The following is a 57,671-nucleotide window of genomic DNA, read 5'->3' as shown; positions in this document are numbered from 1 at the left end:
TCGTCACCGACAGGCCGTCGGTGATCGACGACGAAATATGCCGCACGCCTTCGACGCCGGATACGCCGTCCTCGATGGTCTTGGTGACCTGCGATTCCAGCTCCGCGGGAGCGGCGCCGAACTGCGCGACGGCGACCGAAATCACCGGGATGTCGGCGCTAGGCAGCCGCGTCACCGCGAGCTTGGTGAAGCTGACCCAGCCCAGGACCAGGAGAATGATTGAAAAGACGACCGATGGAAGCGGGTTCCGGATCGACCAAGCCGAGATATTCAAAGCCATTAGCGTGCCCGCGTGCGTTCGAGTTCGTCGGCGAACATGGTCTTGACCTGGTCGCCGTCGTGCAGCGAGGTACCAGCATCAGCCACGACGATTTCGCCGACGTCGAGGCCTTCAAGAATTTCAGTTGAGGTTTCGGAGGTCAGGCCGACCCGCACCTTTCGCGTCTCGATCGTGTTGCCCTTGACCACCTGCAGGGTCAGGCGGTCGATGGCGGTGCGCGGGACGGCGACGCCGCAGGAACGCTTGGCGTCGATATTGGCGCGGGCAAACATGCCGACCTTGAGCGAGGGATTGTTGTTGAGCGAAATCCGCACCTTGCCGAGCTGGGTGGTGCGGTCGATCTGCGGCGAGATCTGCCGGACCTTGCCGACGACATCGGGCGCATCGTCACGGCTGATGCGAACCGTAGCGCCGGGATTGAGCTTGAGCAGATGAACGCTCGGCACTTCGGCTTCCAGCTCGATTTCATTGTTCACGGAAATGCGGAACATCGGGCCGGCCTGCGGCGAGGCCGGCGCGCCGATCGCGGTCCGCGCCTCGGTTACGAGGCCGGCCGCCGGCGCGCGAAGCGAGATCGGCCCGGGCCGGCCGGCGGGGGCGCCTGGCATTTGCGGCGGCGCGGTGAGGCGCGCCATCTCCTGGTTTTCGGTAACCGTGTCGCCTTCCTTGACGAAGAGGTCGGTTACCCTCGAGCCTTCCTGATCGACGCCGACCTGCGCCTCGCGGCGCGGCACGATGAAGCCGGTAACGCGGACCATGTCGGAGAAGCAGGCATTGGTGGATTTGGTCACGATCACCAGCGCCTGGCCCGGCGTATCCTTTGGTTCGGCCCGCGGACGGTGCTCGAACCAGTAATAACCAGCGGCGACAACGACAACGAAGGTCGTTCCGAGCGCAGGTTTGAGGTATTCGGAGAATTTCATCGCCGCATCAATCCAGACTGAAAGTCAAATTAAACGGGCTCATTGAGCCGGCCGACGGCCTGCAATGAAGCCCAAAACGAATACGTCCCGCACGCGGGGCTGCGGGACGTATTGTAGCCGGAAACGGTTGCTCGGCGCCACGCCCTTACTTGGCCGACGCCGTCGCCTTGTTTTCCATGTTCACGACCTGGACGCGGCGGTTCACTTCCGCCAGCGGTTGGCTCGCATCCTTGAGCTTGCTCTTGCCGTATCCGACAGTGACGAGGTCGGTGCCGTTGATGCCATATTTGTCGACGAGATAGCGCTTGATCGCATCGGCCCGGCGCTCGCTGAGGTCCTGGTTGTAGGCCTCGCCGCCGGCCGCGTCGGTATGGCCAGCGACCACGAAGGTCGAGCCCTTGAGGTCATTGTTGGTGAGCGCGCGACCCAGCGCCTGAACTGACGGCAGCGACCTCGCACTGATATCGGCCGAGTTGTAGTCGAAATTGATCTCCAGATCGATCTTGGGCTTGTCCTTGACGATGGTGGCGATTTCCTCGCGCTCGGCGCTCGAGAGCGACCGCGTGGAGCGGCCGCGGAACTTCTGGACGAATTTGCTTTCGGCGGCGGTCACGGTCGGATCGACGGTCTGCTGCGGGCCAACCGAGAGGCCGCGGGTGAGCGGCTTCTTTTCGGGCGCCAGCGCGCGGATGATCTGATCCTCGGTGACGTTCTTGTCCTGGGCCAGGGCGGTTCCCGCACTCAAGGAAACGGCGGCGCCGAGCACCGCGACCGAGACGATTGCGGTTAGGGTTTTCGTTGCCGAGAAATTCGCCATTGCTGTTCCCTCCTGCGGGCTTCCCACGCGGTTCCGTATTGTCCAAATGAGCTGCCGGGGCGTGATGGCGGCCGGCTGCTATGCTTTAGTCTATGCGCTGGCCACAGGGTTCGAGTGGCCGCCAGCCTTCACTTAAAAAAATCGTCACTGCACCCCGTAATCAGCGAACTCCTTGACGATGTTGGGGTCCATCGCTTTCGCGTTATTGATGTCCAGATCACCTTCCGGGATCGAGCCATTGCGCTTCTTGGCAAGGCCGCGGCCGTACAGCGACGAGGTCAATCTCGGGTTGATCTTGAGGGCCGCATCGAAATCAGCGATTGCATTCTTGTTCTGGCCGCTCTTCAGGTTGACGAGACCGCGGCTGTCGAGCGCGTCGACGAAATTCGGCCGCAGCCGCAGCGCCTCGTTGCAATCCTTCAGGGCCGCCTGCAGGTCGCCGATCACCGTGCGGGCCCAGCAGCGGTTGTTGTAGGCTTCCACATCCTTCGGGTTCAGCCGCAGCGAATTGTTGAAGTCCTTGATGGCGAGTTCGTAAGCGCCCTTGCTGGCATAGACCTGCCCGCGTCGGTACAGCGCGGCAGCGTCGTCCGGATTGTCATTGAGCTTGGTGGTCAGGCTCTTGATCGTCGGGTCGTCGGCCAGCGCGAGCACGCTCGGGCTGGGACTCTCGACCGGCTTGGCCGGCGGTGGAGGTGGCGGAATCGCGGCCTCAACCGGCTTTGGCGGCGCCGGAGGAGGTGGTGCGGGCGCAGGCGCAGCTACCTGGGGCGCGGCAGGTGCGGGAGCCGGCGGAGGAGGGGCGGGGGCCGGTGCGGGAGGTGAAGGTGGCGCGGCGGCCACGGGAGCTGGTGGCGGGCTCGCCGGTCGCGGACCGGCGCCACCAGGGATAAAGGAGAAATCTTCCGCCAGCGACGACGAGATCCACGGCACCTGCTCCTGGCGCGAGGCGCGGGTGACGCCGACGCGGGTGCGGTTCAGCGTTTCTTCCGCCATCAGATCGGGGGTGCGGATTTCCTTCAGCAGCTCTTTCACAAACAAGCTGCGGTCGCTGCCATTGTCGGAAACGACCGACGAGAGCGCCGCCGAATACATCACCAGCGTGCCGTTCGGCGCGATCACCGGCGCCAAGCCGGCGGAAAAGCTGCGAAACCGGCGCTCGAACGGATTGCGCCTGGAGGCGTCGATCAGCGCGATCTTGACCCCGGCACCACGGCTGTTGATCTCGCCGAGCACGGTCTCGAGGCTGAAACCGTCACGACGAACGTCGGGCTCGGTCCAGATCTGCGCATCGACCGGGATCATGTAGCTCTGACGGCTCGACTGCACGCCAAAGCCGGAGAAGAAGATCAGTGCGACCGACCCCGGCTTGATCTTGCCATAAAGGCGCTCGAAGGCGCGGCGCATCTGCTCGCCGGTCAGGTTCTCGCCGATGTCGACGTTGAAGCCGTCGCGCTTGAGCTCTTCGGCGATGTCGCGCGCATCGTTGATCGGCTCCTTGAGCGGCGCCTCGGCGTCCGGATATTTCGCGTTGCCGATCACCAGTGCATAACGTTCGCCGGCTGCGAACGACGGGGCGACCGACGCCACCGCAAAAAACAGGGAGAAAAACAATACGAGGCGGGTTTTCATATTGACGGCAATCCAGCCAAAATGGCGCCGATACCAGCTTGCGCCGCGGCGACCATACTCTACGCTCCCTGCATTATCAAACCGCGCGCATTGCCCGTCAACCGCTTGCGATCGCATCACTAATTGCGACAAATAACCGCGACCGCACGTCGCGAATGAAGCCGAGTTAACAATCGAGTTAACAATGTGGACCGGCGGCAACACCTGAGGCGTGATTGGGCCATTGCAACTGGTTCCCGATCCGCTCGACCATGCTTTCGTCCATCGCCGGCCGCGTCCGAATATGACGGTCTGCTCTGCGAAGGCGGGGGTCCGATACGCCGCCTGTCGAGTTGATCGCCGCTGCTCTGGAATTGCGGATCGTCCTCAGTGGCAACCGCCGATGGTATTGTGATCCCTCTCACATAGCTCTGCAATTGTTACGCGGTCGTCATTCGCGCGCTGCGTTTGACCTTTGCGAATGACAATGGCTTGCTGCCGCATCGCCCAGGTTCACAACAAAAGAAAAGCGACACCGATGGGAAATGCCTACGAAATCTACGCGCTGCGCTATGCGACGATGTCGCCGCGCACCCCCCATTTGAATTTTCTGGTCCCCGATCCGCACGACACCACGGCGCAGGACCTCGATTATTTCGTCTGGCTGGTCCGAGGGGTCGGCCGCGACATCCTGGTCGATACCGGATTCAACGCCGAAGAGGCGAAAGCGCGTGCGCGCAAGCTCACGCTCAATCCGGTCGATGCGCTGGCGAATTTCGGCGTCGCCGCCGATACGATCCGCGACGTGATCGTCACCCATTTGCACTATGACCACGCCGGCAATCTCGATCGTTTCCCGAACGCGCGGTTTCATCTGCAGGAGCGCGAGATGAGCTACGCCACCGGACGCTGCATGTGCAACGGCATGCTGCGGCATCCGTTTTCGGTCGAGCACGTCACGACCATGGTGCGTCATGTCTATGGCGACCGCGTCACCTTTCATTCCGGCGATGGCGAGATCGCGCCCGGCGTGAGCGTGCATCGGGTCGGCGGCCATTCCGACGGCTTGCAGGTGGTGCGCGTGGAAACCGCGCGCGGTCCGGTCGTGCTGGCGTCGGACGCGGCGCATTACTACGCCAATCTGCACAAGCGCAGCCCGTTTCCGATCGTCTACAATGTCGGCGACATGGCGCAGGGCTGGGAAACCGTCGAGCGGCTGGCCGGCCATCCCGACCGCTTCATTCCCGGCCACGATCCGATCGTCAGCGAGATCTACCCGCGCGCCAGCGACAAGGTCGATGCGTTCGCGCTGCATCTCGTGCCCTCGCGGTCCTTTGCAAAATAGGCTCAGCTAAAAATGCCGGAATACAAGACAATCGGCTTCATCGGCCTCGGCGTGATGGGCGAGCCGATCTGCCGCAATCTCGTGAAGAAGAGCGGCAAGCGCGTTCTTGCCTTCGATCTGTCGGCGGAGCCGCTGGCGCGGCTCAAGGCCGACGGTGCCGAGGTGGCGGCCTCCGTTGCCGACGTGATCAAGCAAAGCGATCTGCTGTTTCTGTGCCTGCCGAGCGCCAAGCATGTGCGCGCCGTGTACGAGGGCGACGGCATTCTCAAGAATGTTCGCAGCGGCCAGATCGTGGTCGACCTCGGTACGTCCTCGGTCAGCCAGACCCGCGATTTCGCGCGTCAATTGCAGGCCAGGAGCGCAGCCTGGGCCGATGCGCCAATCGCGCGCACGCGGCAGGCGGCGCAGGTCGGCACGCTCAGCGTCATGGTTGGAACGACGCCTTCGCTTTACGCCGATATCGAACCGCTGATCCGCTGCTTTGCCACCGACGTTACCCATTGCGGCGATGTCGGCGCGGGACAGGTGACAAAAATCCTCAACAACATGGTGCTGTTCGAAACCGTCAACGCGCTGGCCGAAGCGGTGGCGGTCGCAAAGCATAATGACGTCGATCCAAAGCTGCTGCTCGATACACTCTCAAAGGGTTCAGCCGACAGCTTTGCGCTGCGCAATCACGGCATGAAGGCGATCGTGCCGGGTAATTACCCGGAGCGCGCGTTCTCGACCGAATATGCGCTGAAGGATCTGTCCTACGCGCTGGAGCTCGCGTCCGACGCCGGCATCAGGATCCGTGGCGCAGAACTGATCGGCACCGTGTTGCAGGAAGCGATCGATGCGGGATCGGGAGATAATTATTTCCCGGTCATCGCGAAACATATTGATCGGTTATGAACGTCGTCATTCCGGGATGGTCCGAAGGACCAGACCCGGAATCTCGAGATTCCGGGTCTGGTCCTTCGGACCATCCCGGAATGACGGTGCACACCATACTCTGATAGCTGTTAACCGGAGACGATCATGATTCAACGCTTTGCAGGGCTCACACCCACCCGCAGCCGTGCCGTCGCGCACGACGATCTGATTTTCACGGTGGCGGTCGCGCCCGATCCGGTCAGTCCCTCGATGTACGAGCAGAGCGTCAAGGCGCTCGCCCGGATCGACGAAAGCCTCGCTCTGTGCGGCACGGACAAGAGCAAGATCCTGTCGGCGATCGTCTATATCGCCGACATCAAGCAGAAGGCCGAGATGAACCGCGCCTGGGACGAATGGGTCGACCGCAAGAATCCGCCGATGCGCGCCTGCCTCGGCGTCGATCTCGAACCGCCGCATATCGTGGAGATCGTGGTGACGGCGGTGAAGTGAGCCGCGAGGCCCGCGCTCGAGCCGGTCAGTAAGCCTCTTTCGCATCCGCCTCTTCGCTGGTCTGCACCAGCTCTAGGCTTTCTTCGATCTTGCCGAGCAGCCGCGCGAAATCCCGACGCTCCTGCGCGGAAAGGCACGAGAGAATCTCCTGCTCCTTGCGCAACAGGCGCGGGATCAGTTCCTCGTAGAGCTGTGCGCCCTTGCGTGTCAGGCGCAGGCGGAACTCGCGGCGGTCATCCTCGTTCTCGACGCGCTCGATGATCTGCCGCTTCATCAGCGATGTGACGGCGCGGCTGATGGTGGATTTGTGGGTGCGGGTGCAGTGGGCAATATATTGCGCGCTGCAGGCATCGTGTCGGAAGCCGAGCGTCGCCAGCACGCGCCATTCCGGAATATCGAGGCCGTAGCGGGCCGCATACTCGACCGAGAGTGCGGAGCTGACTTCCGCCGCCAGCCGGTTGAGCTGGAACGGCACGAATTTGAAGAGATCCAGCCGCGCGACCTTCTTCGGCGCACTCTCCTCCTGCGGACCGGCCGCCATTTCGCCTGACATCGCTTTTGGCAAGAACAGCCTCGATTTCGGTTGACGCCGGACCCGGCCCGGGGTTTAAGATAGTTGCAGGTGAGACTAATTTAGCAGGACCACAGGTTACTAGCTAGCGTTTTCAGGCGAAGCATGTCCTCGGACTTGATCCGTGGATGGATACCGGTTCGCGCCAAGAAAACGCGTCAAAACAAGATCTCTAGTCACGGGGTTGAGCCCGCATGGCGCTGACTAAAACCCAGTTCGGCTATCGTCGCCACCCCGATCAGGATCGGGCGGGCGCCGATATCGCCGAACATGCCGTGGTCGTGGTCGGCGCGGGTCCCGTTGGCCTGTCGCTGGCGATCGATCTGGCGCAGCGCGGGCAATCGGTGGTGCTGCTCGACGACGCCGACCGGATCGGCGAGGGGTCGCGGGCGATCTGCTTCTCCAAACGCTCGCTCGAATTCTGGGACCGGCTCGGCATCGGCCAGCGCATGGTCGACAAGGGCGTGGTGTGGAGCGTCGGCAAGATCTTTCACGGCGAGTCCCAGCTTTATCAATTCAACCTGTTGCCGGAGGAAGGCCACAAGCGGCCGGCCTTCATCAACCTGCAGCAATTCTATGCCGAGGCCTATCTGGTCGATCGCGTCGAGGAGCTGCCCGCCATCGACCTGCGCTGGCGCAACAAGGTGACGGGGCTTGAGCCGCGCAACGACGGTGTGGTGCTGACGGTCCAGACGCCTGACGGGCCCTATCGGCTGGCGGCGCAATATGTCATCGCCTGCGACGGTGCCCGATCCTCGCTGCGGCAGATGGTGGGTGCGGAATTTGCCGGCCAGGTGTTCGAGGACCAGTTCCTGATCGCCGACGTCAAGATGACCGCGGCATTCCCGACCGAGCGCTGGTTCTGGTTCGATCCGCCGTTCCATGCCGGACGCTCGGCGCTGTTGCACAAGCAGCCCGACGACATCTGGCGGATCGACCTGCAGCTCAATCGTTTTGCCGATCCCGCCGTCGAAAAGCTGCCGGAAAACGTTCGGCCGCGCATCGCCCGCATGCTCGGGCACGACAAGTTCGATTTCGAATGGATATCGCTGTACAAATTCCAGTGCCGGCGAATGAACAAGTTCGTCCACGGCCGGGTGATCTTTGCCGGCGATGCCGCGCATCAGGTGTCGCCGTTCGGCGCCCGTGGCGCCAATTCCGGGCTGGAGGATGCCGAAAATCTGGCGTGGAAGCTCGACCGCGTGCTGCGGGGAACATCGCCCGAGGCGCTGCTCGGCAGCTACCACATCGAGCGAAGCGCCGCGGCCGACGAGAACATCCGTGAATCCACCCGCTCGACCGACTTCATGGCGCCGAACTCCCACCAGGAGGGGCGGCTGCGCAAGGCGGTGCTGTCGCTCGCCAGGGAAACCGAGTTCGGCAAACGCATGGTGAATGGCGGACGGCTCTCGACGCCCTCGATCTACGAGACGCCGCTGTCGACCGCCGATGGCGACCCTTGGCGCGGCGGGCCGCGTCCCGGCGCCTCGATGCCGGACGCGCCGATAACAGGGCAGGGCGGCGAACCGATCTATCTCACCGAAGCTTTCATCGGCGCCGGAACAGGGTTCACGCTGCTGGAGTTTAGCAATGGCGCCGCGTCGGAACGGCCCGACGGACTGGGCACGATCCGGATCGGCGGCAAGGGCGGTCTGGCCGATTCTGCGGGCCTTGCCGCCCGGCGTTACGATGCCGAGCCCGGCACCGCCTATCTGCTGCGCCCCGACGGCTATGTCGCGGCACGCTTCCGCCACCCGACGCGGGCGGCGCTCGATGCCGCGCTGGCGCGCGCCGCAGGCCATATTTGAGGTTTCGTCATGGCGCTATCGACCCGTTCGAACTTTGCCAAGCCCGACGACGCGTTCCGCGCCATCGTCGAGGCGCATCATGGGCTCAACGACGAGCAAAGCGCCGATCTCGATGCGGCGCTGGTTCTCATTCTCGCCAATCACATCGGCGATCTCGATGTGCTGAAGGAGGCCATCGCGCTCGCCGCCCAGCGCATGCTCGGTGCGAGCCAGCAGCAAGCGCAACAACAGCAGCAATAGTTCACGTCCCGAACGAAGTCAGGAATCGAATCGATGGCCAAAGGTTTCGCGTCCACCACCGATCTCGCGGAGAAGAAGATCACCTTCTCCGAAATCGGCACCGATCTCTATGCCTTCACCGCCGAGGGCGATCCGAACTCGGCGATCATCGTCGGCGACGACGGCTGCCTGGTGTTCGACGCGCAGTCGACGCCGGCGATGGCCAACAAGGTAATCGAGCGCGTGCGCACCGTGACCGACAAGCCGATCAAATATGTCGTGCTGTCGCACTATCATGCCGTCCGCGTGCTGGGCGCCTCCGCCTACAAGGCGCAGGGCATCGTGGCGTCGGTGGAAACCTACCGGCTGATCGAGGAGCGCGGCCAGCAGGATTGGGATTCCGAATACGGCCGCTTCCCGCGCCTGTTCCAGGATGCAGAGAGCATTCCCGGCCTGACCTGGCCGACGCTCACCTTCGAAGGCGAGATGTCGATCTATCTCGGCAAACGTGAGGTGCGGCTGATACAGCTCGGCGCCGGGCATACGTCCGGCGATATCGTTGCCTGGGTGCCGGATGCGGAGGTGATGTTCTCCGGCGACCTCATCGAATATCACTCGGCCTGCTATTGCGGCGATGCGCATTTGCGCGAATGGCCTTCCACCTTGAATGAAATCCGTGCCTTCAATCCGAAGGCGATCGCGCCGGGCCGTGGTGACGCGCTGAAGGGATTATCGACCGGGCGCGATGCGATCGCCATGACGCGCGATTTCGTCACCTCGCTCTATGGCGCGGCGGAAAGTTCGGTCGCCAGGGGTCGTACGCTGAAAGAGACCTTTGCCGCGACGCGCGAGGTGATGGACCCCAAGTTTTCCAGCTTCGCCATTTACGAACACTGCCTGCCGTTCAACGTCTCGCGCGCGTTCGACGAAGCATCGGGGATCGACGATCCCGTGATCTGGACCGACAAGCGCGACCAGGAAATGTGGGCCGCCCTGCAAGGAGGAGGATGACCATGAATATCAATACCTCGCCTGATCAGATCGTCCGAAGCACGGCGCAGATAACGCCCGGATACATGTCCGGCTTCGGCAACAGCTTTGAGACCGAGGCCTTGCCCGGCGCGCTGCCGATGGGCCGCAACTCGCCGCAGCGCTGCGCCTACGGGCTCTATGCCGAGCAATTGTCCGGCTCGCCCTTCACCGCGCCGCGCGGCACCAATGAGCGCTCCTGGCTCTACCGCATCCGCCCGTCGGTGAAGCACTCCGGCCGCTTTGAAAAAGCGGACGCCGGACTGTGGCGCACCGCGCCGTGCCATGAATATGAGCTGCCGATCGCGCAACTGCGCTGGGATCCGGCGCCGATCCCGAAGGAGGATACGACCTTCCTGCAGGGCGTGCAGACCATGACGACGGCGGGCGATGCCAATACGCAGGCCGGCATGGCCGCACATGTCTACCTCATCACCAAGTCGATGGTGGATCAGCATTTCTACAATGCCGACGGCGAGATGATGTTCGTGGCGCAGCAGGGCAATCTGCGCCTCGTCACCGAGTTCGGCCGCATCGACATCGAGCCCGGCGAGATTGCGGTGATCCCGCGCGGCGTGAAATTCCGCGTCGAGATTCTGAACGGGCCGGCGCGCGGCTATCTCTGCGAAAATTACGGCGGCGCGTTCACACTGCCGGAGCGCGGGCCGATCGGCGCCAACTGTCTTGCCAACTCGCGCGACTTCCTGACGCCGGTGGCGTCGTACGAAGACAAGGACACGCCAACCGAACTCTACGTGAAGTGGGGCGGCTCGTTGTTCAAGACCACGCTGCCGCATTCGCCCATCGATGTCGTCGCATGGCATGGCAACTACGCGCCCTATAAATACGATCTGCGCACCTTCTCTCCCGTCGGCGCCATCGGCTTCGACCACCCAGATCCCTCGATCTTCACGGTGCTGACTTCACCGTCGGAAACCGCCGGTACTGCCAACATCGATTTCGTCATTTTCCCGGAGCGCTGGGCGGTCGCCGAGAACACCTTCCGTCCGCCCTGGTATCACATGAACATCATGTCGGAGTTCATGGGGCTGATCTACGGCGTCTACGACGCCAAGCCGGAAGGTTTTGTCCCCGGTGGTATCAGCCTGCACAACATGATGCTGCCGCACGGCCCGGACCGCCAGGCGTTCGATCACGCCAGCAATGGCGAGTTGAAGCCGGTGAAATTGACCGGCACGATGGCTTTCATGTTCGAAACCCGCTTTCCGCAGCGGGTGACCCAACACGCGGCGACGTCGGCAACGCTGCAGGACGATTATGCGGACTGCTGGAAGGGTTTGGAGAAACGGTTCGATCCAAACAAGCCTTAGTTTCTTACCCTCCCCTGGAGGGGGAGGGTCGACGCTCATGAAATGAGCGGCGGGGTGGGGTGACGGTCTCTCCACATCCAACAGTGCCCGAGTGGAGAGATCACCCCACCCCGTCACGAATCTCGCTTCGCTCGATCCGTGCCGACCCTCCCCCTCCAGGGGAGGGTGAAGAGAAAGCCGCCGCACTGGTATTCATGCTCCATCGGGAAAACCATGCCCCATCCCAACGATCCCAAGCTCCGTTCCTTCATCCCGGTCGACGCCACGTCCGACTTCCCGATCCAGAATCTCCCCTACGGTGTATTCTCCGCCAAGGACGGCCTTGCCCCGCGCATTGGCGTTGCAATTGGCGATTACGTGCTCGATCTCTGGCAGCTCGCGCAGGATTGTCGCTTCGACCTCGTCGAGCCCGCGGTATTCGCAGCGTCCCAGCTCAATCCATTCATGGCGCTGGGGCCAAAGGTGTGGTCGAGCACGCGGGCGCGGATCAGCGAACTTCTGCGTCATGATAATCCGGAGCTGCGCGACAACGAGAAACTGCGCCAACGCGCGCTGGTGCCGATGGCCGATGTAAAGCTGCATCTGCCGTTCGCCGTCTCCGGCTATACCGATTTCTATTCGTCCAAGGAGCACGCCACCAATGTCGGCGTCATGTTCCGCGGCAAGGACAATGCGCTGCAGCCGAACTGGCTGCACATGCCGATCGGCTATAACGGCCGCGCCTCGACGGTGGTCGTCAGCGGCACGCCGGTGCGCCGGCCGCGCGGACAGTTGAAGCCGCCGAGCGCCGACGTACCGAGCTTCGGGCCGTGCAAGCGGCTCGATTTCGAGCTCGAAATGGGCGTCGTGGTCGGCCAGCCATCTGACATGGGCGAGATGCTCACCGAGAAGCAGGCCGAAGACATGATCTTCGGCTTCGTCATCCTGAACGACTGGAGCGCGCGCGACATCCAGCAATGGGAATATGTGCCGCTGGGACCGTTCCAGGCAAAAGTGTTCGCGACCTCGATCAGCCCGTGGGTGGTGACGCGCGAGGCGCTGGAGCCGTTCCGGCTGCATGGTCCGGCGCAGGACCCGAAGCCGCTGCCCTATCTGCAGCAGGCGCAGCCGAACAATTACGACATGGCGCTGGAGGTCGGGATGCGTGCGGCGCCCATGAATGCGCCGAAAAATATCAGCCGCACCAATTTCAAATACATGTACTGGTCGTCGGTGCAGCAGCTCGTGCACCACGCGGCCTGCGGCTGCGCCATGAATGTCGGCGATCTCTTAGGCAGCGGCACCATCTCCGGCCCGGAGAAGGACCAGCGCGGCAGCCTTTTGGAGATAAGCTGGAACGGCACCGAGCCGGTCGAACTGGCCGAAGGCGTGAAGCGAACCTTCCTTGAGGATGGCGATTCGCTGGTCATGCGCGGCTGGTGCCAGGGCGACGGCTACCGCGTCGGCTTTGGCGAAGTCGAGGGGACGATATTGGCGGCTGAATAGCGGAGCCGTAGGGTGGGCAAAGGAGCGGAGCGACGTGCCCACCATCCGTCGTCGAGCACGCTGCGAAATGATGGGCACGCTTCGCTTTGCCCACCCTACGAAGTTACCGCTCCTGCGGCGGAATATCCTGCATTCGCGCACAATGCGCGGCGACATCCTCGACGCTGTATTTCAAATGCACCCGCTTGTCCGACGGCAACTGCTTGGTGACACATACACCCGGCCGCCGCTCGGTGGCGGGCCGGATCGGCCGCCGCTCAAAGCCGCCGCCGCAGTTCGGGCAGACATTGTGCAGCTTGTTCTCCACGCAATCAGCGCAGAACGTGCATTCATAGGAGCAGATCAGCGCATCGGTCGCGTTCGGCGGCAGGTCCTTGTCGCAATATTCGCAGTTGGGGCGGAGTTGCAGCGCCATCGTCGCCTCGTAGGTTGATTCCTCGGGGATCATTGCAAATCGGCTGGAAAACGCGAATGACGAATTTCCCTCCAATTGCGCCATGCTACTTCCGTAACGGCAGCCTCGAACTCTCCTTCAGCCGGTCCAGCACGATCGACGAGCGCACATGTGCCACGCTCTGGTGCGGCATCAGCACGTTGTTGACGAGGTCGGAGAGGTCCTTCAGATCGCGCAGCACCACCTTCAGCACGTAGTCGGCATCGCCGGTGAGCGAATAGGCCTCCTGGATATCGTCGACGCGGTTGACCAGCGCGCGGAATTTCTTGGCATTGTCGGGCGAATGCGTCGCCAGCGTGATGTGGACGAAGGCGATCAGGTTGAAGCCGAGCGCCTCACCGGAGAGGTCGGCGTGGTAGCCGGCGATGACCTTTTCCTCCTCCAGCCGCATTCGCCGCCGCGAGCATTGCGAGGCGGAGAGGCCGACGAGGTCGGCCAACTGCTGGTTGGTCAGCCGGCCGTCGTCCTGCAGGGCGGCCAGCATTTTGAGATCGAAGGCGTCTACGGAGATCATGCGCAAATTACCGGTTTGGTGCACGGATCGTGCGTCACGATAGCCGAATGCGCCTCCATTTGCATGCACTTTGCGTCCATTTCGCCCGATATTGATCCAGATCAATTTTCGGGAGATTTCGCCATGGGTCCGTTTCCGCACGACGCGCCGGCCGCCACCATCACATCAGACAATCCGATGGGCACCGACGGGTTCGAGTTCGTCGAATATGCGCACCCGAAGCCTGAGGAACTGCACGCACTGCTCCGCCTGATGGGCTATGCGCCGGTCGCGCGCCACAAGAGCAAGAAGATCACGGTCTATCGTCAGGGCGACATCAACTATCTCGTCAACGAGGAGCCCGGCACGCATGGATATGGCTTCGTCGCCGCCCACGGGCCGTGCGCGCCGTCGATGGCGTTTCGTGTCGTCGATGCGAAGCGGGCCTATGAGCGGGCGCTGTCGCTCGGCGCGGAAGCCGCCGATATCTCCGCCGCGCAGAAGACACTCGATGTTCCCGCCATCAGGGGCATAGGCGGCAGCGTGCTCTATTTCGTCGACCGCTACGGCGCCAAGGGATCGGCCTATGACCTCGAGTTCGAATGGCTCGGAGCGAAAGATCCGCGGCCCGCGGGCGCCGGGCTCTATTACATCGATCACCTCACCCACAACGTCCATCGCGGCCGCATGGATGTGTGGACCGGCTTCTACGAAAAACTGTTCAACTTCCGCCAGATTCGCTTCTTCGACATCGAGGGTCGCGCCTCCGGCCTGTTCTCGCGCGCGCTGACGAGCCCCGACGGCAAGATCCGGATTCCGATCAACGAGGACGCCGGCGATTCCGGGCAGATCGAGGAATATCTCAACATCTACCGCGGCGAGGGCATCCAGCACATCGCCTGCGGCGCGCGCGACATTCACCGCACCGTCGAGACCTTGCGCGCCTCCGGCCTTCCGTTCATGCCGTCGCCGCCGGATACCTACTTCGAGAGGATCGACGCGCGGTTGCCGGGACATGGCGAGGAAGTCGCGCGCCTGCAGCGCAACGGCATCCTCATTGACGGCGAGGGCGTGGTCGATGGCGGCCACACCAAGGTGCTGCTGCAGATCTTTTCTGCCAATGCGATCGGGCCGATCTTCTTCGAATTCATCCAGCGCAAGGGCGACGACGGGTTCGGCGAGGGCAATTTCAAGGCGCTGTTCGAATCGATTGAGGAGGATCAGATCCGGCGGGGCGTGTTGAAGGTGGGGAATGCGGCGTAGAACCCGCCGCTGTCATTCCGGGGCGATGCGCAGCATCGAACCCGGAATCTCGATGTTACGACCTCTGGATTCCGGGTTCGCTCGCTTCGCGAGCGCCCCGGAATGACGGCTATCTCTTCCACGCACTCGTCAGTTCGGCAATCTCCGCCTTCTCCGCATCCCGGATCGCCGACGGCGTCCGCGAGAACCGCGGCGCCGGCGCCGGTTGCGTCACGCCGTGACGCTCGACGAAAATGTTGCGTGCGGCGTTGTGCGGATGCTTTGGCGCTTCCGCCATGGTCAGGATCGGCGCGAAGCAGATGTCGGTGCCTTCCATGATCTTGCACCAGTCCTCACGGCTCTTGCTCATGAACACCTTCGTCAGCTTGTCTTTCAGCGCGGGCCAGGCCTTGCGGTCCATCTGCGCGTCGAAATCGGCGTCGGTGAGGCCGGCATGCTGGCGCAGCAGCGCGTAGAACTGCGGTTCGATCGAGCCGATCGAAATGAAATTGCCGCAGGAGCATTCATAGATGCCGTAGAAATGCGCGCCGCCGTCGAGGAAATTCTGCTCGCGCCCCTCGACCCAGCGGCCGATCGCGGTCATGTCGAAGAACATCGACATCAGCGAGGCTGCGCCGTCGCACATCGCAGCATCGACCACCTGGCCCTTGCCGGATTTCGACGCTTCCAGCAGCGCGGCGAGCACGCCGACCACGAGATAGAGCGCACCGCCGCCGAAATCGCCGACGAGGTTGAGCGGCGGCACCGGCTTCTCCTTCGTGCCGATCGCAGCCAGCGCGCCGGTCACCGAGATGTAGTTGATGTCATGGCCGGCGGCATGCGCCAGCGGGCCTTCCTGGCCCCAGCCGGTCATGCGGCCGAACACCAGCCGCGGGTTGCGCGCCATCACCACATCGGGCCCGAGACCCAGCCGCTCCATCACGCCGGGCCGAAAACCTTCGATCAGCGCGTCGGCATTGGCGAGCAGATCGAGCACCTGCGCGACTGCGGCCTTGTCCTTCAAATCGAGTTCGACCACCTTCCGTCCGCGTCCCGCCACCGACTTCAAATTCTTCTTCGCACCGACGCGATCGAGCGTCACGACTTCCGCGCCCATGTCGGCGAGCATCATGCAGGCGAACGGACCCGGGCCGATGCCGGCGAATTCGACGATGCGGAAGCCGGCGAGCGGACCGGAGGTGCGGGTAGCAGATTGGGTGGCTGGTTTGTCGAGCACGGTGCTTCCTCGAATGATCTTTTAATTAGCCGATTAGCTAAATTGTCTCGCCTTCGCGGCCGAGTGGCAAGCAAATCTTGGCCCAAAAGCAATGCGGCGCGCATCGCTGCGCGCCGCATGCATGGCTCAAGGAGGGATAGATCAGCCGGCTGCTTGCACCGCGCGCTGCGCCATCACCTTGATCAGGTTGGCGCGGTAATCGGCGGTGCCATGGATGTCGTTCAGAAGCCCGTCCGCCGAAATCTTGACGCCGTCGATTGCGCCGGGCGACCAGTTCGCCTTCAGCGCCGCCTCGATCGCGCCGACACGCATGACGCCGCTTTGCGATGCACCGGTCGCGGCGACGCGAACGTCGCCTGCCGGGGTCTTGGCGACGAATACGCCGGTTAGCGCGAAGCGCGAGGCCGGATGGTTGAACTTGGCGTAGCCCGCTTTGGCCTGAACCGGGAACGACACCGCGGTGATGATTTCGCCGTCCTCAAGCGCCGTGGAGAACAGGCCCTTGAAGAAATCATCCGCCGAGATCGAGCGCTTGTTGGTCTTCACGGTGGCACCGAGCGCCAGCACCGCCGCCGGATAGTCCGCCGCCGGATCGTTGTTGGCGAGCGAGCCGCCGATGGTGCCGCGATGTCGCACGGCCGGATCGCCGATCAGCGAGGCGAGGTAGGCCAGCGCCGGGATTGCCTTCCGTACCGTTTCGCTCGAAGCGACGTCGTAATGGGTCGTTGCCGCCTTGACGACGATTCCGTCACCGGTTGCTTCGACGCCGATTAGTTCCTTGATCTTGCCGAGATCGATGACGTCGGACGGCGAGGCCAGCCGCTGCTTCATGACAGGGATCAGCGTATGGCCGCCGGCCAGATACTTCGCATCCGAACCCTTGGTGAACAGGCTTGCGGCTTCGTCGACCGAGGAGGGGCGATGATAGGTTGTCTGGTGCATGATGTTTCTCCAAATCTTTTATTGTTGCGCGAAGCCCGGTCGCAAAACCGGTGCCCACTTTTGCGGGCTGCGCGCTAGCCGTGGATCGCATGCCAGACGCGATCGGGCGTCGCCGGCATTTCGAGTTTGTTGTTGCCGATCGCATCCGTAATCGCGTTGATCACGGCGGCGGAAGCGCCGATCGCACCGGCCTCGCCGCAGCCCTTGACGCCGAGCGGATTGCCTGGACACAGCGTTGTCGTGTGCGACAGCTTGAACGAGGGCAGGTCGTCCGCGCGCGGCATGGTGTAGTCCATGAACGAGGCCGTCAGGAGCTGGCCGGAAGCGTCATACACCACGCCCTCCAGCAGCGCCTGGCCGATGCCCTGGGCAAGGCCGCCATGGACCTGGCCCTCGACGATCATCGGGTTGATCAGCCGCCCGAAATCATCCGCCGCCACGAAGTTGACGAAGGTGCTCTTGCCGGTCGCGGCGTCGACTTCCATTTCGCAGATGTACGCGCCGGCCGGGAAGGTGAAGTTGGTCGGGTCGTAGAACGCGGTTTCCTTCAACCCCGGCTCCATACCGTCAGGCAGGTTGTGCGCGGTGTAAGCCGCGAGCGCGACCATCGGGAAGGCCAGCGACTTGTCGGTGCCGGTAACCTTCAACTCGCCGTTCTCGATGACGATGTCGTTTTCGGAAGCTTCGAGCTGATGGGCCGCGATCTTCTTGGCCTTGGCCTCGACCTTCTCCATCGCCTTCAGGATCGCGGTGAGGCCCACGGCCGCCGAGCGCGAGCCATAGGTGCCCATGCCGAACTGCACCTTGTCGGTGTCGCCATGGACGATCGAGACCTGGCTGATGGGAACGCCGAGACGATCGGCGATCAGCTGACAGAACGTGGTCTCGTGACCCTGGCCGTGGCTGTGCGATCCCGTGAGGATCTCGATGGTGCCGACCGGGTTGACGCGCACTTCCGCCGATTCCCACAAGCCGACGCCGGCGCCGAGGCTGCCGACGGCCTTCGACGGCGCAATACCGCAGGCCTCGATGTAGCAGGAGACGCCGATGCCGCGCAGCTTGCCCTCGGATTTCGCCTTCGCCTTGCGCGCTGCGAAACCGGCGTAGTCGATCGCCTTCATCGCCGCATCGAGCGAGGCGCCGAAATCGCCGATGTCATAGGCCATGATGACGGGCGTCTGGTGCGGGAACTGGGTGATGAAGTTCTTGCGGCGCAACTCCGCCGGATCGACCTTCAACTGCCGCGCGGCCGTTTCCATCAGCCGTTCCACCACGAAGCTGGCTTCGGGGCGGCCCGCGCCGCGATAGGCGTCGACCGGCACGGTGTTGGTGTAGACGCTGATCACCTCGGCGAAGATGTTCGGGATGTTGTACTGGCCCGACAGCAGCGTCGCGTAGAGATAGGTCGGCACCGAGGACGAGAACAGCGACATGTAGCCGCCGAGATTGGCGTAGGTTTTGACGCGCAACCCGGTGACCTTGTTATCCCTGTCAAACGCCATCTCCGCCTTGGTGAGGTGGTCGCGGCCATGGGCGTCGGTGAGGAAGGCTTCGGTGCGGTCGCCGGTCCACTTCACCGGACGTCCCACCTTCTTGGAGGCCCACAGCGCCACCATTTCCTCAGGGTAAATGAAGATCTTTGAGCCGAAGCCGCCGCCGACGTCGGGCGCCACCACGCGCAGCTTGTGCTCCTGCGCGATGTTGTAGAACGCCGACAGCACGAGGCGGGCGACATGCGGGTTCTGCGAGGTCGTGTAGAGCGTAAAGTGCTCTTCCGGCTCGTTATATTCGGCGATCGCGGCGCGCGGCTCCATCGCGTTCGGCACCAGGCGGTTGTTGGTGATGTCGAGCGAGACGACATTGGCTGCCGATTTGAAGGCGGCATCGGTTGCGCCTTCGTCGCCGATGACCCAGTCGTAGATCACATTGCCTGGGGCTTCCGGGTGCAATTGCGGCGCGCCCGGCTTGATCGCGGCGCGGATATCCGGAACGGCGGGCAGCTCCTCGTAATTGACCACGACGGCTTCCGCCGCATCGCGGGCCTGGTTCTTGGTCTCGGCGATCACGACCGCGACGGCCTGGCCGACGAAGCGCACCGTCTCCGGCGCCATCGCCGGCCATGCGCCCATCTTCATGCCGGTGCCGTCCTTCGATGTGATGGCCCAGCCGCAGATCAGATTGCCGATCTTGTCGTCGACAATCTGCTGGCCGGTCAGCACGCCGACCACGCCCGGCATGTCCTTTGCCGCCGACGTGTCGATGCTCTTGATCTTGGCATGTGCATGCGGGCTGCGGATGAAGTGTGCGTGGGTCATGCCCACCAGCTTGATGTCGTCGACGTAACGTCCCTTGCCGGTAATGAAACGGCGGTCTTCCTTGCGCACGACGCTTGCGCCAATGCCTTCAACGCCCATGTCCTGATCCTCCCAACCGGAGTTATTTGTTTCCCGCCATTTCCGTCGAAACGCGGTCTTGAATTCGAGAAATTGCTGGCAGGCGGTTTATTCAGCCGCCTGCGCGACCTTCATGCGTCCGGCCGCATCGAGCACTGCCTTGACGATGTTGTGGTAGCCGGTGCAGCGGCAGATATTGCCTTCCAGCTCGTGCCGGACGGTTGCTTCATCGAGCTGGCCACTGTGGCGGTGCACAATATCGATCGCCGACATGATCATGCCGGGGGTGCAGTAACCGCACTGCAGGCCGTGATTGTCGCGGAACGCCGCTTGCATCGGGTGCAACTCGTCGCCTTTGGCGATGCCCTCGATGGTGGTGACGCTGGAGCCCGCCGCCTGGCCCGCCAGCACGGTGCAGGATTTGACCGCCCGGCCGTCAATATGGACGACGCAGGCGCCGCACTGGCTAGTGTCGCAGCCGACATGGGTGCCGGTCAGGTTCAGGTGGTCTCGGAGGAGATGGACGAGGAGCGTCCGGTCCTCGACGTCGGCCGACACGGCTTTGCCGTTCACGGTCAGTTTGACTGTAGACACGCGTGGTACCTCCCGATGTTTTATAATTATTCCAATTAGAAACAGCGGCGAGGGAACTTGCAACTGGGATTTTTGTGGGCCGGGTCATTGTGATGACATCGGCGCGATGTGCGCCCAAGGATTCTCGCGGAGAGCCTTTTCTTACCCTCCCCTGGAGGGGTCCGGACGAGCGAAGCTCGCTCGTGGGTCGACGCGCGTGTAACGCGCGGCGGGGCGGGGTAACGGTCTCTCCACATCCAACAGTGCCCGAGTGGAGAGATCACCCCACCCCGTTTCGCATTTCGCTTCGCTCATGCGAACCGACCCCCGAGCGAGCTTCGCTCGTCCGGACCCCTCCAGGGGAGGGTGCGAGACCGGTCACTCCGCACCCCCTTGCAACTTTTGCCCGGATTTACCCACCTTTATCCATTGTGCCTTAAGTTTGCGCACCGGATCGGGGGCGGGGGCCGCCGATGCCTGTTTTTAGAACGAAAACGGGGGGTGACGTGCGATTTCCGAAACGTAGCGGCTCGTCTTTCAAGATCCTGACCCTGCGGTTCCGCGCCAAGATCATGCTCGGCTTTGCCGTCGTGCTGGCGATCTCGGCCGCCAGCATGGGGTTTGCCTATCTTGGGTTCGAACATGTTTCTGCTGGCGTCGATTCCTATCGGCGCAGCGTGCTGGAGGCGGACCTGTCGCGCGACATCGATCGCGAGCTGATCTCCTATCGTTCGCTCGCCCGCTATTTCGTGGCGACGGGCAAGGAAGAGGACGGCAAGGCGGCGCTGGCAGCCGAGGCCGGCCTGAAGGACGCGATCATCGCCTCGATGAAGGGGACCACCAACCCGACCCGGCTCGAGCAGGTCGCGAAGCTGGAACGCGAGTTCCGCACCTTTACGAAAATTTTCGCCGACATCCTCAAGGTCAAGGACGAGAGCGCGCGGGTTGCGCAAAACCAGCTGACGCGCAATGGCCAGTCGCTTTATTACAAGCTCGACGATCTCCCCAGCAACGCTGATGAATCCGAGCTTCAGGCGGTCACCTTCAGTGCAAAAAAAGTGGCCGATGAGTTTCAGGCCGTGGTGGGGCTCGCCAACACCTTTGTCATCAATTCGGACAAGACGGTCGCCTCCAGCGCGCTCGCGCGCCTGAAATTTCTCGGCAACTCGTTGAAGGCGATCCCGGCGAACAATGACAAGATCCGCCAGGGAGTCCAGGAGATCGCGGCTCTGCTGGAAGAATACCAGAAGGCGCTCACCAAGCTGGTCGACAATGCCAAGGAGATCGATGACCTGATCCAGGAAATGGCTGAATCGGCGGCGGCCATCAACAAGGGCTCGCTTGCGATGAAGTCGGACTTGCTGGCCGATCAGAAGCGGCTCGAGGCCGAATCGAACGCGACCATCGGCGAGACCGAGCGGCTGATCCTGATCCTTGCCGCCGGCGGCTTCCTGCTCGGCTGCGTCTGGGCGTTCCTGCTCGGCACCGGCATTTCCCGGCCGATGATTGCGATGTGCAAGGCGATGCGCGAACTCGCCGCCGGCAATTTCGAAGTCGTGCTGCCCGGTCTCGGCCGCAAGGACGAACTCGGCGAGATGGCAAGCGCGGTCGAAGAGTTCAAGGTGCAGGCGATCGCTCGCGCCGAGCGCGACGCCGCCGCCCAGGAAGCGCAGAACAAGGCGGCGAGCGCCGCGCGCCGCGCCGAGCTCATCCGCTTCGCCGATGAGTTCGAAGCCGCCGTCGGCGCCATCGTCTCCAACGTGTCGTCCTCGGCCGTGCAGCTTGAAGCCGCCGCAGGCACGTTGACACGGACGGCTGAAACCACCCAGAGCCTGTCCAGCCAGGTTGCCGGCGCCTCGGAAGAGGCTTCCAGCAACATGCAGTCGGTGGCGTCGGCGACCGAGGAATTGTCGGCCTCCGTCGACGAGATCGGACGGCGCGTCAAGGAATCCAGCCAGATTGCGGAAGCGGCCGTGCGTCAGGCCGAACAGACCGACGGGCGGATCGGAAAGCTGTCGCGCGCCGCGCAGGAGATCGGCGACGTCGTCAAGCTGATCACGGCGATTGCGGAGCAGACCAACCTGCTGGCGCTGAACGCCACCATCGAGGCGGCCCGCGCCGGCGATGCCGGCCGCGGCTTTGCCGTGGTCGCATCCGAAGTCAAATCGCTCGCCAGCCAGACCGCGAAGGCGACCGACGAGATTTCAAATCACATCACGGGCATGCAGGGTGCGACGCAGGAATCGGTCGCCGCGATCAAGGAGATCGGCGGTACCATCGGAAAAATCTCCGACATCGCCTCGACGATCGCGAGCGCCGTCGAGCAGCAAAGCTCGGCGACCCAGGAAATCGCGCGCAGCGTCCAGAACGTCGCGCAAGGCACCCAGGAGGCCGCCGCCAACGTCATGCACGTCAACCGCGGCGCGACCGAAACCGGCTCAGCCTCCGAGGAGGTGCTGAATTCGGCGCGAACGTTGTCGAGCGAAAGCACGCGGCTGCGCGAAGAGCTCGATCGCTTCATGGGGAATATCCGGGCGGCGTGAGCGGGGTCCAGTATATCGCTCCGGCGAGGCGGATCAATCCCATCCAAGGCTGTCATCGTCCGGCTCGACCGGACGATCCAGTATTCCAGAGACGGCTGTGCTTAACCGAGAAGCCGCGGCGTACTGGATACCCCGCTTTCGCGGGGCATGACGGTTAGAGGAGGGACACTATCGCTGCTCTAGTGAGAAGCCGGCTTCACTCCCTCCCGAACTGATGCTTCAACTCCACTTTCGCGCGCTCCAGCCGCGCGCGCTGCGTCTTCGGCAGGGTCTTGCCGGCGCGGTTGATGTAGAAGGTCAGCATCGACAGCGCCGAGCGATAGGCGCCGCTCTTTCTGCGTGAACTATGCTCGGCAGAACGCTTCAGCGAGGCCGCGATCTTCTTCGCGCTGGTCTGCTTGAACACGCCGCGCTTCAGATCGAGCGCGTCGCTTTCCCGTGTCACGCGCTGCGACCACCGCTTCGGTGATGATTTCCTCGTCGCTGTCGTGCGACTGCTTTTGCGAGCGGCGGTCTTGCGCGGACGGGATGTTTTCCGACGTTCGGCCATGATCGGCTCCATGCTGTTTCGCCGAAGAACGGGCGGTCGGTGGTTCTGTTCCTTCATTCGCAATGACGCAGAAAGGCCGCAGCAAATATCTTGCATGCCCCAGCACACCATGACAGCTATGCATTTTCGCGGCGCGAAAATCGTCGGAACCCCTGCCAACCGAGGGCGTTATCTCGGTGGCGGGCAGCATGTTTGCCGCAATTGAGCGAGAAAACCCTGGGGCTGGGGCGTTCCGGGGTGTTTTTTCATTGGTCCAATCTGATGGGTCCGACAGCAATACGGCACGGTGCGGCAGTGAGTGAGAGTGTCTCGATCTCCGCACCGGCGGCGCAGGGCAATGACCGCGTCGTCGAGACCAGTATACCTGCACGGCTCGATTGCTTGCAGTGGGGCGGTTTTCATACCCGCGTCGTGGCCGCGCTCGGCATCACCTGGATTCTGGACGGGCTGGAAGTCACCCTTGCGGGCGCTCTGTCGGGCGCGCTGAAGGAAAGCCCGACGCTGCAATTCTCGAATTTCGACGTCGGCCTTGCCAACAGCGCCTATCTCGCCGGCGCCGTGCTCGGCGCGCTCGGCTTCGGCTGGCTGACGGACCGGATCGGGCGCAAGAAACTGTTCTTCATAACGCTCGCGGTCTATCTCACCGCGACTGCGGCCACCGCGCTGTCGTGGAACGTCGCGAGTTACGCGCTGTTTCGCTTCCTGACCGGAGCGGGCATCGGCGGCGAATATACCGCGATCAACTCGACGATCCAGGAATTGGTGCCGGCGCGTTATCGCGGCTGGACCGATCTCGTGATCAACGGCAGCTTCTGGATCGGGGCCGCGATCGGCGCGGTCGCCGCCATCGTGCTGCTCGATCCCAGTATGTTCGCGCCCGACATAGGCTGGCGGCTCGCCTATTTCATCGGCGCAGCGTTGGGCCTGATCGTGTTCGTGATGCGGATGTGGATTCCGGAAAGTCCACGCTGGCTGATGATTCATGGCCGTCCCGAAGAGGCGCACGCGATCGTCGACGACATCGAGCGGGCGTCGACGCGGCATCCGGATCATCCGGCCGATGAAATATTCCCGAAGATCAGGCTGAAGATGCGCAGCCACACGCCGCTTGGCGAAGTGGCGCACACGCTGTTCACGACCTATCGGCAACGTTCGCTGGTCGGCCTGGTGCTGATGGCCTCGCAGGCGTTCTTCTACAATGCGATCTTCTTCACCTTCGCATTGATACTGACCGATTTCTTCGACATCCCGGCCAGCCATGTCGGCTGGTACATCCTGCCCTTTGCGGCCGGTAACTTCCTCGGGCCGCTGCTGCTCGGCCGCCTGTTCGATACGCTCGGCCGGCGCGCGATGATCGCCACCACCTACGGCGTTTCGGGAATTCTGCTCGCGCTGTCGGGCTACCTGTTCTCGATCGGCGTTCTGACCGCGCAGACCCAGACCATCGCCTGGATGGTGATCTTCTTCTTTGCCTCGCCCGCGGCGAGCGCGGCCTATCTCACCGTCAGCGAGACGTTTCCGCTGGAGGTGCGCGCGCTGGCCATTGCGCTGTTCTATGCGATCGGAACAGGCATCGGCGGCGTGGCAGGGCCCGCGCTGTTCGGCGCGTTGATCGATACCGGATCGCGCAACAGTGTCTTCGCCGGCTACCTGTTCGGGTCGACGTTGATGATCGTGGCCGCGCTCGTTGCGTGGCGATATGCCGTGGCGGCCGAGCGCAAATCGCTCGAATCCGTCGCACGGCCGCTTGCATTTGTGGAGTAGGATGAGATGAACGAGGATCTGCTGGAAATGCCGTTGGAAGAAGATATTGTCCGCGAAGACGACGCCGCGCCGGAAACCGTTCCGGTGCCGCGCTCGCTGGTGCCGCATCTGAGCGAGACCGCCGTTCTGCTCGACATCGACGGCACGCTGCTCGATCTGATGCCGACGCCGCGTGAAGTCTGGGTGCCGCCGGGGCTGGTGAAGACGCTGAACCGCCTGCTTGTGCGAACCAATGGCGCGCTGGCGCTGGTCTCAGGACGCTCGCTCAACGACATCGATCTGATTTTCGCGCCGGATCAATTCCCGGCCGTCGGCGGCCACGGTGCCGAGATGAGGATCGAGCCGGATAGCGAGTCAGTGGACGCCCATGCGCCGCCACTGGACAAGGAATTGAAGCGGCGGCTGGCCGCGATTGCAAAACTCAGCCCTGGAATATTGCTGGAAGACAAGGGTTATTCGCTGGCACTGCATTACCGCCTCGCGCCGCACGCCGAGAAGGCGATCTATGCGGCGGTGTCGCTGATCAGGGCGGACCTGCCCAACGCGCCGATCGAGGTGCTGCCCGGCAAATGCGTTTGCGAGATCAAGCATTCCGGCTTCACCAAGGCGAGCGGCGTGCGCGAATTGATGACGCGCGAGCCGTTCAAGGGCCGCCGTCCGTTCTTCATCGGCGACGACGTCACCGACGAAACGGTATTTGCGATCATGCCTGATCTCGATGGCCTCGCTTTTTCCGTCGGCCGCCGTGCCAAAGGCGTTGCGGGACATTTCGATGCGCCGAGCGATGTCAGGGAATTCCTTACACACCTGCTTGATGACGAAAGGGACGCAGCGCTGCCATAATGTTTTTCGTCTCGACGAGATTCGAACATAGATTCTCGCCCTTGGCGCCGAGGTTCACGACAAAATTTATTTTTCGTGAGTTCCGGTGAGTTCCTGCACACCGCAGCCCGAATTTGGTTTCAATTCGTTGAAAGGGTGATCAGGAACCATATTGATGAACGGTTGTTAACCGCGGCGTACCAACGGGAGGGGACCTGTGAACCTCGTCGTCGTTTCTAACCGCGTTTCGCGCGGAAAACCCAACGAACCCATGACGGGGGGACTCGCCGCGGCGCTATTGCCGATCGTCGAGAAGTCGGGTGCTATCTGGGTTGGCTCCAGCGGAAGAGTCCGTGACGGGAACCAGAAGGAACCCTTTGCCGAAGTCGAGGCGCTGGGTACCGGCGCGCTGGCGATGCTGGATCTGCCGGCCGCGCATTACGGCGGCTATTACGAAGGTTTTGCGAACTCCGCGCTGTGGCCGGCGCTGCATTCGCGCGCCGATCTGATTCGCGCGTCGCAGGAGGACTATCTCAGCTACCGCGAAGTGAACGCCTTCATGGCGCGCGCGCTGCTGCGATTCCGAAAAACCGATTCCGCGTTCTGGGTGCAGGACTACCATTTCCTGGCGCTCGGCGCCGAGTTGCGCGATCTCAGCGTCACCGAGCCGATCGGCTTCTTCCTGCACACGCCGTGGCCGTCGCGTTCGGTGATATCAGGCGTGCCGCATCATCGCGAACTGATCGAGGCGATGCTGGCCTATGATCTGATCGGTTTCCAGACCGAGGAAGATTGCGAGAACTTCGTATCCTATGCGCAGTCCGATCTCGGCCTCGTCGTGCATGACGGCGTGATCATCTCGCGCTACGGCCGGACGCGCGCTGCGGTATTTCCGATCGGCATCGATCCGAAGCAGTTCGCCCAGTTGGCGACGAAGGCGTCGACCCATCCGGATGTCTCGCGACTGCGGCGCAGCCTGAACGGCGAGAAACTCGCGATCGGCGTCGACCGGCTGGATTATTCCAAGGGCCTGATCAACCGCATCAAGGCATTCGACCAGATGTGGACGCTGCATCCGCAGCTGGCGCGCACCGTGTCGCTCTTGCAGATCGCGACGCCCTCGCGCGGCGCGATTGAGGCCTATGGCAATCTGCAGAGCGAGGTCGCCAAGCTCGTTACCGACGTCAACGGCCAGCATGGCGAGGTCGACTGGACGCCGATCCGCTATCTCAACAAGGGCTACGGCCAGGCCGTGCTGGCGGGCCTCTATCGCACCGCGCAGGTCGGCGTGGTAACGCCGCTGCAGGACGGCATGAACCTCGTCGCCAAGGAATATGTCGCCGCGCAAAACCCGGTCGACCCCGGCGTGCTCGTGCTGTCGAAATTCGCCGGCGCCGCCAACGAGCTCGACACGGCATTGCTGGTCAATCCGCACGACATCGACGGCATGGCGCGCACCATAGCGATCGCGCTGTCGATGCCGCTCACCGAACGGCGGATGCGCTGGGAAGCGATGATGGCGAAGCTGCGCGGCCATACGATCCAGCAATGGTTCGCCGACTTCACCGAAGCGCTGCACGACTGCCAGCTCGACAAGAGCGAGTTGGCGCCTGTGATGACGGAGCCCGCGCTATGGCCGGTTCGCTCCGCCACCAATGGCGGCGCGCGGTATCACTAGTTTGGGGCTAGCCGCCGTGCTTCACCCGCCCCCTCGAGGGGGCGGGTCGTCACGCATCGCAGATGCGTGACGGGGTGGGGTGACGGTCTCTCCGCGTCCAACAGTGCCCGAGTGGAGAGATCACCCCACCCCGTCTCGCTTTTCGCTTCGCTCAATGCGAGCCGACCCCCGAGCGAGCTTCGCTCGTCTCGGCCCCCTCGAGGGGCGGGTAAGAAGGCGGTGCGCTCCTGATACGCTTTTGCTTGGGATAGCCTCCTCAGCCCGAGGCGGTCACGCCCCGGCCCCGCTCAATAACAATACGACACGCCATCCAGCACCGGGCAGCGCGCCTTGTTCGGCGCGCTCGGATTTTCCATCGGCACGTAACCGCCCTTGCCGTTGCCGGCGAACACGCCGGGGCCGATGACGACGGACGACTTGTTGCCGATGATGACGCTCGGATGCGGCGAGGCCAGCCTCGATTTCGAGCCGTCGGCCCACACGATGGAGTCGCCCGCAAAGATGCCGCGCCGGCCGTCGTCACAGGTCACGTCCACGCCCTGCTTGGTGCAGGCCTGCGCCAGCGCCGGGCTGGCCGCGGTGCCTGCGAAAGTTACGGCCAGAGCCGAGAGCAAGAGCGTCCGTGCGATCATTATGCGTCCTCCACCAGTTGCGCTGCCATCTATCGCCATCGATCGTGGCCGGATTCCGGTTCAAGCCCCGGCAAAGCGCCAATTATCCGATGCCGGAACGCTCCGAATTGCCAAACAAATTCAATGAATTGGGGAAATTTTAGCCGCGTTGCCCGGCGTCCCTTGCAAAATCACTCCTGCCCCTTCAAGAGAGGGCCTCCGGAGAGATGGCCGAGTGGCTTAAGGCGCACGCTTGGAAAGCGTGTGTGCGGGAAACCGTACCGTGGGTTCGAATCCCACTCTCTCCGCCACTACACTGTTCTCCTCTGTATCCGATTGTTCGAATCGACAGCAAAAACAACGAGTAGCGCGACAATGGCTGTCGCGGCTAGTGCCGCGATGTTACCCCTAGTCACCGCGCAAACTGTAGCTTTTGCCCGTGGGTTCGGAGGACGGATTTTCGCGATGGAGAACGCATGCCCGGCAAGCTCAAGCCGCTCGACGTCGAACGCGAAACTCGGCCCGGCAAATACCCCGACGGCGACGGTCTCTACCTTGTCATCGCGAGTGCCACATCGAAGAACTGGAGCTACCGGTACTGGAAAGACGGCAAGCAGCGCTGGCTCGGCCTAGGGTCGGTCAAGGACGTGTCGCTAAAGGACGCGCGGTTTGCTCGCGATGCAGCGCGTCTTCGCGTCAAAGGCGATCGCAGCACACCCGGCGTCGACATCGTGCAGGAGAAGCGAGCGGCGCGTGAGGAAGCGAAAGCCGTCGAGACCAAGGTCACCCTGCCTACTTTCGAGCAGTGCGCAGAAATCTACATACGCGAGCACTGGTCGACCTGGAGCAAGAAGCATCGCAGTCAATGGCCATCGTCGCTCAAACGGTACGCTTACCCGACAATCGGAAAACTCACGATCCCGGAAATCAAGCCCAGCCACGTCTACGAATTGTTGCGGCCGATCTGGGTTGAGAAGCGAGAGACGGCTAATCGTGTCCGCGGACGGATCGAAACCATCATCGCGAAGAACGCCGATGTTGACGATACCGATTTTCGAAATCCCGCCGGGCTCACTAAACAGCTGCGCGAGAAGCTTCCAAGGCGACCGAAACGCGTCGTCCGACATCATCCTGCACTGCCCTATGCCGAGGCACCGCAATTCGTGACTGAACTTGCAGCGGCAGTCGGCACAGCCGCAACGATGCTGCGCTTTGTCATCCTCACGGCCTGCCGTACCAACGAAGTAGTAGAGGCCCGCCGGTCCGAGATCGATCGGCTGTCCTCCGCTTGGAAGATCCCCGGCGAACGTATGAAGATGAACCAGGACCACGTCGTGCCGTTGTCGGCTCCCGCTCTTGCCATCCTGGACGAGATCCACGATGGCGCCGAGGGCGAATTGATCTTCCCGAATCCCGAGGGCGGAATATTTTCGGAGAATGCGATGCTCGCCGTGCTGGACCGCATGGGCTACGGCCACGTCACGGTGCACGGCTTTCGCTCGACGTTCGCAACCTGGGCCGAAGAATGCACGGACTATCCTGATGGAGTTCGCGAGGCAGCGCTGGCGCACAAATACAAATCGGAGACCACGGCAGCCTACCAGCGCGGGCAAAAGCTCGAGAAGCGACGCGCCCTCATGAAAGATTGGGCGCAATTCCTCCAAGGATCCGACGTTATCCGCCTTGGCGAGGTGGGTTGATCTATCTTGGGCAGCTCGACCTTCGTTCAAACGCAAAACCAATTCGCAAGGCGTTTGGTTTTGCCCAATCGTTTTGTCAGCGGGTTCGGGACGATTGGGAAGTACTCGATCATAACAAAAATGGAAGCCGTAGACCGTAACGAGCGCGAAGCCATGCGACTTAGCATCCGAAAATGCGCGTAGTCCCCTGAGGGCTTTGCGCCGTCAATCCGTTCTGGCAGGCTCAGAAACATCCGGGAACAACAGGATGCTTTGTATGTCTCGCGCCATGCCTATCGCGTTGGAAGCCCCGCTCGTAGCATCGCCGAATCAGGCGATGAGGGCGATCCAAGTCTCGCGCAAAAAACTGTACGAACTTATCAACACGGGCGAGTTGGAGAGTTATACCGAAGGCAAATCGCGACGCATCACAGTCAAATCGATCAACGACTACATCGAACGCCGACTGGCAGCAGAAGCGGTTCGGCGCAGCCGCGCCGCATCCGATAGAAAATGATCACCGCCGTTTGGCGGCTTCAGGTGAGAATAGCCACCTGGCCGGCATTGAAAAGACAACTTATCATTTTGGAAATGAAGGAGAGTATCAATGTCTTTTCTGCCGATACCAACGATCACCGGTTAGACAGGGCGGCAACCACTTTCGTTATATTCCTCACCGTCCGAGTCTAACCGCCGGGACGGCTTGGCTCTTGTGAGGAAAGCACGTCCGTCGAGCGATCGAATAGGTCTCGCGGCGCAAAGGTGTGACCGGCTCCATCGAGAATGCCAAGCGGGCATCGGCCGCCTTCGGCGCCGACGAGCAGGCCTCGGAGATGTCCATCTCCACCTGCCCTCGGCATTAAAGGCTCGCTAGGTCAGAAAACAGGCGTAGTGGCACCCGCTCCTCCATTCTCGCCCATGCAAATTTCATGGGCACCGGATTCTTGAACACAAGCAACGGTTCAAGCTTCGGGGTTTGATCGAGCCGCACGTACTTCATTACTTCTGGCACATGCTGTTCGATCATCGCGACGCGGTTCAGGTGCTTGAGCAGGAGGTCAGGTTTGCCTTCCGCATTTAACTCGCCACGAAAGTCGAGCAATTGTTCCGCAATTTCGCCATCCGTCTTCCGGTACTGGACATCCTTGCATTCGATCAGCAATACGCGTGCTGTACCGGGCTTCCATGCTAGTACATCAACATCTCCGTAGTCGCGGTCAAAACCCTTGCGGAGCAGCTTCGTGATTTTTACTTCGGCTTCTGCGCTCCAGCCAAGTTCTCGGAGCTTCGACGCGACTTCCTCGCTGAACTTTGAACCCATTCGGTCTCGGGATCTGCCAGCCCACCTATTCATCTTCGCCGTGAGTTGCCATCGTGGAAAATCGCCTGTGTAATACTGTCTGAACATATAACCGAAAGAATCGCGCACAATGCCGGGCGCTATCAAGACGATCGGGTCTTCTGAGTTGTCCATTTGCACAAGTGGTCTGCGCAATAGCGACAGCCGTCGCCTAAATCTCCACGGGAAAATGTCATTGTCGGAAAACCCGTCGGGAACGTCGCGCCAGCGCGGGCGGCTTTTAAAAGTCAGAAACTCCAAGAGCTTTTCCACGGCCCTTTCGTCAAGGGACGCCCCGTCGATCATTTCTCTGACGAGCTCTGAACGTTTGACTGGGAAAATCGCACGCTCGCGTTTGAAGCCCATATTTTCGATGCCGTCTACGAAGAGGCGCGTGAGTTCGAGCGAAGCCCCGAACTGCTCTTCAAATGCCTCCACGAATTCCGGCTCGATCTGCGCTGATCTGCCATCATCAAGCGTTCGTTCTTGCAGATTTACGGCATAGTTTTTTATACTGTCCTGAACCGTAAGATCGGTGGCAGCCTGCCCATACGGCGTAAGAATCTCCTCGTGGAACGAAACATTGGCGTGGATGTCACCAAGCGGGGTGATCCGGACGAGAGGCTCCATGGCTTGCCAGTGTATCGCATCGGACCATCCGCCCAGTCCGCAAGTCAGCATGATCTTCGACATCATGCTGGACATGTCAAAGTTGCCGGGACGCCTGCCGCCTGTTTCAGGGCATTCGCAGATTGCAAATTCAATCATAAGGCGGGTTGCCTGAAAGATGGCATTCAATTCTGCTTCATGGATCGCGATTGTCGAGAGCGTGGCCGCTTTATCCCTATGAAGCGCGACGACAGCGGCGGAGGTCCGGCGCCAGTTGTCTCGATCAGCCATTGCGCTCTCGTGGTTCGTGAGCGCAAAATCAATAACCGCTCGCCGATCCAATGTTCTCAGTTCATCACATATTTCGTCTTCTAGGATGCGAACGACGGCGTTAAGATAGGACGTGCATTCCTCGCGGCCCCTTACTTCACTTCCTTCGGATGGATTGCGAACTCGCCAACCTAAACCGAGCTTCACGATAGCGCCATCATCCACATCGATCTTGACTGGTGACGGCTTGATCGATCTGCGCACGTAATCGCGGAAGTTCCGGGCCATGAATGCATGGCTTTGACGCGCCTGCGGACTGGTCACGATCCTTGCGATAATATTGTCGCGCTTGCTGACATCGACAGGTTGGCCCGCAAGTTCGAAAACGGCTTCCACCAGCCTTGTCACAAGTGCTCGTTCTGCGACGTTCTCCGGGTTGAATATCGCTTGCTCGAAACCCTCTTCGATTTCCATTGCGAGGATCGGCGAGTCGATAGTTGCGCGTATGAATGGTAGAGTCCTCTCTAGATCGAGGAACTCCCTTTCGCCTCTTCCGAGCTTGTCACCCAGCTCCCCGCTAAACTTCGCCCGCCAAAGTATCGGCCCTTCCGGCAACGCCGGGAATTCCGTATCTAGTATCGGAGCAGAAAGGCAAATCCACGTCTTTAGCATCTGGAAGCGCTGGTAGGCCCACTGGCCCGCCGTAGCATCGGTCGTCTCCAGTTGTACCCACCAAGCGCGGCGCGTGGTCTCGTAAACCGATTTTGGCCAGCGGCTGTCTGAGTCTTCCGCAACATAGAAGGGCCGCGCTTGATCTTCTTCAAAGATGGATTCCCCTGTGCGACGGACAACGAAGAAACGGCCATCTATAAACTGGCATGCATGTTCGTCGAAGGTTGTTATTGCTTCTTGGCGCACTTTGAGTAGCGCATTCTGCTCAACAAAGATCATGCGCTTCGTGCTAGCATCGATAAATTGTTCCGGTAGACTAGCGTGAGGGACAAGATGGCCGCCGAGCATTCGTGACCATGCAATAAGGTTCAAAAGCCCGTTTACGTTGAATAGATTGATGCCGATCGATTCCAGTTTCTCTCGGCCCTTCAGCAAGCGCCACAACGACATCTGCTTGAAATCTGGCAACCAACTCAACGTGAAGAGATCGGAAGCCCCAACGGCCTCAACTTGCCAACTCGCCCAAGACTTCTTCGGTGTGAGATCCAGCATGGCACGACCGATCCCGCTGCTCACCAGCAATGTCACCCCGGCTCTGAAGTCGCGCCTGCCGACAACGGCTCCGTATGCCTCATCAATCCAGCGCTCGATATCTTTAACAAGTCTCTCGGGGGTGTCGCGGGGATAAACTCCAACCAGACCGTCATCCTCGAAGTGATCAAGCGTGTCAGCGAAGAAAACGAAGTTCAGATATATTCCACGATCAGCAGCGGTCATGATGCCAGCAAGAAGGCCGTTGTCCGTTTTCTTGAACTCTATCGGAGCTCCCGTTCTTTCACCGAGTAAGGGAATCTTCGATACTGATGTCGCCAGCTCAAAGGCAAGTGTTCCCGCAAAAGCATCTCGCAATTGGGGCGTATCCATCTGTTCGATGACAAAACGACGAATGGCAGAGGTGATCGCTGTCGGTAGAAGCAAGTAGAGATCACCGTTGCGGTAGAGCAACGGATAACGCTCTAGACTTGAGTGGCCTATCTTGTCTGTAGTCAGGTCAGCACGCTTCGAAGGGTCGAATGCGAAGGGACCGAGCTGGTCCAACGATATCCCGCTTTCGGCAAGGTCCGCTTCCGAAAAGCGAATACGGCGTCGAACGGATGACAACCGCCCTAAGACAGCCGACGAAATCTTCTCCTGAGGAATCGTGCTCCCTTCCGTTAGGCGGTTCAGCGATGCACGTTCGCACACAAGGTCTGAAAGCCGTAGCAACTCATACACGTAATCCTTAATGCTATTGAACCGGGGGTAAGGCGGCAGCAGATCGAGGGCCTTCACAACGCGCTGGGTATGAAAACCCGCGGATTCCCAAATGCCTTCCAGCACCCTGAAGTTTCCGCGGGGTGTTACAATTAGGCTTACGAAGAGATCCTCTGCGGGATCTTCGAGCATCCCGACAGAACTGCTTCCAATCCATTCGAACAGGCGCTGGACGATCTTCTCGTTCGGCTTCTTTGATCCTTTGGCGCGGGCAAGAGAAAGATGCACCAGTGTTTCCAGGCGCACACAGTTACTTTGTAACAACGGTTCGCAAAGAAGGCCGCCAAAGCAGCTTGCAAGCCTCAAGGGATCATACGCTTCGATTGCTGTTAGAAGCTCTGCGCACTCTTGACTAATAACATCGAGCGGCACTGTGCCAAAACTAAAAGGCACTGGCATGTCCTCGAACGGGTCATCTGTGTTTTCGTTCACGCTGTTCTTTCAGGTTGCAGAGCCTGCCTGAGTTGGTTCTTGTAGCGAACAACGCACCGGGTGGAAGTTCAGAACAAGCAAGCTTTACTGCCAAGCTCCGGCGGCCGGATCCCATCGACCCTGGGCGCCTTCCGGCACGGCGAGGCCGTCGATCACGGGACCGAAGAAGCGTCGCAGCTCCACCTGAAGCTCCGCAAAAGGTGGTGGCTCGATCGTCGGCGGATTTCGGCGAAGGAAGCCGGTCCAATGACCGCGTTCTTCGGTGATCCTCGCGAACTCGTCCATCAAGCCTACAGGCATCTCGGCCGGGATGGCGGTCTCTCGTCGGCGAAGCGTTCCGCCGACGGCCTCCACCAGTCCCGACAGGTCGAATGGAAATGTACGGAGCGTGACCCAGATATCATAGAAATCCTTGATCCTGCCATTTGTCACCCCGAAGCGGATCATCGCCTCGAACTTCTCTGCGACGACGGTTTCGGGCGGGTACATCAGGATGTTCGCCGCCGGCAGGTCCGGCAAAAGGCTCGGAAAAATATGGCGTGTCGGTCGCGGGTAGACGTGATCGCCGAAACCAATGTCGACCTGGACTGGAATCATCGCCCTTGCCAGTTCGCCCCTGAGGCTCAGCCGGACGCCCTGATACTTGTCCTCTTCACGCACCTGCTCGACCCTCAAGCTGGCTCGATCGAAGATGATGCCGTCGTCCGGGGCTTCCACTTGGCAAATTCGGCTGAAGAGCTCAGTAATTGCGGCGGGGTCGGAGTCACCTTGGCCGAGGAGGTCGAGGTCGCCGGTTGGCCTGAAGACGTGCTCCGGCCAGGTCACAAACAGCATCGCACCCTTGAGCACGTATCTCCCGGCGGCTTCCGTCAGGCTGAGACGGAAGAGCAGCCGCTCGATCGCATAACGCGTCAGGATGCGCTGATAGTCGTCATTGTGCTGTCTGGCGTGAGCAAGTAGGCGCGCCCTGATCGACGCCGCAGGATTCCTGAGGACCTTGGCCATTACTGCATCGCCTTGATGTAGGGCTCAATCCGTGCGGTGACCCGATCGATGGCCGCATATTTCATGAGCTCGCTCGCCGTGGTCTTCCGGAGCCGCAGGGCGTCTCGGAGCGCCTCGATCGCGACATCCTCGCCAACGTGGCGGCGATGTTTGAAGCAATCGGCGATTGTTTTCGCAACGCCGTAGATCGGCACATCAACTCCTTCGACTCGAAGATGGTCGACGCCCGCGGTAAGGACTGCGCCTGTCGCGCGGACAATCTCGAGCCGCAGGCCCTTGATGTTTGGTGTCCGGGCTTTGTGAGGTATGGTCATCCACACTGCGTGCGGGAGCTGGGTGGTCAGTTCGTGGTGGCGAAGTGCGCTGACCAGGCTGACGACTCCGTTCGGCACGAGGCGCACCGCTTCCGCCAGATCGTGGGCGATATCCTCGCCGACTCCTTCAGGGATTTGGTAAAGGCCGCGGCCGAGACGGACAATGTCGCCGGCATCGGTCATGCGTTTCAGATAGACCAGCGGGATGCCTGCCGCCTTGAAATCGCGTGCGCGCGCAATTCCTCGATCTCGGATGAGACTGAGTGCGTTCTGACGATGATTTATATGACGTTCAGCCATGTTGTTATCTATTGTCGGCAAAAATAAGTAGCTTGTCGACAAAAAAGAACAGTTGGGAAACTTCAACTGATGTCATATATTTCTTATGACCATGGCGCAACAAAGTTCCCCACTCGACCTCTCCCCAAAGCTCGTGCGGGCTGCTCGTGCTCTTTTGGCGTGGTCCCAACAGGACTTGGCCAAGCAAGCCGGTGTATCGACCTCGACTGTGGCCGATTTCGAGAGAGGGCAACGGACCCCGGTCGCTAACAATGCCCAAGCCATTCGCACGGCGCTCGAGGGCGCCGGTATCAGGTTCCTGCCAACGGGAGCGGTAATCGGGCCTGCCGTCCCGATTATTACCGCATCCGGACGCCCTGGCGCGCCCATCCGATGGGTGGATGCGGAAGATCTTTCAAAATGGGCAGACCGAATTGATGGCGCCGCCAGCCTGCCAACTCTCCTCGCTTATTTGATCCGCGCCACGTCTGGCCCCTCAGCATACCTCCGATTCCCCGCCGGCGAGGGTGTTCTCCACTCGGGTTGGGACGGACGGACCAAAATCGAGATCGGAAACACTTACGTCCCGCAGGGAGAAACCGGCTGGGAGATCGGCAGTCAGCGTCGCGAAATCGAAAAGAAAGCAACGGAGGACTATCGCAAACGAACCAAGGCGCCCGAACCGATCAATCCTACCAACGCCACCTATGTGTTCGTCACTCCCCGCCACTGGCCCGGCAAGGATAAGTGGGCCAAGGCGCGAGAGGCAGAAGGACCTTGGGCGAAAGTTCTCGCATACGACGCCGATGACCTCGTTCATTGGATCGAACAAACACCGGCGATCGGACTTTGGCTGGCGGTTCGCCTTGGGAAGCGACCGGAAGGAACACGCGAGCTCGAAGAAATTTGGGAAGAATGGTCGCAGGCGACCAAATGGCCGCTCACAGAAGATCTGGCCCTGAGCGATCGGGACCAAGCTGCCGCTGACGTTCTTCGTTGGCTCCGCGACGAGCCGTCTGTTTTCTCTCTCCAAGCGACCACGACAGACGAAATTGTGGCGTTCTTCCACGCGACCCTCTCCATGCTGCCGGAAGATATGGCGGCGGCATATAGAGCCCGCTGTTTGGTGGCGACGACGGCTGCCGCCGCTCGGGCACTGGCTCAGGCGTCAGGGCCTTTGATTATAGTTATGACTGACTCTGAACCGGGTCTGGCACAGTCGCTTGCGGAGCGCGGCCACTACGTCCTGCAAGCTTATGATGAGCGACCGGTCTCCCGCGGCGACGTTCACACCCTCGCGCGACCGTCACGCGAAGGGATCGCGAGCGCCTTGATCGCGGCAGGCATAGCCGAACCTCGTGCCGAGGCGTACGCGCGCGACAGTGCGCGCAATCTGGCAATCCTGCGCCGTCTCATTCCAAGCGCGCCGGGGCGCCTGCCTCAGTGGGCGCAAGAGGCACCGCCGCAAGCTTTGCTGGCGGCGCTACTTGCGGGCGGCTGGGACGAGGACGCAGAGTCGGATCGAGCCCGGCTCGCAGAGCTCGCCGACCAGCCGTATGAAGCCGTCATTCGCGCCCTTGTGCCTTACGTCGGAAAATTTGACAGTCCATTGCAGAAGATCGGTTCGACCTGGCGCATCGCGTCGCCGCAGGATGCATGGTTCCTGCTCGCGCGGCACCTGACGCGCATCGACATTCAACGTTTCGAAGCCTCGGCCCACGCTGTGCTCGGCTCTGCGGATCCACGCTTCGAAATGGATCCGAACGAACGCTGGATGGCGGACGTCCGCGGCGTCCGCCGCTCCTATTCGGGAATGATGCGTCACGGAATCGGGCAAGTGCTGATCCTGCTCGCCCTCTGGGGTAAGGAAGTCAGTACTGTCCCCGATGCTCCAGGGCGCGCAAATAATATCGTCGCTAAACTCCTGGCTCACGCGACTCAACAACGCTGGTGGTCGCTTTCCCGGGACTTCCAACTGCTGGCGGAGGCTTCACCTACCGCGTTTCTCAGCGCCATTGAAGATAGCCTCGAACTGCACGATCCGCCCATTCGTGCCCTTTTCGGCACCGACGGCGAAGGTGTATTCGGTGCCGAACACCTGTCTGACTTGCTTTGGGCGCTGGAGTCCCTGGCTTGGTCGCCACATCTAATGCCACGAGTGACCCACGTCCTGGCTCGTCTCGACGCCATCGACAACCCACCCGGTCGATACATGAACAGACCGGCGAACAGTCTTCGCGAGATCCATCTTCTCTGGATCCCACAAACCTATGCTCCTCTCGATCTACGACTTCAGGCGCTTGATCTGATCCGCAAAAAAGAGAGCGGCTCCGCCTGGAAGTTGATGCTCGGTGTCCTGCCGCAAGGCCATGATACGTCCACGCCGTCACCGATGCCGCGTTGGCGTGATTTCACGGTCGACGAGGTCGAGATCGTCACTCGAGGTCTGATGGTTCGCGGGGCCACGGCGATCACTGAACGCCTGCTCACAGATGTCGGCACAGATTCCACCAGATGGTCGGCGCTGCTCGATCGTTTCGCCGATCTCGTACCCGACACTAAACGTGCGCTTGAGGCACTGGATGCGGCAGAGTCAAAGATCACCAAGAAGGCTGATCGCGCGGCCGTTTGGACAAGCCTGCGACGCGTGCTCCATCACCACCGGCAATTCCCGGATGCCGAATGGTCTCTGCCTGGCGAGGTACTAGACCGACTTGATGCGATCTACGCGCGCTTTGCGCCCAGCGATCCCCTTGAACGTGTGGCTTGGCTCTTCGAGCAATCCGTCGCTTTGCCAAGACCATCTGCTGAAGGCTGGAAAGCAGAGCGACGCGATGTCGACGTGGCGCGGCAGGAAGCGGCACAAGTCCTATTCGCAGAAGGTGGAGTGGCAACCGTCCTTGCACTCGCGCGCCTCGTCGATGCCGCTGGCTACATTGGCAAGGCTCTCTATGAGAGCGGCCTTTCTGAGTCCGATCTCGAACAGTTGCTGGAAGCCGCCATTAGAAGCGACAATAGCCGTGAACGCGACGTCGCCCACGGTCTGATTGCCTATATCTTTCAAGATCGAAAAGAGCCTTGGGCCGCAGCCTTGATTGCTAGGGCAAAGGAGCAAACCTGGGGCGACACGGCGCTGCTCACAATCCTGCGTGCTCTCCCGGTTGAACCCTGGACCTGGAATCAAGCGACCGAGGCTGGTGCAGAAATCGAAGAAAGCTATTGGCGTCGAACGCCTGTGTTTTGGATGAGCGAGGATGTAAACGTCGAGTTCGCAATCCGCAAACTCATTTCTGTCGGACGCGCTCGTCACGCCCTGTCGCTGGCGGGACGCGATAGCAAGGTTGATCTGCCGTCCAATCTCCTCCTAGAGGTCCTGCATGAGGCGGCACGCCAGCCGTTCGAAAACACGGGCGACATGAACGAAGCAACGATGTTCCAGCACTACGTCGCAGAGATCCTGCAGAATCTAGATGAACGCGGCGACGTCGACAGTAATGCGTTGATTAGGATCGAGTGGGACTATTTGCCGATCCTGGCTCGTTCGCGCCGGCCAGCCAAAGTTCTGATGAAAGCGCTCTCAGAACAGCCATCCTTCTTCATTGAAATACTCAGCGTGGTATTCAAGGCGACTGAGGAGAGCGGCGTCGTTGACGCCGAACCGGAAAACCCCGAGCGGGCTCGCGCCGTCGCCAGCCACGCCTATCGGTTGCTTGAACAATGGGATCGTCTTCCTGGAACCCGGGACGACGGCACAATCGATAGCACAGCGCTGGAGTCCTGGATCAAGGAAGCTCGTTCGCTAGCCAAGGCAGCGGGGCGAGAAGACATTGCCGACAGTCGGATAGGCAATGTCTTGGCTGCATCCAAGAATGGAGCGGACGGCAACTGGCCGGCCGAGGCGGTACGCGATGTGATCGATCTATTCCGTAGCAAACCGATGATCAACGGTTTTGTAGCGGGTAAAAGTAATCGACGCGGCGTTACAACACGATCGCCGCGCGATGGCGGAGATCTGGAGCGGAAGGAGGCTGCGAAGTACCGCAACTGGTCGAAGGCGATCTCCTTCGACCATCCGCATACCGCTAAGGCTCTCGACACGCTTGCAGACAGTTACGAAGCTCAAGCACTCCGCCATGACCAGAGTGCCGAGCGTCTGGACTGGGAGTAACGTCTTCATTGTCTTGCGGGTAGCAACCGACGTCGCTGAGGAGCGGGTTGCCGCAGCGTTGACCAACCGGAAGCTGCTCAAGCGCAAACTGATCGACCTCGAAAACCACATTCGTGGCGCGCTGCGGGCCTATGGGTTGCTCGTCGGAGCCGTCGCCGGCGGTGCCTACGAAGCCCGCGTCCGCGAGCTGATCGAGCGCAGCGATCCAATCTTTGTGATGAGTATCGAGGCCATGCTGGACGTGCGCCGCGCGATCCTCGAGGGCTACGATCGGCTGCATCGTGTGCTCCTGCAGGTGGTCCAGCATGATGCTGTCTGCCGACGTCTGATGACAGTTCCCGGCGTCGGTCCCGTTGCAGCCCTGTCGTTCAAGGTCGGCGTCGACGACCCCCGTCGCTTTGCCCGATCGCGGACGGTCGGCGCGCAATGAAGGTCGGATCAGCAAACAAGGCGATGTCGCTGTGCGCGAGGCGCTTTGCGAGGCGGCTGCAAGCCTGCTGCTGCGGGTTAGGAAATGGTCGGCATTGCGGGCGTGGGGCCTCCGGATCGCCAAACGCTCGAGCATGCTGTGCGCGATCACCGCGGTCGCGCGCAAGCTGGCGAGCATTGCATCGGATGTGGGTCAGTGAAACCGACTTCCACGTCGGCTTTGGCGCCAAGGTCACGCAGCGGCTGCGGTTGAAGCCGGCGCAGTAGCTGCTGCGTGCATCACAAGAGGGTAGCGCTGGGATTGCATCCAGCCTGTTGAAAGGAGCCAACATTAGAGATCCGCGCGCGGTGAGCGTCCCCTGGCGGGGCCGCGAAACGGGGAATGTCCGCTATCTCTTGCTGCTGCCGCCCTTCGGGGACGAGAGCGCCGGACTGCTTGGACAGCCCTGTTTACGAACCTGATGAAGAGCATGCGACAGCCCTGGTGCTGAACGCGAAGGAACGCATGGACCCCGCCTGGTGAATGCACGTCGCGGTCGCGGCTGTGGTGAAGCTTGCGCGTTGATGATGCAGGGAGGCGGAAATGGCGGAAGATCGAAGAGTCGAAGAAAAGCGTAGGAATGAGTTGACTTTGCTCACCCGATTAGGAATGCCGCCCGTAATCGGCAAGGCGGTGGAAAACCTTCTCCGCGACCATCAAACGGCGCGGTTGCGGCGCCACCGAAGCCGTCTCGGCAACACGGGAGGCGCGCGATGGAATACTTTTGCGGACTGGAAGTCGGGATGGAGGAGACCGCGATTTGCGTGGTGGATGACAAGGGCGAGGTGGCCTTGGAGGTGACGGTGGTGACCGACCCGGACACGATCAAGCTTGCGCTGAAGCCGTATCTTGGCCGGCTCAGGCGGGTCGGCCACGAGGCCGGCGCGCTGTCGCCCTGGCTGCACCCCCGAACTGCTGCGGCTTGGCTTGCCGGCGGTGTGTCTGGAGACCCAGCATGTGCGGGCGGCGATGTCGGCGCAGCGCAACAAGACCGACAAGGCGGACGCGCTCGGGCTGGCGCACCTGATGCGCACCGGCTGGTTCCGCCAGGCCCATATCAAGACCGAAAGCTGCTATCGGCTACGACTGCTGTTGACGCACCGGCGCAACCTCAAGCGCAAGTTTCTGGATCTCGAGAACGCGATCCGGCATTCGATCAAGAGCTTCGGTATCCGCATCAAGGGCACCGGTCGCGGCGGCTTTGCGCAGGCGGTCCGTGCAGCGGTTGCAGGCGACGCGTTGGTCACCGAGCTGATCGACGCCATGCTCAATGCGCGTGCGGCGCTGTGGAAGGAGTACTGCCGCCTGCACGAGCTGCTGGTCAGGTTTGTCGCCGGCCATGAGCTGTGCCGGCGCTTCATGCAGATTCCCGGTGTCGGTCCGGTGGCGGCGCTGAGCTTTGTGACCGCGGTCGACGATCCGTCGCGCTTCAAGAGGTCGCGTGACGTGGCGGCCTATTTTGGGCTGACCTCGCGGCGCTGGCAGTCCGGCTCCTCGATCGACGTGCAGGGGCGGATCAGCAAGGCCGGCGATGGCGATGTGCGCCGCGCGCTCTATGAGGCGGCCAGCGCCCTGCTGACCCGGTTCAAGTGCAAGGACAAGGTCAAGAGCTGGGGAATGGCGATAGCCAGGCGCGCCCCGCACCGCAAGGCGACGGTGGCGGTGGCGCGCAAGCTTGCCGTGATCGTGCATGCGATGTGGGTTGACGGCACGTTTTACTGCGGCGATCCGACAGCGGCGCCGGCGGATGTCCGCGCCTATGCCGCCGTCAAGGACAGCAAGCTGCTGCGGCGATATGCGTGAGATGAGAGCCAGCTTGCAACGCCGCCATGAGGGGTTGAGCGCAATATATTGAACACGGAGCTCCACGACAGCGGAAGAGACCTGGTGCAGATCAACGACGACGGAACGCACGTTATCTTGCCTGTGGCCACGCACGTGATGTGCAAGCTGGACCACGCCGGATTGCCTGTGATGTGGCTCCGTCATGCCGATGGAAAAGTGCGCCGCGACGGCTTCCCCGCTGCCTTGCCGCAGCGACCTTGTGCCGTCGATGAGTGCGGAAGAGTGCACGGCGCACCGGGACTCGCGGCTGTTGTGGCGCATCGCGTTCAGGCGCTGCGTAGAGGGCCTTGTCGCAAACGAGAAAGGAAGCGAGAATGAGTGAGATCAAGCAGACGAGACATTCGATTAAGAGGGCAAGATAAAGCGAACTTTCGTTCGCGCCTCGCTTTACTCGTCAAGTTATTGTCTGCACATTGTCTTTTCCGATCTTCAGTGGAGTGGCGAGAAGGTGCGCAGGCGGCGCTGTCGCCATTTTCTCTTTGGCTTTCAATGCTCCAAGCGGCACCACTCGTCATGTGAAAGCGATTTGAGCCTTCTTCTGAGTACGATTGCGCACGTCATTCGACGCGAGAATGCACTGACTGGATTTCCGATCTTGCCGGAGTTGCTCCGAGCTCCAATTGTCGCTTCATGGCGCACGACGAAGACAGTTTTCGCATCCGTCCAGGTAAAGTCCGTGACCGTGGTGGCGCTCGATTGCGCGCTGGCCGGACAGGTGGGGCGCGTCGACGTCCGACCAGCTTTCTGGGCGATGTCCAATATGCGATCCGGCGCGCCGGCGGTGACCCCAATCGGTTACTCGGGACTGGCGGGCGGAGCGGCCGGTTCAACGCCCGGGGCCGGGGCGCAAAGGTGGCGGCGTCCTTTCCCAGGGACGGCGGAGGGTGGAGCCCGGACGGGAGCGGCGTCCGCTTCAGGGCAAGGCGGGTCGTCGTCAAGGCGCGCGTCGTCAAACTCAATCGGCAGGGAGCCCGTAGTGGTTCCAAGATGCGAGGCGTGCTCAGCAAAGCGGTCGATGCGCATTTGCGCTATCTCGAACGGGATGGCGTCACGCGGGACGGTGAACAGGGGCGGGCCTATTCTTCGGTGGAGGACCAGGCCGACGGCCGGGCCTTCATCGAGCGCGGCCGCCAGGACCGGCATCAATTCCGCTTCATCGTGGCGCCGGAGGATACCGCCGAGATGGGCGACCTGCGCGCCTTTACCCGCAACCTCATGCGGCAGGTGGAAACTGATCTCGGGACGGAGCTGGATTGGGTAGCGGTCGATCACCACAACACCGGTCACCCCCATACCCACATCCTGGTCCGGGGCATCACCGACGATGGCAAGATCCTGAACATCGCGGGCGATTACATCGCGCACGGTGTCCGGCATCGGGCGAGTGAACTGATAACGCTTGAACTCGGTCCGCAAACCGAACTGGATCTTGCCCGCAAGCTGGCGAGCGAAGTTGACGCGGAACGGCTGACCCGGCTCGACCGGATACTGATCGAACAACAACGGGACGAAGGTGTCATCGACCTCAGAGCCAGCGAAGGACAGAACTTTCTCGTTCGCGAGAACCGCCATCTGTTGATCGACAGGATGAAGCGGCTGCAGCGCTATGGCCTCGCCTCGGAGCACGAACCCGGACGCTGGACCATCTCCGACCGGGCCGAGGCGATCTTGAAGGAACTCGGCGAGCGGAATGACATCATCAAGACCGTGCACCGGGCGTTGGCCGATCACGGCCTCGCCGAACGGCGCGGCGTAAACCAGTACGCCGTCCATGGGGGCAAGCTTGCAGAGCCGGTCATAGGCCGTGTCGTCGGCAAAGGCCTTGGCGGCGACGAGATGGGGGAACGGGTCTATCTCGTCATCGATGGCGTCGATGGCCGCGTCCATCATATCGAGTTCGCCGATGCTTCCCGCCTTGAGGATGTCAGCCGCAGTATGATCGTCGAGGCAGCCCCTGTCGTCTCCGGACCGAGGGCATCCGATCGCAACATTGCCATCGTGGCGGGGGGCGATGACGGCTCCTATCGGCCGAGCCGCCATCTGGCACAAATCCGGGACCAGCTGGAGGCAACCGGCAAGGACCCGGACGCCTTCGTCCGCTCCCATGTTCGCCGCCTGGAGGCCCTGCGACGGGCCGGCCATGTCGAGCGCATCGGCGCCGACCACTGGAAGATACCGCAGGACATTACGAAGCGGGGAATGGCCTATGACCTCAGCCAGGGCAGCGGCGATGGGCTCTCGGTCCGCACCCTCTCGACGTTTGATCTCGAACGGCAGGTCGGCAGCGACGGGGCGACCTGGCTCGACCGGGAACTTGCCTCGCGCAGCCGCACGCCTCTCGTCGCGGCCGGCTTCGGCCGCGAGGTTACCGACGCCTTGGAGCGGCGCAGACAGAGCCTGGTCAGCATGGGATATGCCACCCGCCTGCCGAATGGCAGGATCCAGGGTCCAAAGGACCTTGTTGCGACCCTCGAGCGTGCCGAGGTCGCCCGCGTTGGCGCCGAGATGGCCGCAGCCCGCAAGCTGACGTTTCGATCACCCAAGGCGGGGGAATACGTCAGTGGCAGGCTGCTCGGTTCGGCCAACCTTGCCAGCGGGCGTTTTGCGATGATCGAAACCTTCGGCGACGGAGGCCTCGGCTTCAGCCTCGTGCCATGGCAGCCCATCCTGGATCGACGGATTGGCCAGCACATCACCGGCGCCATGCGGGGCGATGGCAGCGGCATCGAGTGGAGCTTTGGCCGCAAACGAGAACTTGGGTTGTGAGCGCGGCCAGCGAGGGGCGTTGCCTGCCTGGTGCGAGTGGGCCGGACCACCGCCATCCCGTCAAAGCTGGCGCTACCGCGCCCCCGCTTCGCGGCTGGCGGCCTTGACCGGATGTCGCCGGCCCGGGAAGGGCTGGCCAAGCAGGTAAGGCCTATCGAGAGCAGTGCACTCCCGCTCCAATGGGTGAGCGAGGTCGATGATTCTGCGCCCCAGAGTTAGGTGCCCCGCTTGCTGGTTAAGCGGCGAAGACGGTCGTTATCCTGCGGGCCGCGCCAGTACCCTCGTCAGCGCCGTGCGACTGGACAGGGGATGGCGTGATGTTTCGCGGCCATCAGGCTAACATTGCAGACATTTCAAAGCTGACGAAAACGCCGCGTCCAGCGAGAGTCCAAAGGACTGGCATGGGACTAGGCTTGCGCCAATACTTCAGCACGCCACCGTCTGCCGATCCGCTAACGGGGCCTCGTTTTCTTGCTGGCCGGCTTGAAGAATTCCGCCGGTTCAACGTCAAGGGCGCCAGAAAACTTGCCAATAATTTCCAAACCTACGTAGGTAATGCCCCTTTCCACCTTGCTCACATGAGCACGGTCGATAGCAGCCAGATGGGCTAGCTCCTCCTGGGAAATTCCTCGCTGGTGCCGAATGCGGCGCAAGTTCGTTGCGAATAGCTGACGCAGATCCATTGCGCCAGCCAAGCGACTTGTGGTTTATTGACCCACGGCTTTAAAACCGAATTCGTACCGATGTGAGTAGATGGGAGGACATTATGCCCAATGCGCCGAACCACGCCGGTATTGCCGCAATTGCGCCGGCCGAACCGGCCTTGACACCCTACGACCACGCCCACCGTGTGACTTATCTCAGATTGCTCGACGCACACGCTGAGGGTACCGACTGGCGCGAGGTCGTGCGAATCGTGTTGCATATCGATCCTGATCGCGACCCGGAACAGGCGCGCAAAACGTTTGAAAGCCATCTCGCCCGAGCCCAGTGGATGACTGAACACGGTTACAGACACTTGTTGAAAGGCGTTGGATAGATTCAAATCTTCTGGCGGGTCACAGATTTCGAGAGATTTTAAAATTCCTAACCCAGCAACCTTTTTGCTATAGCCGCCGACCTGGCGCATGCCTTTCGTAGGGCAAACGCTAACCAACCCTACTGTTCACCGCCAAGGGAAACTGAAGGGTTGGCCAGCATTCGACAGATTCTATGAAAGATTGGCGAAACGCCAGTTTTCGGCCGTAGCTCAAATGGTGGTCGAAAATGCTTTATCTTTCAATGGGAGTTGACCGACACTCTCTCCGCCATTTGCACGATTTTGTACGCCAAACCACGATTTTCTACGATTTCGTGCGCTTGCCGGTAGCGGTTGTCGCGCGGATCGCGAATGAGCAACGATCGGCTCGTTCGCTTTTCGAGCGAGTGAGATGCCTCGGATGCGGGACGTGCTTGGCCAGGAGCTTGGCAATGCTCGCCTACGCATACTCCGTCACAACGGCTCGGACGTTTCGGCGCAACCTTCGAGAAGGCAACGATGCTCATCAAAAAGCAGATCAACTCTCGACTAGGTCGGGACGGTGCTCCATGGGAGGACGAAGCCACTCACCGCCGTCTGAGTCGGCGCGCCCGAGTGAACTCATGAAGCTGGTTGCCGCTTTCTTGTCAGCGGACGCGCCCAGGCCCGGCGAGAGGCCACGCGGCGCTAACGGTCGGTTCTTCCCAAAGGTTACAAGGGGATCAGTGTCGGTCGTAGCCGCTATTTCGCGCAGGTTATGATCGGATAGGCTTGCGTAGGCAGCCGTTTCCAGAAGCGCGTCAGGCGTCGGCGATCAGTGAGGCGATGTCCTCAAGCGAACGCCGACTGAAGTCCTTCGCGAGCTCGCCTATGATCTTGACTCTCAGGTCGTCGTGGAAGTGCTTGCGCATCTCCCCTAGGGTCCTGGGATCGGAGACAATAACCAGGTGTTCTATGGTCCCGTCCAGGCTGAGCTTGTTCAGGAACGCGGCCGTCGCTGCCGCGAAGTCGTCCTCGACGAGTCGCCTGCCATCGGGGTTGGCGGAGCCGGTGTGATGCCGCGCACCCGAGCCTGAGCGGACGGGCGCAGGCGGAGCCGCCGTGATCTCGACCAAGTGCACCCCAGGTTTCACGCCTGTATTGTGGAACAGGCGGATCGTCTTGCCGTCAGCGACTGCTACTGTCGTACCGGTAGGTAGAATCATCGAAAGACCTCCCGTTCACTTGCATGCCGGCGCTCTGCGGCGCCTTTTCGATAAGCTCCTGGCGCGAAGTGCCCCAGAGCAGGGCAGTCCCAACGACGGCCGAAAGAATCGACGCGGCGAACACGGCGATCTTGGCCGCCGAGAAGTCGGTGGCGCTTGGAAACGCCTGCCCGGCAATGAAGAGCGACATCGTGAAGCCGATGCCGGCGAGGGCTCCCGCCCCGGCCAACTGCCGCCATGTGTACTGCGTCGGCTTGACGGCTACGCCTGCGCGCACGGCCGCGGCGGCGGCGAAGAAGACGCCGACCGGCTTTCCGATGGCGAGACCGGCGACGATCGCGGCCATGAGCCAACCATGCCCAGCGAAGACGCCTGGGTTGATCGCCACGCCCGCATTTGCCAGTGCGAAGATCGGAAGGACAGCGTAGCTTGACCGCGCGCCGGCGTGCCGCAGCAGCCGGTCCGCGGGCGATTCAAGTCTGTCGTAGATTGCGTCAAGCGCGTGCAGCGCCGGCGTGGAGGGGCCGCGCCTGAGAACTTCGCCCTCGTGCCGGGCCTCGGAAGCAATGATGGTGCTGGCCTGCGTCATCAGGGCGGCCAAGTCGGCTGGCGGCCGCGTCGGAATGAACAGTGCAAGTACCACGCCGGCCAGCGTAGCGTGGAGGCCGCCCGCGTAGACGAACGCCCACAACGCGACGCCCAACAGGATGTAGGGCGACAGCAGATAGACCCTCGATCGGCTCAGCAGCGCCAGCACAACGACCATCGCCGCAGCCGCAGCCAGGTAGCCCGGATGGATATCGCCGGAGTAGAACACAACGACGACGACGATCGCACCGATGTCGTCGACGATGGCCACCGCGGTGAGGAAGATGCGCAGCTCGACGGGGACGCGGGCGCCCATCACGGCGATCAAGGAAAGCGCGAACGCGGTGTCGGTCGCCATCGGAACGCCCCACCCGTGCGACCACGTCCCCGCAGGGATGATCAGCGCGTACAGAAGCGCCGGCACGACCATGCCGCCGAGCGCGGCCGCGATGGGAAGCGCGGCGGAGCGGCGGCTTGCGAGGTGGCCGACTGTCATCTCGCGCTTCACTTCCAATCCTACGACGAGGAAAAACACTGTCAGCAGGCCGTCGTTGACCCAATGTAGGATGGACATCTGAAAGGCTGCGTCGCCTAAGCTCACGCCGAGCTCCTGGCGCCAGAGCGCCTCGAACGCCGGCCCGACCGGCGAGTTCGTCAGGACGATCGCTGCCACGGTCGCAAGGGCCAGCAAAATGCCGGCGGACGGGCCCCAGCTCGCGAAGTCCAGGGCTGCCGTTCGGACGCGATGGCCGAGCGTGCCGAGCATCGCGTCGACGAGAGAGCTCTCGTCCCAGGGCCCGTCGTAGCGCCGGCCGTTGATGTAGAAGGTCGGCGTGAACCTCACGCCGCTTGCGCGTGCGCTTCTGACGTCCGCCTCCACCCTCGCCCTCGCGAGCCGCACGGCGTTGCTGTCGCCGAGCACGAAGTCGGCGTTCGCGCCGAGGTCGGCGGTCACCGCGACGAGGTCGTCTTCAGTGAGCTGCATCGACCTCGTCATCAGCTTGATGTGCGCGGACCAGAACGCCTCGGGCGTCTGGGCAAGCTCAGCGAGCTCGGCGGCTCGAAACGCAAGGCTGTTGTCCGTGAGCGGCTTGTGTCGGAAGGCGTAGCGGACGCGGTCGCCGAGTTGGTCGCGTGCTTGCGCGATACGCTCGTTGGCGGCCCTGCAGTGCGGGCACGCGTAGCTTCCGTACTCGACGAGCGTGATCTCGGCATCGGCAGGGCCGAGTACGTGGTCCGTCTCGTGGTCGACCGGAGGGTCGAGGCGGCCGGGCGGGATCATGAGCTCCATCGCTGAACCAGTCTCCAGGTGTTCGCACCGGCTACGACGTCCGCGCAGCTGCCGCTGGGTTGACGACCTGGAATACTCCGCCGTTGGCTGACGGCGTGTACGCGATCTCCGTGCCGACGATACTGCTGGGGAGCCCAGCTGCGTGCACGCGCGGGAGGAAGAGACGCACCAGCGTGCCGGCACCTCGCTCGCTCTCTATACCGATCGCACCGCCTCGCCCTTCGAATCGCCGGACATGGGCAAGTCCGAGGCATGTGCCGCAGCCAGCGGCCTTTGTCGTGAAGTAAGGGGTGAACGCCTGCGAGAGGACCTCCTCGGTCATGCCCTCCCCGTCGTCCGCGACGACGATCTCGACGACCCCCCGGACCGCGCTGGCGGACGGCTCGACGTTCCGCGCCGCGACGGTGATCGTGCCGCCGTTCGGCATAGCATCGGCCGCGTTTCGGCAGAGGTTCAGCAGCGCGAAGTACAGATCGTCCGGGTCAGCGTCGAAGTCCCACAAATCAGGGGCGATATCGGTGCGGACGGTGATGTAGGGACGCAACGCCTGGTCAAGCGTGCCCGCCAGCACTGCAAGGCGGCTGCCTGCGACGAACCCGCCGATCGACTCGGCGCGTGGTCGCGCGGCGTCGAGGAACTGACGGCTGAGCAACGCTGCTCGCGTGATCGCGTGCTGCATCTTGCTGACGATGGCCTCTCGGTAGGTAGCGTCGCTCTGGCACTCGAGCAGCCGCAGGCCGCTGCCGATCACAGCGAGAAGGTTGTTGATGTCGTGGACCACGAACTGCGCCACGTCCCCGATCGCCCCCGCCCCCTCCGGCCCGCGGGAGGAGAACACGCCGCGCGCGTCGGACCGTGGGGCGGTCCGGCACAGGAGCCCGGAGATCTCGCCGCCGCGCCCGACGAGCGGAATGTCCACGCATCTGGACGTAATGAGGCCACTGCCGTCATCGTGGACGCTCCGCACCCTCGCGCCGAACGCGCGCTGTACTCCAAGCGCGACGCCGGCGCCGGCCGCGAGCACGACGATATCCTCCAGCGGAGGGCTCTCGACCGCGCCGGGGAAGGAAACGTGGGGTGTCTCTTTGATCTGCATGGCGGACCTCCTGGCTTGCGATCCATTCAACGGAACGCCGACTTCGGCCCGTATACGAGGGCGGGCGACGACACCTCGAAGATTGAGTCTATGGCGGTCTAAAGGAAAATCACCTCTCGCCATGAAGTCGATAGCCGACCGTTATCGGAATGGGTCAGAGACACTTGGCACGCTGCGGAGCGGGTGCGGCGCTTCCGTCTGCGAGCACTCACCCGATGGAACTCTCGGCGACCGCGAAGAGATGTTCACGTGCCTACGGCCATCATAACGCGCGGCTATCGACTTCATGGCGTGACGTCATTTCCCATTCGCCGCGCGCAATCCCATGCTGACGAGCGTGAGCGGCAACCTTTCGCCGCCACTCCGACACCCGAACAAGGGTCCCACAATCAGGAGGCTACAAATGTCAGTGAAGCAGCCGGTTCTCACGCCGCCCCACGGCGGCGAGACGGTGACCTCGAGCGGGGGCTCGAGCGTCGAGATGAAAGTGGAGAGCAGCCAGACCGGAGGCGAATATGGCGCTGTCATGTGGACGGTGCGGGCCGGGGAGGAGCCGCCGCTGCACACCCACTCGCGCGAGGACGAACTGCTCTACGTGGTGCAGGGGAAGCTAATCGCGCGGGTCGGCGATGCCCGTGTCGAGGTTGGGCCGGGCGCCTACGCGGCTCTTCCCCGCGGTGTGCCGCATACGATCGAGGTGGTCGGCGACCAGGCGACCCTGCTGCTCAGCTTCGTGCCGGGTGGGCTGGAGCGCTTCTTGGTCCCCCGGAAAGGCGAGCAGCCCGATCCGGCCGCTTTCGGCCTGTCGTTCCCCTAGGGACGGCGACCGCGGCGCGCGGCGTTCGTGACCGTGCGCGCGGGCCCGGGCGCCGGCCGCTCGCGACCGCGCTAGATGATTGATTCAACGCGCAGGCACGGAGGAAATCCGCTATGGTCACTCGCGGTTTTACAGGTCGCCAATCCGGATCAGAACCATCGGACCGGATTCCCCCGGGACAGCACCCCGTCGACGATTTCCCGGTGCTCACGGCCGGCCCCACGCCGCGAATCGAGCCCGCGGACTGGATTTTCACGCTCAAGGTCGGACCTCGTCCGGTCAAAGCGTGGAGCTGGTCGGAGTTCAACGCGCTCCCACGTACCAAGATGACGCGAGACATCCACTGTGTGACCTCGTGGTCGAAGCTCAACACCGGCTGGGAGGGCGTGGCCGTCGACGACATCCTCGCCGACGCTGGCCTTAGCGCGCCCACTCCGTTTGTACTCGCACACAGCTATGACGGATACTCCACCAACGTGCCGCTCGCCGACCTCGCAATGGGGAAGGCGATGGTGGCGCTCAAATACGAAGGCAAGCCGCTGCCGCGCGACCATGGGGGGCCGGCGCGCCTGCTCGTGCCGCATCTCTACTTCTGGAAGTCGGCGAAGTGGGTAAACGGGCTTCAGTTCACGGAGCGCGACGAGGCCGGCTTCTGGGAGCTGCGCGGGGACCACATGTACGGCGATCCGTGGAATGAGCAGCGATACACGAATGACTAAAGCGATTGCCGCAACCGGGCGATGGCAGAGCTGTGCGATTGTCGAGGTCGCGACGAGAACGCCGGCTATCAAGAGCTTCTTTCTCCGCCTCTCCGAACCGTTCGACTATACGGCCGGACAGCACGTTGACGTGCGGCTGACTGCGCCCAACGGCTACACTGCCATGCGCAGCTATTCGATCGCCTCGGCCCCGAGCGACTCCGAGGTGATCGAGCTGGCGATCGAGCGCCTCCCGGACGGCGAGGTCTCCCCGTTCTTCCACGACGTCGCCCAAGTAGGCGACACGATCGAGCTTCGCGGGCCGCTTGGCGGACACTTTCTCTGGCCGGGGCCTTCCAACAAACCAGTGCTCTTGATCGGCGCCGGCTCCGGCGTCGTGCCGCTCATGGCGATGATCCGGTATCGGAAGGCCAGCGGTGAGCCAGTGCCTGTCGCGCTGTTGCTCTCCTCCAGGACCTGGGGTGACGTGCTGTTCAGGGACGAGCTCCTCGAGCTCGAGAGGTCGCTTCCCGATTTCGCGCTCGCCTTGGCTCTGACACGCGAGCTGGCGATGCCGAACTGACTTCAGCAGGCGGATCGACGGCAGGATGGTCGCTGACGTCGCGGGGCGGCTGCCTGTGTCCCCCGGCTGCGCCTTCGTGTGCGGGTCGAACGCCTTCGTCGACATCGCGGCGGACGCCGCGCTCGCTTTGGGACTGGAAGCCGGAGCGATCAAGACCGAACGCTATGGCGCTTGAGAGACGATCCCTCTCGCTTCGCGAGAGGATAGTTTTCGCATACGCCAGATTATCCGTGCGGCCTGCGGCGATCACGGTCGCGCTGAATGCAAGGATACGCAACAGTGAACGAAACGGGAGCCACGCGGATGCTGTCCAAGACGATCGATGTCGACGGCTCGAAGGTCTTCTGCCGTGAAGGCGGCGCGGATGGCGGGGGCACTCCGACATCGAGATCGACTTCGTCACAGCACTCTAGAAGCGGGATACGACCATGTTTTCAGTGATTTTCGAAGTCCTCCCCAATAAAGAGAACTGGGATGACTACCTCGACAATGCCAAGATGCTGCGCCCCGAGCTGGAGCAGGTCGAGGGCTTCGTCGACAACATCCGCTACAAGAGCCTGATCCGCGAGGGTTGGATCCTTTCGCTTTCGAACTGGCGGGACGAGAAGTCGCTCGTCCGCTGGCGCACCCGCATGCGCCATCACGAGGTTCAGCAGAAGGGCCGCGACGAAATCCTCTCAGACTACCACCTGCGCGTCGGTCAGATCACTGCCGACAATCGGATGCCCGCGGGGTACGCCTTCGCGGAGCAGCGGCTCGACGAGACCGAAGTCGGGGAGGGAACGACGGTCACGCTGATCGACGCGACTCGCCCCGCGGACTGGAAGCAGACCAACAACCCGTACGACTGCGCCGAGTGGCTCGGACTGAACCCGTGGGCCGCCGACTGCATGTCCTGGGACATCTTCGACGCCGTGCTCACGCCCGGCGACCTGATTCTGCTGATATCCTGGAAGAATGCCGCTGCAGCGCAGGCCTACGAGGACGCTTCCGCGCCGAATGACAAGGCGAGGGTCCGGAAAGTGCGGATCGTGCGCGACTACGGGAAATACGACCGTCGCGAGGCGCCTCAGTACTACGCAGATGCCAAGGGCGGCGAGACCCTCCACGCGTGACACCGCTCCGTCGGGAAGGGCCGGCCCGCTGCGCTAGAACACGCATGAGAGCCCGGCCATCTATGCGTCCGAGCACTATTCGACCGCCATGCTCGAGAAACTGGTCCGCGCCAATCTGGCGATGCCCGCAAATCAGCACTTCATCATAATCACGATTCCGAACGGCGTCTCCTACGAGGTCTTCCAGACCGCCGCCCCATCCCGGCTGGGATTCTCGCAACGAAACGATCTGCAAGGCTTTTGCGCAAAGAGGCATTCGCCAAGTGCCGGAGCACCCCTACTATTTGCATCATTGTGTAACAGCTTAAGAGAGGGGCTTAGCTCCATCCGCGCATCGGGGACTCAGCTGAAACGTCGGATGATATCTATCAAGCGGTCGCAGGATCTCGCGAGCTCCTTTGTCGGCGATGTCGCGACACCCAACAGGAGTCCAGACCGGCTGGTCTCCGCAGAAGCATACCAGGCCGAGAGCGGAGCCGGAAACATGCCGAAAGCCAGCATCTCGCGCGCAATGGTGAGATCCGACGTGGCATCGGGCAGCCGCAGCAGGACGGCCAAGCCGGTCGCCACGACGTTGAAATGGGGCCGAAGCTGCGCCAGCAAGGCTTCCCGCTTGGCAGTATAGGCGCGCTTCAAACGGCGGAGGTGACGCAGATAATGGCCTTCCCGCATGAATTCCGCGGTCGCGAGCTGCACCGAAGGCCCCGGCGGTGGCGCGAGACACGCTGCAACCTCGGCAAAGCGAGCCATGAGGCCGATCGGCGCGACGATAAATCCGAGACGGAGCGTGGGACTGATCGTTTTGCTGAACGAGCCGATGTGAATGACCCGCCCGGCGCGATCGAGCGATGCCAGCGCCGGCGCGGCCCGGCCTGCCAGCTGCAGCTCGCTCAGATAGTCGTCCTCTATGACCCAGACCCCGCTCGCGGCCGCCCAGTCGAGCAATCGGAGGCGCCGTTCGAGCGATAATGTCGGTCCGAGCGGCGCCTGCTGCCCGGGCGTCACGACCACCAGTTTTGCGTCGGGCGCGTGATGCAGACCATGGTCAATGTCGATGCCGTCCGCATCGACAGGGATTGGTGAGAGAGGCAATCGCGCGAGTTCAAGGCTCTTCCGGGTAAACGGAAAGCCCGGATCTTCGATCCAGGCTTTCTGCCCTTCAACGCCGAGTGCCCGGAGTGAGAGCCCCAGCCCAGCGCTATATCCGCCCGTGACGATGATCTGCGACGGTGAGCAGTCGATACCGCGGGCGATGGCGAGATAGCCTGCTATCTCTCGCCTGAGTTCGAGTTCGCCGCGCGGATCCGGATAGATCGGCGCCGCGGTCGCTTCCGCGCGGACGGCCTTTGCGCGGATGCGCCCGAAGAGCGTTGCTGGAAAGGTCTCCGTCGCAGGGACGCCCATCTGGAAGAAGGCGGGCCCTTGGGTCATCTCCTGATAGATTTCCAGGAACGACCCGGGATCCGGCCGCTGCTCTCTCTTCACCACCGCGCGAGGACGCGGGGCGACGCGGGTTCCGGTCGCGCGGGACGCGACGATCTGCTGGGCTGCGTCCAGCTTCTCATAGGCTGTCCGCACGGTGCCCCGGGCAACGCCGAGCTGGGCGGCGAGGTCCTGCCAAGAGGGCAAGCGGGCGCCCGGTTCGAGCACGCCGCTTTCGATCGCGGTGGCAATTCCGTGTCGGATCTGCTCGGCGAGCGTCGGCTTGGCGGAGCGGTCGAGCTTCAGCTTCAGGGATTTCGTCATGTCACCGTAGTACACTGTTCTTTCGCGTTCTTGGTGCTTTTTTCTAGCCCAGCACAAGGGCATCTTCCGTGCGGTAGAAGGAGAAAGCCCATGAAAGTCCGAACCATCATCGCCGCTACCTGCGCCGCCCTCGCAATCTCGATGGCCGGCCCCGTCTCCGCCCATGGCGAAGCTGAAACCGTCACGAAGAACTTCGAGGCGGCCATTCCCAATATCCCCGGCAAGTCACTGATCGCCGTGGAAGTCGATTACGCGCCGGGCGCGGCCTCCCCATCCCACACCCACGCGCGGTCGGCCTTCATCTACGCCTATGTAATCTCGGGTGCGATCGAGTCGAAGGTGAATGACGGCGAGACGCGCATCTATCGGGCAGGCGAGAGCTGGTCCGAACCGCCCAACGCGAGCCATCAGATCAGCCGCAATGCGAGCAAGACCCAGCCGGCGAAGCTGCTCGCTGTCTTCGTCCTCGACACCAGTGACAAAGCGCTGACCACGCCCGTCAAATAATCTTCAAGGGAAGAGCAACGTGACCAAACGCCTGGACTATAACCAAATCGCTCCGAACGGCGCCAAGGCCCTCGGTGGAGTCTATGGCTATGTCGTGCAGAGCGGCCTGCCTGCCGAGTTGGTGGACCTTGTAAATCTGCGCATCTCGCAGATCAACAACTGCGCCTATTGCCTCGACATGCACACGCGCGATCTCGCGAAGAAAGGCGTGCCGGTCGAAAAGCTCGCCCTGGTTCAGGCCTGGGAGGAAGGCGGCAACCTCTTCAGCGACACCGAGCGCGCCGCCCTGGCCTGGGCCGAGACGGTGACGCGTGTGGCCCAAACCGGTGTGCCGGACGAAGCGTACCGGGCAGCACGCGCGGTTTTCAGCGAGAAGGAGCTGGTCGACCTCACGATCGCGATCAGCCTGATGAACGCCTACAATCGCATGGCGATCAGCTTCCGCAACACGCCCCAGGCGGCAATCAAAAACGAAGCGAAGCGCACCGTACCGGCGCACTGACACCGCGAAGGAGTTCATCATGAAAATCTCTGTTGCTGGCGCCACCGGTGCGGTGGGCCTTGCCCTAGTGCGCACAGCGGGATGATCGAGTACGCCGATATCAGCGTCGACTACACGCGGCGCGGCGACCCGTCCGAACTGATCCCGGCCCTCGCCCACCTCGCCGCGCACTAGCCCGGTTCACAGAGGCTCCAGAAAGCGTGTCCGTGCGTCCAAACCAATAGGCCGGGCCATTCCAACGTGTGCATGCAAGCTGCATCTATGCCCCATGATTGCGACGTGCCCCGTCACGTCGTCGAGTGCAAAGGCTCATCAGTATAGACAGCCGCACCTTGACGGAGAATAATCCATGGAGCTTCATCAAGTTCGCTACTTCCTCGCCGTCGCGTCCACACTCAACTTCACCCGCGCAGCCGAGCAGTGCAATGTCACGCAGCCCGCGCTGACCAAGGGTGTGCAGAAGCTCGAGCAGGAACTCGGCGGCCAGTTGATCTACCGCGAACGCCAGCTGACGCAGCTCACCGACCTTGGAAAGGAAGTCCTTCCGATGCTGGAGCGCACACTGGCCTCGGCAGAGGCGGTGCGTCGCAGGGCCCAGGAGTTCCGGCGCAAGGAGGTCGCGCCATTGAAGATCGGCCTCGCCCCATCCATCTCGGCGTCGCTCGTCCTCGATCCGATCGCGGAGATCGCAAAGTTCGTCCCTGGTCTTCACGTCGAGCTGCGCGAGGGCGCGGCGGAGAAGCTCGTCGACCTCTTGCTTGAGGGGGAGATCAACGCCGCGGTAGTCGGAGACGTGCAGGACATGCCCGCCCGTATCGACGACTGGTCGCTGTTCGAGGAGCGCTACGTCGTGGTTCTCGCGCCGACACACCAGCTCGCAAACCGTCCCTCGATCGGCATCGACGACCTCCGTGAGACCGTCTTGCTGGAACGCGCCCAATGCGACGTCGCCCCGAAGATCCAGCGGTCGTACTTCCCCGAAGAACCGCCCCACCTCGGCCACTGCAGCGGTCACGACTTACACCTGCAGCACATGGCCGCCGCTGGCTTCGGCGTGATACTCGCGCCCGAGCACATGCCGCGCCTCCCGACGCTCAAGACCATTCCGCTCGAAGGCGACCCGGTTTCGCGGGAGGTGCGGCTATTGGCGGTGCAGGGGCGCCGCTACTCGCCGGCGCTGGACGCTTTCGTCAAGGTCACGCGGCTTCGCGACTGGTCGTTCGAAGTCCCCAACCGCGGCTTGCCGCACGCAACGGTC

The 57,671-nt window shown here is 62.2% G+C and carries 49 protein-coding genes, 1 tRNA gene and 1 pseudogene (2 of these 51 only partly in view); 30 read left to right on the top strand and 21 right to left on the bottom strand.

Annotation, left to right across the window (positions count from 1 at the left end):
• The 4 genes from LMTR21_RS38270 to LMTR21_RS38255 form a co-directional block, all read right to left on the bottom strand.
• Positions 1-280, bottom strand: the start of a protein-coding gene (locus tag LMTR21_RS38270) for an efflux RND transporter permease subunit (RefSeq protein WP_065752389.1). 2,885 nt of this gene lie to the left of the window's left edge; the window shows 280 of its 3,165 coding nt (coding positions 1-280); the start codon lies at positions 278-280; its stop codon lies off the left edge, out of view.
• The gene (locus LMTR21_RS38265) at positions 280-1,203 is read right to left on the bottom strand and encodes an efflux RND transporter periplasmic adaptor subunit (protein ID WP_065752388.1); all 924 of its coding nucleotides are present in this window, start codon (positions 1,201-1,203) and stop codon (positions 280-282) included. Before LMTR21_RS38265 ends, LMTR21_RS38270 begins: the two co-directional genes overlap by 1 nt.
• A gap of 145 nt (positions 1,204-1,348) precedes the next feature.
• Complete coding sequence (locus tag LMTR21_RS38260; protein ID WP_065752387.1) at positions 1,349-2,020, bottom strand: OmpA family protein; 672 nt, start codon at positions 2,018-2,020, stop codon at positions 1,349-1,351.
• 144 nt (positions 2,021-2,164) lie between these two features.
• Positions 2,165-3,652, bottom strand: a complete 1,488-nt coding sequence (locus LMTR21_RS38255) for a caspase family protein (protein WP_148636050.1) — start codon at positions 3,650-3,652, stop codon at positions 2,165-2,167.
• A gap of 517 nt (positions 3,653-4,169) precedes the next feature.
• Here LMTR21_RS38255 and LMTR21_RS38250 point away from each other — a divergent pair.
• From LMTR21_RS38250 to LMTR21_RS38240, 3 genes are all read left to right on the top strand, one after another.
• Entirely contained in the window at positions 4,170-4,976 is an 807-nt protein-coding gene (locus LMTR21_RS38250) for an N-acyl homoserine lactonase family protein (RefSeq protein ID WP_065752385.1), read from the top strand.
• A gap of 12 nt (positions 4,977-4,988) precedes the next feature.
• Complete coding sequence (locus LMTR21_RS38245; protein WP_084030559.1) at positions 4,989-5,870, top strand: NAD(P)-dependent oxidoreductase; 882 nt, start codon at positions 4,989-4,991, stop codon at positions 5,868-5,870.
• A gap of 126 nt (positions 5,871-5,996) precedes the next feature.
• Positions 5,997-6,341 (top strand): RidA family protein, encoded by a 345-nt coding sequence (locus LMTR21_RS38240; protein ID WP_084030558.1) that lies wholly within the window; start codon positions 5,997-5,999, stop codon positions 6,339-6,341.
• Between the two features lie 25 nt (positions 6,342-6,366).
• Here LMTR21_RS38240 and LMTR21_RS38235 read toward each other — a convergent pair whose 3' ends face one another.
• Positions 6,367-6,894 carry a MarR family winged helix-turn-helix transcriptional regulator gene (locus LMTR21_RS38235; RefSeq protein WP_065752383.1) on the bottom strand — a complete coding sequence of 176 codons (528 nt, stop codon included), beginning with the start codon at positions 6,892-6,894 and terminating at the stop codon, positions 6,367-6,369.
• 212 nt (positions 6,895-7,106) lie between these two features.
• Between LMTR21_RS38235 and LMTR21_RS38230 the strand changes: the two genes are divergently transcribed.
• From LMTR21_RS38230 to fahA, 5 genes are all read left to right on the top strand, one after another.
• A complete protein-coding gene (locus LMTR21_RS38230) occupies positions 7,107-8,720 on the top strand; it encodes an FAD-dependent oxidoreductase (protein ID WP_065752382.1) in 1,614 nt (537 codons plus the stop codon).
• A gap of 9 nt (positions 8,721-8,729) precedes the next feature.
• Entirely contained in the window at positions 8,730-8,960 is a 231-nt protein-coding gene (locus LMTR21_RS38225) for a DUF2783 domain-containing protein (RefSeq protein WP_065752381.1), read from the top strand.
• Between the two features lie 33 nt (positions 8,961-8,993).
• Entirely contained in the window at positions 8,994-9,950 is a 957-nt protein-coding gene (locus LMTR21_RS38220; RefSeq protein ID WP_065752380.1) for an MBL fold metallo-hydrolase, read from the top strand.
• Between the two features lie 2 nt (positions 9,951-9,952).
• Positions 9,953-11,299 (top strand): homogentisate 1,2-dioxygenase, encoded by a 1,347-nt coding sequence (gene hmgA / locus LMTR21_RS38215; protein WP_065752426.1) that lies wholly within the window; start codon positions 9,953-9,955, stop codon positions 11,297-11,299.
• Between the two features lie 213 nt (positions 11,300-11,512).
• Positions 11,513-12,784, top strand: coding sequence for a fumarylacetoacetase (fahA, locus tag LMTR21_RS38210; RefSeq protein ID WP_065752379.1), 1,272 nt, complete (start codon positions 11,513-11,515; stop codon positions 12,782-12,784).
• A 103-nt stretch (positions 12,785-12,887) separates the two neighbouring features.
• Here fahA and LMTR21_RS38205 read toward each other — a convergent pair whose 3' ends face one another.
• Both LMTR21_RS38205 and LMTR21_RS38200 read right to left on the bottom strand, forming a co-directional pair.
• On the bottom strand, positions 12,888-13,199 hold the full coding sequence (locus tag LMTR21_RS38205; RefSeq protein ID WP_065752425.1) for a DUF1272 domain-containing protein: 312 nt from the start codon (positions 13,197-13,199) through the stop codon (positions 12,888-12,890).
• A gap of 85 nt (positions 13,200-13,284) precedes the next feature.
• Positions 13,285-13,752, bottom strand: coding sequence for an Lrp/AsnC family transcriptional regulator (locus tag LMTR21_RS38200; protein ID WP_065752424.1), 468 nt, complete (start codon positions 13,750-13,752; stop codon positions 13,285-13,287).
• A 123-nt stretch (positions 13,753-13,875) separates the two neighbouring features.
• Between LMTR21_RS38200 and hppD the strand changes: the two genes are divergently transcribed.
• The gene (hppD, locus tag LMTR21_RS38195; RefSeq protein ID WP_065752378.1) at positions 13,876-14,994 is read left to right on the top strand and encodes a 4-hydroxyphenylpyruvate dioxygenase; all 1,119 of its coding nucleotides are present in this window, start codon (positions 13,876-13,878) and stop codon (positions 14,992-14,994) included.
• Between the two features lie 109 nt (positions 14,995-15,103).
• Here the strand turns inward: hppD and LMTR21_RS38190 are convergent, their stop codons facing one another.
• From LMTR21_RS38190 to LMTR21_RS38175, 4 genes are all read right to left on the bottom strand, one after another.
• On the bottom strand, positions 15,104-16,210 hold the full coding sequence (locus LMTR21_RS38190; protein ID WP_065752377.1) for a CaiB/BaiF CoA transferase family protein: 1,107 nt from the start codon (positions 16,208-16,210) through the stop codon (positions 15,104-15,106).
• Between the two features lie 141 nt (positions 16,211-16,351).
• Entirely contained in the window at positions 16,352-17,152 is an 801-nt protein-coding gene (locus tag LMTR21_RS38185; protein ID WP_065752376.1) for an FAD binding domain-containing protein, read from the bottom strand.
• Between the two features lie 74 nt (positions 17,153-17,226).
• A complete protein-coding gene (locus LMTR21_RS38180; protein WP_065752375.1) occupies positions 17,227-19,566 on the bottom strand; it encodes a xanthine dehydrogenase family protein molybdopterin-binding subunit in 2,340 nt (779 codons plus the stop codon).
• Positions 19,567-19,653: 87 nt separating this feature from the next.
• The gene (locus LMTR21_RS38175) at positions 19,654-20,139 is read right to left on the bottom strand and encodes a (2Fe-2S)-binding protein (protein WP_065752374.1); all 486 of its coding nucleotides are present in this window, start codon (positions 20,137-20,139) and stop codon (positions 19,654-19,656) included.
• Positions 20,140-20,690: 551 nt separating this feature from the next.
• On the opposite strand from LMTR21_RS38175, the gene LMTR21_RS38170 reads away from it, so the two are divergent.
• Positions 20,691-22,661 (top strand): methyl-accepting chemotaxis protein, encoded by a 1,971-nt coding sequence (locus LMTR21_RS38170; protein WP_246175991.1) that lies wholly within the window; start codon positions 20,691-20,693, stop codon positions 22,659-22,661.
• A 196-nt stretch (positions 22,662-22,857) separates the two neighbouring features.
• Here LMTR21_RS38170 and LMTR21_RS38165 read toward each other — a convergent pair whose 3' ends face one another.
• Positions 22,858-23,211, bottom strand: coding sequence for a DUF3175 domain-containing protein (locus tag LMTR21_RS38165; RefSeq protein ID WP_084030563.1), 354 nt, complete (start codon positions 23,209-23,211; stop codon positions 22,858-22,860).
• 261 nt (positions 23,212-23,472) lie between these two features.
• Here LMTR21_RS38165 and LMTR21_RS38160 point away from each other — a divergent pair, with 261 nt between their 5' ends.
• The 3 genes from LMTR21_RS38160 (at position 23,473) to LMTR21_RS38150 (ending at position 27,475) form a co-directional block, all read left to right on the top strand.
• Positions 23,473-24,975, top strand: a complete 1,503-nt coding sequence (locus LMTR21_RS38160; protein WP_065752423.1) for an MFS transporter — start codon at positions 23,473-23,475, stop codon at positions 24,973-24,975.
• Positions 24,976-24,981: 6 nt separating this feature from the next.
• Positions 24,982-25,818 (top strand): trehalose-phosphatase, encoded by an 837-nt coding sequence (otsB, locus tag LMTR21_RS38155; protein WP_065752371.1) that lies wholly within the window; start codon positions 24,982-24,984, stop codon positions 25,816-25,818.
• Between the two features lie 196 nt (positions 25,819-26,014).
• On the top strand, positions 26,015-27,475 hold the full coding sequence (locus tag LMTR21_RS38150) for a trehalose-6-phosphate synthase (RefSeq protein WP_065752370.1): 1,461 nt from the start codon (positions 26,015-26,017) through the stop codon (positions 27,473-27,475).
• Between the two features lie 287 nt (positions 27,476-27,762).
• Here the strand turns inward: LMTR21_RS38150 and LMTR21_RS38145 are convergent, their stop codons facing one another.
• Positions 27,763-28,107 carry a hypothetical protein gene (locus LMTR21_RS38145; RefSeq protein WP_141688246.1) on the bottom strand — a complete coding sequence of 115 codons (345 nt, stop codon included), beginning with the start codon at positions 28,105-28,107 and terminating at the stop codon, positions 27,763-27,765.
• Positions 28,108-28,307: 200 nt separating this feature from the next.
• Here LMTR21_RS38145 and LMTR21_RS38140 point away from each other — a divergent pair.
• The 3 genes from LMTR21_RS38140 (at position 28,308) to LMTR21_RS38130 (ending at position 30,282) form a co-directional block, all read left to right on the top strand.
• Positions 28,308-28,397: transfer RNA gene (locus LMTR21_RS38140), tRNA-Ser, on the top strand.
• 165 nt (positions 28,398-28,562) lie between these two features.
• On the top strand, positions 28,563-29,786 hold the full coding sequence (locus tag LMTR21_RS38135; protein ID WP_065752369.1) for a tyrosine-type recombinase/integrase: 1,224 nt from the start codon (positions 28,563-28,565) through the stop codon (positions 29,784-29,786).
• A gap of 256 nt (positions 29,787-30,042) precedes the next feature.
• A complete protein-coding gene (locus LMTR21_RS38130; RefSeq protein ID WP_065752368.1) occupies positions 30,043-30,282 on the top strand; it encodes a helix-turn-helix domain-containing protein in 240 nt (79 codons plus the stop codon).
• A gap of 342 nt (positions 30,283-30,624) precedes the next feature.
• On the opposite strand, the gene LMTR21_RS38125 is transcribed toward LMTR21_RS38130, so the two are convergent.
• From LMTR21_RS38125 to LMTR21_RS38115, 3 genes are all read right to left on the bottom strand, one after another.
• Positions 30,625-34,401: a PDDEXK family nuclease gene (locus LMTR21_RS38125; RefSeq protein WP_141688245.1), complete on the bottom strand. Its 3,777-nt coding sequence runs from the start codon at positions 34,399-34,401 to the stop codon at positions 30,625-30,627.
• A gap of 84 nt (positions 34,402-34,485) precedes the next feature.
• Entirely contained in the window at positions 34,486-35,406 is a 921-nt protein-coding gene (locus LMTR21_RS38120) for a nucleotidyl transferase AbiEii/AbiGii toxin family protein (RefSeq protein ID WP_065752366.1), read from the bottom strand.
• Entirely contained in the window at positions 35,406-36,020 is a 615-nt protein-coding gene (locus LMTR21_RS38115) for a type IV toxin-antitoxin system AbiEi family antitoxin domain-containing protein (RefSeq protein WP_065752365.1), read from the bottom strand. The genes LMTR21_RS38120 and LMTR21_RS38115 overlap by 1 nt, the downstream gene beginning before the upstream one ends.
• 175 nt (positions 36,021-36,195) lie before the next feature.
• Here LMTR21_RS38115 and LMTR21_RS38110 point away from each other — a divergent pair, with 175 nt between their 5' ends.
• The 5 genes and pseudogenes from LMTR21_RS38110 to LMTR21_RS38090 all read left to right on the top strand — a co-directional run bounded on the left by LMTR21_RS38110 (position 36,196) and on the right by LMTR21_RS38090 (position 45,247).
• Positions 36,196-40,167, top strand: coding sequence for a helix-turn-helix domain-containing protein (locus LMTR21_RS38110; protein ID WP_246174988.1), 3,972 nt, complete (start codon positions 36,196-36,198; stop codon positions 40,165-40,167).
• Entirely contained in the window at positions 40,133-40,597 is a 465-nt protein-coding gene (locus LMTR21_RS38105) for a transposase (RefSeq protein WP_141688244.1), read from the top strand. The genes LMTR21_RS38110 and LMTR21_RS38105 overlap by 35 nt, the downstream gene beginning before the upstream one ends.
• The gene (locus LMTR21_RS38100; RefSeq protein WP_141688243.1) at positions 40,521-40,796 is read left to right on the top strand and encodes a transposase; all 276 of its coding nucleotides are present in this window, start codon (positions 40,521-40,523) and stop codon (positions 40,794-40,796) included. Before LMTR21_RS38105 ends, LMTR21_RS38100 begins: the two co-directional genes overlap by 77 nt.
• Before the next feature lie 553 nt (positions 40,797-41,349).
• Positions 41,350-42,439: pseudogene (locus LMTR21_RS38095) on the top strand (IS110 family RNA-guided transposase).
• Between the two features lie 1,065 nt (positions 42,440-43,504).
• Entirely contained in the window at positions 43,505-45,247 is a 1,743-nt protein-coding gene (locus tag LMTR21_RS38090) for a DUF3363 domain-containing protein (RefSeq protein WP_246174987.1), read from the top strand.
• Between the two features lie 452 nt (positions 45,248-45,699).
• Here the strand turns inward: LMTR21_RS38090 and LMTR21_RS38085 are convergent, their stop codons facing one another.
• The gene (locus LMTR21_RS38085) at positions 45,700-45,930 is read right to left on the bottom strand and encodes a helix-turn-helix domain-containing protein (RefSeq protein WP_065752362.1); all 231 of its coding nucleotides are present in this window, start codon (positions 45,928-45,930) and stop codon (positions 45,700-45,702) included.
• Positions 45,931-46,013: 83 nt separating this feature from the next.
• Between LMTR21_RS38085 and LMTR21_RS38080 the strand changes: the two genes are divergently transcribed.
• Positions 46,014-46,286 (top strand): DNA -binding domain-containing protein, encoded by a 273-nt coding sequence (locus tag LMTR21_RS38080; RefSeq protein ID WP_065752361.1) that lies wholly within the window; start codon positions 46,014-46,016, stop codon positions 46,284-46,286.
• Positions 46,287-47,065: 779 nt separating this feature from the next.
• On the opposite strand, the gene LMTR21_RS38075 is transcribed toward LMTR21_RS38080, so the two are convergent.
• Genes LMTR21_RS38075 through LMTR21_RS38065 form a run of 3 tightly spaced genes read right to left on the bottom strand, consistent with a single transcriptional unit; the run spans position 47,066 to position 50,445 of the window.
• Positions 47,066-47,470, bottom strand: coding sequence for a baeRF12 domain-containing protein (locus LMTR21_RS38075; RefSeq protein ID WP_065752360.1), 405 nt, complete (start codon positions 47,468-47,470; stop codon positions 47,066-47,068).
• Positions 47,433-49,349 (bottom strand): Na+/H+ antiporter NhaA, encoded by a 1,917-nt coding sequence (gene nhaA / locus LMTR21_RS38070; protein WP_065752359.1) that lies wholly within the window; start codon positions 49,347-49,349, stop codon positions 47,433-47,435. Before nhaA ends, LMTR21_RS38075 begins: the two co-directional genes overlap by 38 nt.
• Positions 49,350-49,380: 31 nt before the next feature.
• Positions 49,381-50,445, bottom strand: coding sequence for an ATP-binding protein (locus LMTR21_RS38065; RefSeq protein WP_065752358.1), 1,065 nt, complete (start codon positions 50,443-50,445; stop codon positions 49,381-49,383).
• 451 nt (positions 50,446-50,896) lie between these two features.
• Between LMTR21_RS38065 and LMTR21_RS38060 the strand changes: the two genes are divergently transcribed.
• From LMTR21_RS38060 to LMTR21_RS38045, 5 genes are all read left to right on the top strand, one after another.
• Positions 50,897-51,262 carry a cupin domain-containing protein gene (locus tag LMTR21_RS38060; protein WP_246174986.1) on the top strand — a complete coding sequence of 122 codons (366 nt, stop codon included), beginning with the start codon at positions 50,897-50,899 and terminating at the stop codon, positions 51,260-51,262.
• Positions 51,263-51,375: 113 nt separating this feature from the next.
• Complete coding sequence (locus tag LMTR21_RS38055) at positions 51,376-51,981, top strand: sulfite oxidase-like oxidoreductase (protein WP_065752356.1); 606 nt, start codon at positions 51,376-51,378, stop codon at positions 51,979-51,981.
• On the top strand, positions 51,974-52,543 hold the full coding sequence (locus LMTR21_RS38050) for an FAD-binding oxidoreductase (protein ID WP_430642509.1): 570 nt from the start codon (positions 51,974-51,976) through the stop codon (positions 52,541-52,543). Before LMTR21_RS38055 ends, LMTR21_RS38050 begins: the two co-directional genes overlap by 8 nt.
• A 25-nt stretch (positions 52,544-52,568) precedes the next feature.
• Positions 52,569-52,718, top strand: a complete 150-nt coding sequence (locus LMTR21_RS42125; protein ID WP_430642508.1) for a hypothetical protein — start codon at positions 52,569-52,571, stop codon at positions 52,716-52,718.
• Positions 52,719-52,971: 253 nt separating this feature from the next.
• Complete coding sequence (locus LMTR21_RS38045; protein ID WP_065752355.1) at positions 52,972-53,658, top strand: antibiotic biosynthesis monooxygenase family protein; 687 nt, start codon at positions 52,972-52,974, stop codon at positions 53,656-53,658.
• A 342-nt stretch (positions 53,659-54,000) separates the two neighbouring features.
• Here LMTR21_RS38045 and pdxR read toward each other — a convergent pair whose 3' ends face one another.
• Positions 54,001-55,404 carry a MocR-like pyridoxine biosynthesis transcription factor PdxR gene (gene pdxR, locus LMTR21_RS38035; RefSeq protein ID WP_065752354.1) on the bottom strand — a complete coding sequence of 468 codons (1,404 nt, stop codon included), beginning with the start codon at positions 55,402-55,404 and terminating at the stop codon, positions 54,001-54,003.
• A gap of 90 nt (positions 55,405-55,494) precedes the next feature.
• Here pdxR and LMTR21_RS38030 point away from each other — a divergent pair, with 90 nt between their 5' ends.
• From LMTR21_RS38030 to LMTR21_RS38015, 3 genes are all read left to right on the top strand, one after another.
• A complete protein-coding gene (locus tag LMTR21_RS38030) occupies positions 55,495-55,911 on the top strand; it encodes a cupin domain-containing protein (protein WP_065752353.1) in 417 nt (138 codons plus the stop codon).
• A 19-nt stretch (positions 55,912-55,930) separates the two neighbouring features.
• The gene (locus tag LMTR21_RS38025) at positions 55,931-56,413 is read left to right on the top strand and encodes a carboxymuconolactone decarboxylase family protein (RefSeq protein WP_065752352.1); all 483 of its coding nucleotides are present in this window, start codon (positions 55,931-55,933) and stop codon (positions 56,411-56,413) included.
• A 349-nt stretch (positions 56,414-56,762) separates the two neighbouring features.
• Positions 56,763-57,671, top strand: partial view of a LysR family transcriptional regulator gene (locus LMTR21_RS38015; protein WP_065752351.1) — the 5' portion only. 27 nt of this gene lie beyond the right edge of the window; the window shows 909 of its 936 coding nt (coding positions 1-909); its start codon is at positions 56,763-56,765; its stop codon lies off the right edge, out of view.

The organism is Bradyrhizobium paxllaeri (assembly GCF_001693515.2).
Taxonomy (GTDB): Bacteria; Pseudomonadota; Alphaproteobacteria; order Rhizobiales; family Xanthobacteraceae; genus Bradyrhizobium; species Bradyrhizobium paxllaeri.
The sequence above is the reverse complement of the archived record's forward strand: the minus strand, read 5'-3'. Positions and strand labels throughout refer to the sequence as shown.

Excerpts from the sequence above, each read along its gene's own strand:
- LMTR21_RS38065 (WP_065752358.1), bottom strand. The coding sequence starts at position 50,445 with ATGCAGATCAAAGAGACACCCCACGTTTCCTTCCCCGGCGCGGTCGAG.
- LMTR21_RS38165 (WP_084030563.1), bottom strand. The coding sequence starts at position 23,211 with ATGGCCGAACGTCGGAAAACATCCCGTCCGCGCAAGACCGCCGCTCGC.
- fahA (WP_065752379.1), top strand. The coding sequence starts at position 11,513 with ATGCCCCATCCCAACGATCCCAAGCTCCGTTCCTTCATCCCGGTCGAC.
- LMTR21_RS38085 (WP_065752362.1), bottom strand. The coding sequence starts at position 45,930 with ATGGATCTGCGTCAGCTATTCGCAACGAACTTGCGCCGCATTCGGCAC.
- LMTR21_RS38055 (WP_065752356.1), top strand. The coding sequence starts at position 51,376 with ATGGTCACTCGCGGTTTTACAGGTCGCCAATCCGGATCAGAACCATCG.
- LMTR21_RS38245 (WP_084030559.1), top strand. The coding sequence starts at position 4,989 with ATGCCGGAATACAAGACAATCGGCTTCATCGGCCTCGGCGTGATGGGC.
- LMTR21_RS38230 (WP_065752382.1), top strand. The coding sequence starts at position 7,107 with ATGGCGCTGACTAAAACCCAGTTCGGCTATCGTCGCCACCCCGATCAG.
- LMTR21_RS38075 (WP_065752360.1), bottom strand. The coding sequence starts at position 47,470 with ATGATTCTACCTACCGGTACGACAGTAGCAGTCGCTGACGGCAAGACG.
- LMTR21_RS38115 (WP_065752365.1), bottom strand. The coding sequence starts at position 36,020 with ATGGCTGAACGTCATATAAATCATCGTCAGAACGCACTCAGTCTCATC.
- LMTR21_RS38160 (WP_065752423.1), top strand. The coding sequence starts at position 23,473 with ATGGGTCCGACAGCAATACGGCACGGTGCGGCAGTGAGTGAGAGTGTC.
- pdxR (WP_065752354.1), bottom strand. The coding sequence starts at position 55,404 with ATGACGAAATCCCTGAAGCTGAAGCTCGACCGCTCCGCCAAGCCGACG.
- LMTR21_RS38135 (WP_065752369.1), top strand. The coding sequence starts at position 28,563 with ATGCCCGGCAAGCTCAAGCCGCTCGACGTCGAACGCGAAACTCGGCCC.
- LMTR21_RS38265 (WP_065752388.1), bottom strand. The coding sequence starts at position 1,203 with ATGAAATTCTCCGAATACCTCAAACCTGCGCTCGGAACGACCTTCGTT.
- LMTR21_RS38220 (WP_065752380.1), top strand. The coding sequence starts at position 8,994 with ATGGCCAAAGGTTTCGCGTCCACCACCGATCTCGCGGAGAAGAAGATC.
- LMTR21_RS38200 (WP_065752424.1), bottom strand. The coding sequence starts at position 13,752 with ATGATCTCCGTAGACGCCTTCGATCTCAAAATGCTGGCCGCCCTGCAG.
- hppD (WP_065752378.1), top strand. The coding sequence starts at position 13,876 with ATGGGTCCGTTTCCGCACGACGCGCCGGCCGCCACCATCACATCAGAC.
- LMTR21_RS38225 (WP_065752381.1), top strand. The coding sequence starts at position 8,730 with ATGGCGCTATCGACCCGTTCGAACTTTGCCAAGCCCGACGACGCGTTC.
- LMTR21_RS38080 (WP_065752361.1), top strand. The coding sequence starts at position 46,014 with ATGCCCAATGCGCCGAACCACGCCGGTATTGCCGCAATTGCGCCGGCC.
- LMTR21_RS38240 (WP_084030558.1), top strand. The coding sequence starts at position 5,997 with ATGATTCAACGCTTTGCAGGGCTCACACCCACCCGCAGCCGTGCCGTC.
- LMTR21_RS38250 (WP_065752385.1), top strand. The coding sequence starts at position 4,170 with ATGGGAAATGCCTACGAAATCTACGCGCTGCGCTATGCGACGATGTCG.
- LMTR21_RS38260 (WP_065752387.1), bottom strand. The coding sequence starts at position 2,020 with ATGGCGAATTTCTCGGCAACGAAAACCCTAACCGCAATCGTCTCGGTC.
- LMTR21_RS38255 (WP_148636050.1), bottom strand. The coding sequence starts at position 3,652 with ATGAAAACCCGCCTCGTATTGTTTTTCTCCCTGTTTTTTGCGGTGGCG.
- LMTR21_RS38120 (WP_065752366.1), bottom strand. The coding sequence starts at position 35,406 with ATGGCCAAGGTCCTCAGGAATCCTGCGGCGTCGATCAGGGCGCGCCTA.
- LMTR21_RS38205 (WP_065752425.1), bottom strand. The coding sequence starts at position 13,199 with ATGGCGCTGCAACTCCGCCCCAACTGCGAATATTGCGACAAGGACCTG.
- LMTR21_RS38045 (WP_065752355.1), top strand. The coding sequence starts at position 52,972 with ATGTTTTCAGTGATTTTCGAAGTCCTCCCCAATAAAGAGAACTGGGAT.
- LMTR21_RS38145 (WP_141688246.1), bottom strand. The coding sequence starts at position 28,107 with ATGATCGCACGGACGCTCTTGCTCTCGGCTCTGGCCGTAACTTTCGCA.
- hmgA (WP_065752426.1), top strand. The coding sequence starts at position 9,953 with ATGAATATCAATACCTCGCCTGATCAGATCGTCCGAAGCACGGCGCAG.
- LMTR21_RS38105 (WP_141688244.1), top strand. The coding sequence starts at position 40,133 with ATGACCAGAGTGCCGAGCGTCTGGACTGGGAGTAACGTCTTCATTGTC.
- LMTR21_RS42125 (WP_430642508.1), top strand. The coding sequence starts at position 52,569 with ATGGTCGCTGACGTCGCGGGGCGGCTGCCTGTGTCCCCCGGCTGCGCC.
- LMTR21_RS38130 (WP_065752368.1), top strand. The coding sequence starts at position 30,043 with ATGTCTCGCGCCATGCCTATCGCGTTGGAAGCCCCGCTCGTAGCATCG.
- LMTR21_RS38185 (WP_065752376.1), bottom strand. The coding sequence starts at position 17,152 with ATGCACCAGACAACCTATCATCGCCCCTCCTCGGTCGACGAAGCCGCA.
- LMTR21_RS38170 (WP_246175991.1), top strand. The coding sequence starts at position 20,691 with ATGCTCGGCTTTGCCGTCGTGCTGGCGATCTCGGCCGCCAGCATGGGG.
- nhaA (WP_065752359.1), bottom strand. The coding sequence starts at position 49,349 with ATGGAGCTCATGATCCCGCCCGGCCGCCTCGACCCTCCGGTCGACCAC.
- LMTR21_RS38050 (WP_430642509.1), top strand. The coding sequence starts at position 51,974 with ATGACTAAAGCGATTGCCGCAACCGGGCGATGGCAGAGCTGTGCGATT.
- otsB (WP_065752371.1), top strand. The coding sequence starts at position 24,982 with ATGAACGAGGATCTGCTGGAAATGCCGTTGGAAGAAGATATTGTCCGC.
- LMTR21_RS38180 (WP_065752375.1), bottom strand. The coding sequence starts at position 19,566 with ATGGGCGTTGAAGGCATTGGCGCAAGCGTCGTGCGCAAGGAAGACCGC.
- LMTR21_RS38030 (WP_065752353.1), top strand. The coding sequence starts at position 55,495 with ATGAAAGTCCGAACCATCATCGCCGCTACCTGCGCCGCCCTCGCAATC.
- LMTR21_RS38235 (WP_065752383.1), bottom strand. The coding sequence starts at position 6,894 with ATGTCAGGCGAAATGGCGGCCGGTCCGCAGGAGGAGAGTGCGCCGAAG.